General features: G+C 74.4%; 45 protein-coding genes, 1 tRNA gene and 1 pseudogene (1 of these 47 running past the window's edge). 18 read left to right on the top strand and 29 right to left on the bottom strand.

Annotation, left to right across the window (positions count from 1 at the left end):
* Nucleotides 1-561, top strand: partial view of a class II fumarate hydratase gene (locus BUE45_RS26790; protein WP_073383376.1) — the 3' end only. 828 nt of this gene lie to the left of the window's left edge; only the last 561 of its 1389 coding nucleotides appear in the window; its start codon lies off the left edge, out of view; it ends in the stop codon at nt 559-561.
* Nucleotides 562-796: 235 nt separating this feature from the next.
* Entirely contained in the window at nt 797-2806 is a 2010-nt protein-coding gene (locus tag BUE45_RS26785) for a serine/threonine-protein kinase (RefSeq protein WP_073383373.1), read from the top strand.
* A gap of 61 nt (nt 2807-2867) precedes the next feature.
* On the opposite strand, the gene BUE45_RS26780 is transcribed toward BUE45_RS26785, so the two are convergent.
* A complete protein-coding gene (locus BUE45_RS26780; RefSeq protein ID WP_073383370.1) occupies nt 2868-3515 on the bottom strand; it encodes an aggregation-promoting factor C-terminal-like domain-containing protein in 648 nt (215 codons plus the stop codon).
* 43 nt (nt 3516-3558) lie between these two features.
* On the bottom strand, nt 3559-3996 hold the full coding sequence (locus BUE45_RS34150) for an aggregation-promoting factor C-terminal-like domain-containing protein (RefSeq protein ID WP_449406669.1): 438 nt from the start codon (nt 3994-3996) through the stop codon (nt 3559-3561).
* 327 nt (nt 3997-4323) lie between these two features.
* Between BUE45_RS34150 and BUE45_RS26770 the strand changes: the two genes are divergently transcribed.
* Nucleotides 4324-8406 carry an SCO7613 C-terminal domain-containing membrane protein gene (locus BUE45_RS26770; RefSeq protein WP_143173494.1) on the top strand — a complete coding sequence of 1361 codons (4083 nt, stop codon included), beginning with the start codon at nt 4324-4326 and terminating at the stop codon, nt 8404-8406.
* A gap of 126 nt (nt 8407-8532) precedes the next feature.
* On the opposite strand, the gene BUE45_RS26765 is transcribed toward BUE45_RS26770, so the two are convergent.
* From BUE45_RS26765 to BUE45_RS26755, 3 genes are all read right to left on the bottom strand, one after another.
* On the bottom strand, nt 8533-9882 hold the full coding sequence (locus tag BUE45_RS26765; protein ID WP_073383361.1) for a PhoH family protein: 1350 nt from the start codon (nt 9880-9882) through the stop codon (nt 8533-8535).
* Nucleotides 9883-10149: 267 nt separating this feature from the next.
* A complete protein-coding gene (locus tag BUE45_RS26760; RefSeq protein WP_073383360.1) occupies nt 10150-10911 on the bottom strand; it encodes an isoprenyl transferase in 762 nt (253 codons plus the stop codon).
* 95 nt (nt 10912-11006) lie between these two features.
* Nucleotides 11007-11618, bottom strand: coding sequence for an RNA polymerase sigma factor (locus BUE45_RS26755; protein ID WP_073383357.1), 612 nt, complete (start codon nt 11616-11618; stop codon nt 11007-11009).
* Between the two features lie 355 nt (nt 11619-11973).
* Here BUE45_RS26755 and BUE45_RS26750 point away from each other — a divergent pair, with 355 nt between their 5' ends.
* A complete protein-coding gene (locus BUE45_RS26750) occupies nt 11974-13341 on the top strand; it encodes a serine/threonine-protein kinase (protein ID WP_073383355.1) in 1368 nt (455 codons plus the stop codon).
* A gap of 51 nt (nt 13342-13392) precedes the next feature.
* On the opposite strand, the gene BUE45_RS26745 is transcribed toward BUE45_RS26750, so the two are convergent.
* The 3 genes from BUE45_RS26745 to mca form a co-directional block, all read right to left on the bottom strand.
* Nucleotides 13393-15432 carry a thioredoxin domain-containing protein gene (locus BUE45_RS26745; protein ID WP_073383352.1) on the bottom strand — a complete coding sequence of 680 codons (2040 nt, stop codon included), beginning with the start codon at nt 15430-15432 and terminating at the stop codon, nt 13393-13395.
* 202 nt (nt 15433-15634) lie between these two features.
* On the bottom strand, nt 15635-15880 hold the full coding sequence (locus tag BUE45_RS26740; protein WP_073383348.1) for a hypothetical protein: 246 nt from the start codon (nt 15878-15880) through the stop codon (nt 15635-15637).
* A 4-nt stretch (nt 15881-15884) separates the two neighbouring features.
* A complete protein-coding gene (gene mca, locus BUE45_RS26735; protein ID WP_073383345.1) occupies nt 15885-16766 on the bottom strand; it encodes a mycothiol conjugate amidase Mca in 882 nt (293 codons plus the stop codon).
* Nucleotides 16767-16920: 154 nt separating this feature from the next.
* Here mca and BUE45_RS26730 point away from each other — a divergent pair, with 154 nt between their 5' ends.
* The 4 genes from BUE45_RS26730 (at nt 16921) to BUE45_RS26715 (ending at nt 19308) form a co-directional block, all read left to right on the top strand.
* Nucleotides 16921-17373, top strand: a complete 453-nt coding sequence (locus BUE45_RS26730; protein ID WP_073383342.1) for a DUF4307 domain-containing protein — start codon at nt 16921-16923, stop codon at nt 17371-17373.
* A gap of 141 nt (nt 17374-17514) precedes the next feature.
* Entirely contained in the window at nt 17515-18015 is a 501-nt protein-coding gene (gene greA, locus BUE45_RS26725) for a transcription elongation factor GreA (RefSeq protein ID WP_073383339.1), read from the top strand.
* Between the two features lie 170 nt (nt 18016-18185).
* On the top strand, nt 18186-18782 hold the full coding sequence (locus BUE45_RS26720; RefSeq protein ID WP_084737927.1) for an RDD family protein: 597 nt from the start codon (nt 18186-18188) through the stop codon (nt 18780-18782).
* A 10-nt stretch (nt 18783-18792) separates the two neighbouring features.
* A complete protein-coding gene (locus tag BUE45_RS26715) occupies nt 18793-19308 on the top strand; it encodes an RDD family protein (protein ID WP_073383334.1) in 516 nt (171 codons plus the stop codon).
* Nucleotides 19309-19330: 22 nt separating this feature from the next.
* Here BUE45_RS26715 and BUE45_RS26710 read toward each other — a convergent pair whose 3' ends face one another.
* Nucleotides 19331-20689 carry a hypothetical protein gene (locus BUE45_RS26710; RefSeq protein WP_073383331.1) on the bottom strand — a complete coding sequence of 453 codons (1359 nt, stop codon included), beginning with the start codon at nt 20687-20689 and terminating at the stop codon, nt 19331-19333.
* Nucleotides 20690-20868: 179 nt separating this feature from the next.
* Nucleotides 20869-22020 carry an FIST signal transduction protein gene (locus BUE45_RS26705; protein WP_073383329.1) on the bottom strand — a complete coding sequence of 384 codons (1152 nt, stop codon included), beginning with the start codon at nt 22018-22020 and terminating at the stop codon, nt 20869-20871.
* Nucleotides 22021-22162: 142 nt separating this feature from the next.
* On the opposite strand from BUE45_RS26705, the gene BUE45_RS26700 reads away from it, so the two are divergent.
* Both BUE45_RS26700 and BUE45_RS26695 read left to right on the top strand, forming a co-directional pair.
* Nucleotides 22163-23578 (top strand): sigma 54-interacting transcriptional regulator, encoded by a 1416-nt coding sequence (locus BUE45_RS26700; RefSeq protein ID WP_084737924.1) that lies wholly within the window; start codon nt 22163-22165, stop codon nt 23576-23578.
* Nucleotides 23579-23626: 48 nt separating this feature from the next.
* Nucleotides 23627-24748: a vWA domain-containing protein gene (locus BUE45_RS26695; protein ID WP_073383320.1), complete on the top strand. Its 1122-nt coding sequence runs from the start codon at nt 23627-23629 to the stop codon at nt 24746-24748.
* A gap of 128 nt (nt 24749-24876) precedes the next feature.
* Here the strand turns inward: BUE45_RS26695 and BUE45_RS26690 are convergent, their stop codons facing one another.
* Both BUE45_RS26690 and BUE45_RS26685 read right to left on the bottom strand, forming a co-directional pair.
* Nucleotides 24877-25689 (bottom strand): GntR family transcriptional regulator, encoded by an 813-nt coding sequence (locus tag BUE45_RS26690; protein ID WP_073383317.1) that lies wholly within the window; start codon nt 25687-25689, stop codon nt 24877-24879.
* Between the two features lie 173 nt (nt 25690-25862).
* The gene (locus tag BUE45_RS26685; protein WP_073383316.1) at nt 25863-26591 is read right to left on the bottom strand and encodes a GntR family transcriptional regulator; all 729 of its coding nucleotides are present in this window, start codon (nt 26589-26591) and stop codon (nt 25863-25865) included.
* Nucleotides 26592-26885: 294 nt separating this feature from the next.
* Between BUE45_RS26685 and BUE45_RS26680 the strand changes: the two genes are divergently transcribed.
* Complete coding sequence (locus BUE45_RS26680) at nt 26886-27155, top strand: hypothetical protein (protein WP_073383313.1); 270 nt, start codon at nt 26886-26888, stop codon at nt 27153-27155.
* A gap of 160 nt (nt 27156-27315) precedes the next feature.
* Here the strand turns inward: BUE45_RS26680 and BUE45_RS26675 are convergent, their stop codons facing one another.
* The 3 genes from BUE45_RS26675 to BUE45_RS26665 form a co-directional block, all read right to left on the bottom strand.
* Nucleotides 27316-28461, bottom strand: coding sequence for a cystathionine gamma-synthase (locus BUE45_RS26675; RefSeq protein WP_073383311.1), 1146 nt, complete (start codon nt 28459-28461; stop codon nt 27316-27318).
* 329 nt (nt 28462-28790) lie between these two features.
* Nucleotides 28791-29531: an acyltransferase gene (locus tag BUE45_RS26670; protein ID WP_073383307.1), complete on the bottom strand. Its 741-nt coding sequence runs from the start codon at nt 29529-29531 to the stop codon at nt 28791-28793.
* A gap of 182 nt (nt 29532-29713) precedes the next feature.
* Nucleotides 29714-31090: a cystathionine beta-synthase gene (locus BUE45_RS26665; protein WP_073383305.1), complete on the bottom strand. Its 1377-nt coding sequence runs from the start codon at nt 31088-31090 to the stop codon at nt 29714-29716.
* 327 nt (nt 31091-31417) lie between these two features.
* Between BUE45_RS26665 and BUE45_RS26660 the strand changes: the two genes are divergently transcribed.
* From BUE45_RS26660 to BUE45_RS26650, 3 genes are all read left to right on the top strand, one after another.
* A complete protein-coding gene (locus BUE45_RS26660; protein WP_073383302.1) occupies nt 31418-32464 on the top strand; it encodes an SGNH/GDSL hydrolase family protein in 1047 nt (348 codons plus the stop codon).
* Between the two features lie 132 nt (nt 32465-32596).
* Nucleotides 32597-33817, top strand: coding sequence for an acetyl-CoA C-acetyltransferase (locus tag BUE45_RS26655; RefSeq protein ID WP_073383299.1), 1221 nt, complete (start codon nt 32597-32599; stop codon nt 33815-33817).
* A 261-nt stretch (nt 33818-34078) separates the two neighbouring features.
* On the top strand, nt 34079-34348 hold the full coding sequence (locus tag BUE45_RS26650) for a DUF4287 domain-containing protein (protein ID WP_073383297.1): 270 nt from the start codon (nt 34079-34081) through the stop codon (nt 34346-34348).
* 128 nt (nt 34349-34476) lie between these two features.
* Here the strand turns inward: BUE45_RS26650 and BUE45_RS26645 are convergent, their stop codons facing one another.
* The 3 genes from BUE45_RS26645 to pruA all read right to left on the bottom strand — a co-directional run bounded on the left by BUE45_RS26645 (nt 34477) and on the right by pruA (nt 38288).
* Nucleotides 34477-35394 carry a Bax inhibitor-1/YccA family protein gene (locus BUE45_RS26645; protein WP_073383294.1) on the bottom strand — a complete coding sequence of 306 codons (918 nt, stop codon included), beginning with the start codon at nt 35392-35394 and terminating at the stop codon, nt 34477-34479.
* 197 nt (nt 35395-35591) lie between these two features.
* Nucleotides 35592-36518, bottom strand: coding sequence for a proline dehydrogenase family protein (locus tag BUE45_RS26640; protein ID WP_073383291.1), 927 nt, complete (start codon nt 36516-36518; stop codon nt 35592-35594).
* Between the two features lie 144 nt (nt 36519-36662).
* Nucleotides 36663-38288, bottom strand: coding sequence for an L-glutamate gamma-semialdehyde dehydrogenase (pruA, locus tag BUE45_RS26635; RefSeq protein WP_073383289.1), 1626 nt, complete (start codon nt 38286-38288; stop codon nt 36663-36665).
* 206 nt (nt 38289-38494) lie between these two features.
* Here pruA and BUE45_RS26630 point away from each other — a divergent pair, with 206 nt between their 5' ends.
* Complete coding sequence (locus BUE45_RS26630) at nt 38495-40237, top strand: helix-turn-helix domain-containing protein (protein ID WP_073383286.1); 1743 nt, start codon at nt 38495-38497, stop codon at nt 40235-40237.
* Here BUE45_RS26630 and BUE45_RS26625 read toward each other — a convergent pair.
* From BUE45_RS26625 to BUE45_RS26595, 7 genes are all read right to left on the bottom strand, one after another.
* Nucleotides 40205-40278, bottom strand: a tRNA-Leu gene (locus BUE45_RS26625). The genes BUE45_RS26630 and BUE45_RS26625 overlap by 33 nt on opposite strands.
* Before the next feature lie 148 nt (nt 40279-40426).
* Nucleotides 40427-41806, bottom strand: a complete 1380-nt coding sequence (locus tag BUE45_RS26620; RefSeq protein WP_073383284.1) for an NAD(P)/FAD-dependent oxidoreductase — start codon at nt 41804-41806, stop codon at nt 40427-40429.
* 379 nt (nt 41807-42185) lie between these two features.
* Nucleotides 42186-43172: a Ppx/GppA phosphatase family protein gene (locus BUE45_RS26615; protein WP_073383281.1), complete on the bottom strand. Its 987-nt coding sequence runs from the start codon at nt 43170-43172 to the stop codon at nt 42186-42188.
* The gene (locus BUE45_RS26610; protein WP_073383279.1) at nt 43169-43747 is read right to left on the bottom strand and encodes a DUF501 domain-containing protein; all 579 of its coding nucleotides are present in this window, start codon (nt 43745-43747) and stop codon (nt 43169-43171) included. The genes BUE45_RS26615 and BUE45_RS26610 overlap by 4 nt, the downstream gene beginning before the upstream one ends.
* Nucleotides 43748-43807: 60 nt before the next feature.
* Nucleotides 43808-44179, bottom strand: coding sequence for an FtsB family cell division protein (locus tag BUE45_RS26605; RefSeq protein ID WP_073383413.1), 372 nt, complete (start codon nt 44177-44179; stop codon nt 43808-43810).
* A 174-nt stretch (nt 44180-44353) separates the two neighbouring features.
* On the bottom strand, nt 44354-45637 hold the full coding sequence (gene eno / locus BUE45_RS26600; protein WP_073383276.1) for a phosphopyruvate hydratase: 1284 nt from the start codon (nt 45635-45637) through the stop codon (nt 44354-44356).
* 105 nt (nt 45638-45742) lie between these two features.
* Nucleotides 45743-46309 (bottom strand): TetR/AcrR family transcriptional regulator, encoded by a 567-nt coding sequence (locus tag BUE45_RS26595; RefSeq protein ID WP_073383410.1) that lies wholly within the window; start codon nt 46307-46309, stop codon nt 45743-45745.
* A gap of 148 nt (nt 46310-46457) precedes the next feature.
* Between BUE45_RS26595 and BUE45_RS26590 the strand changes: the two genes are divergently transcribed.
* A complete protein-coding gene (locus tag BUE45_RS26590) occupies nt 46458-47663 on the top strand; it encodes an FAD-dependent monooxygenase (RefSeq protein WP_073383273.1) in 1206 nt (401 codons plus the stop codon).
* Nucleotides 47664-47820: 157 nt separating this feature from the next.
* Here BUE45_RS26590 and BUE45_RS26585 read toward each other — a convergent pair whose 3' ends face one another.
* Complete coding sequence (locus BUE45_RS26585) at nt 47821-48567, bottom strand: nucleoside triphosphate pyrophosphohydrolase (protein ID WP_073383270.1); 747 nt, start codon at nt 48565-48567, stop codon at nt 47821-47823.
* A gap of 52 nt (nt 48568-48619) precedes the next feature.
* Nucleotides 48620-50218, bottom strand: a complete 1599-nt coding sequence (cysC, locus tag BUE45_RS26580) for an adenylyl-sulfate kinase (RefSeq protein WP_073383267.1) — start codon at nt 50216-50218, stop codon at nt 48620-48622.
* 344 nt (nt 50219-50562) lie between these two features.
* On the opposite strand from cysC, the gene mfd reads away from it, so the two are divergent.
* Nucleotides 50563-54159 carry a transcription-repair coupling factor gene (gene mfd / locus BUE45_RS26575; RefSeq protein ID WP_073383265.1) on the top strand — a complete coding sequence of 1199 codons (3597 nt, stop codon included), beginning with the start codon at nt 50563-50565 and terminating at the stop codon, nt 54157-54159.
* Nucleotides 54160-54361: 202 nt separating this feature from the next.
* On the opposite strand, the gene BUE45_RS26570 is transcribed toward mfd, so the two are convergent.
* Nucleotides 54362-56116, bottom strand: a complete 1755-nt coding sequence (locus tag BUE45_RS26570; RefSeq protein ID WP_449406668.1) for a cell division protein PerM — start codon at nt 56114-56116, stop codon at nt 54362-54364.
* Nucleotides 56117-56229: 113 nt separating this feature from the next.
* Here BUE45_RS26570 and BUE45_RS26565 point away from each other — a divergent pair, with 113 nt between their 5' ends.
* Complete coding sequence (locus BUE45_RS26565; RefSeq protein WP_073383261.1) at nt 56230-56748, top strand: DUF1707 SHOCT-like domain-containing protein; 519 nt, start codon at nt 56230-56232, stop codon at nt 56746-56748.
* Nucleotides 56749-56852: 104 nt separating this feature from the next.
* Here BUE45_RS26565 and BUE45_RS26560 read toward each other — a convergent pair.
* A pseudogene (locus tag BUE45_RS26560) lies at nt 56853-57239 on the bottom strand (succinate--CoA ligase subunit alpha); the annotation flags it as partial.

The raw sequence follows: 57239 nt of genomic DNA, 5'->3' as shown, positions 1-57239 counted from the left end.
ACCATCGCGGTCGGCTACGCGAAGATCGCCAACGACATCCGCTGGATGGGCTCGGGGCCGACCACCGGTCTGGGCGAGCTGTTCCTGCCCGACCTCCAGCCGGGCTCCTCGATCATGCCGGGCAAGGTCAACCCCGTCCTGTGCGAGGCCGTCCTCCAGGTCTCCTCGCAGGTCGTGGGCAACGACGCCGCGGTGGCCTTCGGCGGCGCCTCCGGCAACTTCGAGCTCAACGTGCAGCTGCCGCTGATCGCCCGCAACGTGCTGGAGTCGATCCGCCTGCTCGCCAACGTCTCGCGGGTGTTCGCCGACCGCTGCGTCGCCGGGATCGCCGCGGACGAGGAGCAGTGCCGCACCTACGCCGAGTCCTCCCCCTCGATCGTCACCCCGCTCAACCGCTACATCGGCTACGAGGAGGCCGCCAAGGTCGCCAAGCAGTCGCTGAAGGAGAAGAAGACCATCCGCCAGGTGGTCCTGGAGCGCGGCTACGTCGAGGACGGCAAGCTCACCGAGGAGCAGCTGGACGCCGCCCTGGACGTCCTGAAGATGACCAACTCCGGCTAGGACCGGGTCCGCAGGGGTGACGCGCCCCTGACCGCCGGGGACCGCCGGCGACCACGGGGCACCCCGCTCGGCGGGGTGCCCCTTCGCGTGCCCGCCCGTGCCGGGGACGGGGGTCGGGAAGGTGACACTTCCGTTCCGATGCCCACTGTTCAGGAACCTTCCCCAACCGGTAGGCGTCGGACATTCTTGACAGAGCACCCGTGAGAGCACGAGCCCGCGTCCGAGAGGGCAGTACATGTCGAGCAACAGCGACAGCGAACGCATCGTCGCGAACCGTTACGTCCTGCGCCGGGAACTGGGCCGGGGCGGCATGGGCGTGGTCTGGGAGGCCTTCGACCCGTCCCTGGACCGTGCCGTGGCCGTCAAACAGGTGCTCCTGCCCGACCACTTCACCGACTCCGAGCGCGCCGACGCCCACGCCCGGGTGCGCCGGGAGGCGCGCTCCGCGGCCCGGATCTCCCACCCCTCCGTCATCACCATCCACGACGTGTTCGACTTCGAGGGCGACCCGTGGGTCGTGATGGAGCTGGTCGAGGGCGGTTCCCTCCAGGACCTGCTGGAGCGGCGCGGCGCCCTGGACGTGGACACCACCGCCACCATCGCCGAGGCGCTGCTGCGGGCGGTCCAGGCGGCGGACGCCGCGGGGGTCCTGCACCGGGACATCAAGCCGGGCAACATCATGATGTCCTCCGACGGGCGGGTCATCCTCACCGACTTCGGCATCGCCACCATGGAGGGCGGGCCGAGCATCACCCGCACCGGCGCCCTGATCGGCTCCCCGGAGTACATGCCGCCCGAGCGCCTGGAGGGCGGCCCCGCCGAGCACCGGGGCGACCTGTGGAGCATCGGCGTCACCCTGTTCGCCGCGGTGGAGGGGCTCTCCCCGTTCCGCCGCGACTCGATCACCGCGGCCATCGCGGCCGTGCTGGGCGCCCCGCTGCCCCCGATGCGGCGGGCGGGCCGCCTCACCCCGGTGATCGCCGGGCTCCTGGAGCGCGACCCGGACCGGCGCCTGACCGTCGACCGGGCGCTGGAGATGCTCGACGGGCGCGGCGGGGCCGGCGGCGGCAGCGGCCCCCACGCGGCGGCCGTCCCGGGCCCCGGCCCGGCCTCGGACAGCGGCGCGGTCCCCTCGGCCGGCACCGGGTATCCCGGCGGCCCGGGCACCGGCCCGACGGGCGGATACCCCAGCGGACCGGTCACGGGTCCGGGCGCCCCCGTCGGCGGATACCCCAGCGGACCGGTCACGGGTCCGTCGGGCGGGCGGCCGAACGGCCCCGGCCCCGGGGCGACCAGCGGCCCCCTCAGCGGCCCGCACCCGGCCATGGGCGGCCCCGGCGGCCCGCACACCCCCGCGCGCCCGTTCCCGCCCCAGGGCGGCCCCACTCCGCCCTACGGGCCCTCGCGGCCGCAGCCGGCGTTCGCCGCGCACAGCGCGGGCCACGGTCCCGGGTACGGCGGGCCGACCGGCGGCCAGGGCACCATGGCACCGCCCCGGCCGCCCGCGTCCGCGCCGTCCTCCGGGGGCGGCGCCAACCGCCTGCTCGTCGGCCTGGGCTGCGGCGCGGTCGCGCTCGTGCTCATCGCGGTGGTGGCGTTCAGCGGGATACTGCTGTCGCGCTCCGGCGAGGACCCCCGCCAGCAGGCCGACGCTCCCCCCGAGAGCACGCTCCCCAGCGAGCAGGGCGCCCCCGTGGAGCCCACCCCCTCGAACGTGCCCGAGGACGCCGGCGACGACGGGTCCGAGGGCCCCCCGTCCTACGACGACATGGAGACCTTCGAGTCCCAGTGGTTCGACGTGGAACACCCCGAGACCTGGACGGTGGACGACAGCCGGATCGAGGAGAGCCTCGTCGTGTTCATCGCCCCCGGGTCCGACCACCAGGTGTGGGTCGCCGGGTGGACCGAGGAGGAGTTCACCGGCACCAGCGGCGAGTACCTGGTCGAGACCAAGGGCGGCACCGACGTCGAGGGCGACGTGACCACCGACTACCTCCAGCTCAACCTCCACGAGTTCGAGGAGGACGACTACGAGGACGGCTGGGACGTCGCCATGGTGCGGGCCAACCTCACCAACGACACCTGGGCGAGCCCGGCCCGCCGCTTCTGGGCCTACGCGGTCAGCATGGACCAGGGGGACCAGCGGGTGTTCTACATGATCACCGTGAACGTGCCGCGCGGCGACGCGGGGTACTACGACGAGCTCCCCGGCGAGGTCATGGAGTCGTTCGAACCGCACCTGTGACCCGGTCCCGGACACGGCGACGGCCCCCGGCGAACGCCGGGGGCCGTTCCGCGTACCGGGGTCAGTACCAGCCGACGGACTGGGAGTGGGCCCAGGCCGAGCAGGGCGTGCCGTAGCGGCCCTTGATGTAGTCGATGCCCCAGGCGATCTGGGTGGCGGGGTTGGTCCGCCAGTCCGACCCGTGGGACTCCATCTTGCTACCGGGGAGGGACTGGGGGATGCCGTAGGCCCCGGAGCTGGGGTTCTCGGCCAGGTGGTTCCAGTTGCTCTCCTTCTGCCACAGGGGCTGGAGGCAGTCGGTGAACTCGCTCTCCGGCCAGCCCTCGGCGACGACCATGTCCAGGGCCAGGCCCTGGGCGTCTCCCGTGAAAACGGGCTCCTCGGGCTCCTCCGGCTCCTCCTCGACGTCCTGGCCCTCGGAGGCGGAGGACTGGGTGCGGGAGCCGACGGCGGCGTCGCGCTCGGCGCGGGCCTCCTGGCGGGCGGCCTCGATCTCTTCCTCGGACGGCTGCTCGGAGGAGGAGAAGAACTCGTCCTCGGCGGCCTCGTCGGCGGGGGCCTCCTCCTCGACCGGAAGGACGGCGCCGGCCGCCACCTCCGGGTCGACGCCCTCGTCCGCGAACGCGGAGACGGCGAACGTCGCGCCTGCGACGAGGGTGGCCGCACCGACGGCCGCCGTGCTGCGCAGCGACATGCGGTTCAGTAACACGGTTGCCTTTCCCAAGAGGGGGTCATGGGGCGGGAAGTCCCCATTAATACCAGTTGTTCGCCCGGGGGTGGGCCCGGGCGCCGCACGGGGTCCCGTAGCGGTCCCCGATGTGGTCGATGCCCCGGGCGGTCCGGGTGGCGGGGTCGGTCCGCCGGTCCGGGCCGCGGGAGGCCGCCTCGTCGCCGGGGAGGGGCCGGGGGGTCCCGCAGGCCTCGGCCGGGGTCCGGGAGGAGCCGTCGTCCCCCCGCGTCCGTGGGGCCCGCGCCGACTCCGCGGGCGGGGCCGCCGAGGCGGCGTCTCGGGGGTCGGGGGCGCCGGTGCCGGCGGGGGCCGCGGCACCGCGGGGGCCCGCGCGGCACGGTGGGATGTACGGGAGTGGCAAGATCGCCCTTTCGCGTAGACGGCCGCACGCGCCGGAGGGGACGCCCGGGCATCCGGGGGTCCGCGCGTGGGGTGGATCTCCGCCGTCGGCCTCGGCCACCGGAAAGAAGGGGGGACGGTCGCGATCGCGCTCCGTCCGCACGGCGGGTCCGCACGGTGGGGGTGCTCTGTGCAGCGGGTTCAGCCTGCACCATCATCACGACCGCGTAACGCCATAGATGCTGTGTCTTGACTCACATCACATAAAGTGTCCGCATTGCCGGCTCCTGACCAGTCCGGGGACACGAAGGGTCAACGGACGGTCGGGGCGGCCCCACGACGGGCCCGGACCCTCCCGGCCGCGGCCCCCGCCGCGGCCGGTACCGCCGACCGTGTCTGAGTACGCGTACGGATGCGCTCGTCGGGGTCCGGAGACAGGATGGCGAACATGGACGTCACAGCATCCCCGCCGCAGTCCGCGGGGCCTCCCCTGCGCTGCCCGGACTGCCGGTCCCCCCTGGTCCCGGGCGCCGCCGCCTGCGCCCGGTGCGGACTGGCGCTCACCGGCCCCCTCGCCCAGCGCCTGTGGGAGGTGGACACCGAGATCGGCCGGGCCGACGAGCACCTGCGCCGGCTGCGCGGCGAGCGCGCCGGCCTGCTGCACGCGCTGCGCGAGGCCTCCCGCCGGGCCGCCCCCGCGGCGGTGTCCGCGGCCGCCGTCCCCCCGGCCGCGGGTCCCGCCTCCCCGTTCCGTCCCGCGCACCCGGCCCCCGCGCACCCGGCCCCGGCGCACGCCGCCGCGTCCGCACCGCCCCGGATCGACGGCGAGATGCGCCGCCGCTCCGCCCAGAACGTCATCCTGGGCCTGGGCGGGCTGCTCATCGGCATCTCGGCGCTGGTGTTCGCCATCTGGACCTGGAGCGACATGGGGACCGGCGCCCGGGCCCTGGTGCTCGGGGCGACCACCGTCGCGTTCGCGCTGGTGGCCCTGCCGCTCCACCGGCGGGGCCTGCGCGCCACCGCCGAGACCTTCGGCGTGCTGGCCGCCGCGCTGCTGGGCATCGACGCGCTGGCACTGTGGCTGCTCATGCCCGAGAGCCTGCCCGAGGGGCCCGGATACTCGGCCGCGGCGCTGGCGGTCATCGCCGCGCTCATGGCGCTCTACCCGCTGCTGGTGCCGCTGCGCGCCCCGCGGATCCTGGCCGCGGTGGCCGTGCAGCCGGTGCCCCTGCTGCTGCTCTTCGCGCTCCCGGTGGGCGATCCCTTCCCGTGGATCCTGGCGGTCCTGGCCGCCACCGGACTGGCCGACCTGGCGGTGGCGCACGCGGTCCGGCCCGCGGGCGGGGACGCGCCCCGCCTGACGCTGACCGTGCTGTCGGTGGTCCTCACCGTCGTCACCACCGCGACGTCCGCCCTGCTGGTGTTCGCCGTCCCCCGGTCGGACCCGCCGGGCTGGTGGGGCCTAGCCCTGGCGCTGCTGCTGTGCGGGGCGGCCTGGCTGGCGCTGTCGCGGGCACCCGGGTACGGGCGCGCGGCGGTTCCGCCCGCGGTCGCCGCCCTGGCGCTGGTCCCGCTGGCCGCGGGCCCGGCCGACCTGCCGGTGCTGCCCCGCCTGCCCTTCGGTGCGCCGTGGCGCCCGGGCGGGACGGACGCTCCCGCGACCGTGCTGCTGGGGGCCGACGGGCCCGGAACGGCCTGGCCGGAGAGCCTGCCCTACCTGGCGGCGGTCGCGGTCGCCGCGGCCCTGGCCGCCGGGGTGTGCGCGCTGCTGCGCCGCGACCTGCTGCCGACGGTGGCGGCGCTGGCGGCCCCGCCGGTGCTGCTCGCCCCCGCGGTGCTGCTGTCCCTTCCGCACCCGGTGGCGGTCGGCTGGGCGCTGTGCCTGGGCGCGGCCCTGGTCCTGGCGCCGGCCCTGCTCCCCGTGCCGTCCCCGGCCGGGCCCGGGGCGCCGGCCTCGGCCGCGCCGCCCCGCTCCCACGCGTGGGCGTTCGCCGCGGCCGGTGTGGCGACCGCGGTCACCGCCCTGCTGTGGTCCTCGGCGCTGTTCTGGACCTTCGCGGTGGTACTGCCCGCCGTCGGCGTGATCGGCCTGCTGGCCCTGCTGCTCCTGCGGCGCCGGGTCCCCGGGGCCGGAACGCCCGCGCCGTCCCCCGTCCCCGGCTCCCCCGCCCCGGCGGTGCCGGGCCGGGCCCTGTACGGGGCCGGTCTGGCCCTGTGGGCGGTGGCCCTGCCGGCCTGGGCCGCCTCGTGGGCGGCCCTGGCCCTCGGGGCGATGCCCGAGCAGGGCCGGTGGTGGACGGCCGCCGCCGTGCTGCTCAGCGGGGTGACCGCGCTGGTGCTGGGCCGCACCCCGCCGCCGTCGACCGCGCCGGGCGCCCCCGACGCCCGGCCCGTGTTCACCGTGTTCGGCCTGCTGCTCCTGCCCCTGGTTCCGCTGCTGGCGCTGCCGGGCGAGGGCCTGTGGGCCGGCGCGGGCGCCGTCCCGGCCTGGGCCGCTCCCCCGGAGGCGATGCTCGCCCCGGCGTTCGCGGCGCTCGGCTGGCCCGTTGCGGGCGGGCCCGCCCAGGCCGCCGGCGTGCTGCTGGCCGGAGCGCTGGCGGTGGTCCTGGTCGGGATCGCCGACCGCCGCCTGCTCCTGCCCGCCGCGGCGCTGGTGGCCCCGCCCGCCCTGGTACCGCTGCCGGTGCTGCTGGGCGCGCCCTTCGTCGTGGCCGTCCTGTGGGCGGCGGCGGTGGGCGCGCTGCTCGCGCTGGCCGCCGCGGCGGCGCGCGGGCGCACGGCGTGGGTCCCGGCCCTGACCGGTCCGCTCACCCTGGCGGCGGCGCTGCTGTGGGCGCTGCCCGAGCGGCACACGACGCTGATCGTGGTCCTGGTGGCGACGGCGGCGGCCCTGGGCTGCGCGCTGCTCTGCCGCCGCGCGGACGCGCCCCCGCACCCGGTGGACGGTGCGGCCGCCACGGGCCCGGCGGCCCGCGCCGCGGGGCCGCGGGTGGACACCGCGTTCGGGGTGGCGCTGGGGACCGGGGGCGCGGCGGCGCTCGCCTGGGCGGTGTGCCTGGCGGGCGCCGCGACCGGGGGCGCCGGGCCGACCGCCTGGTGGCTGCTGGCCGCGGTGGCCGTCCTGCTCGGTCCGACGGCCCTGGTGCTCGGCGACAGGACCGGGGCGCGGGTGCTCACAGCGGCCGGCCTGCTGCTGGCCGGCGCGGCGCCGCTGGCGGCCGGGACGTCGGCCGCCGTCGCCCTGGTTCCAGTCTCCTGGCGGTACGGGGTGGCGCAAGCCCCCCCGCGGGCGCTGCTCGACGCCGCGTACGTGTTCCTGGACCTGGGCGACCGGCCCGATCCGCTGATCGCCCTGGGCGTCCTGGCCGCGGGTGCCGCCGCGGTCGCCGCGGTCTCCCTGACCGCGCGCCGGTGGACCGGGCACGCGGCGGCGCTGGCCGCCCCGCCCGCCCTGGTGCCGGTCGCGGTGCTCGCGGGCGCCCCCTTCGCTCTCGCGCTGGCGGTGTCGGTCGCGGTCGCCTCCGGTCCGGCCCTGTGGTCGGCGCTGTCCCGGGACCGGGCCTTCTCCTGGCTGCCCGGGCTCACCGGGCTGCTGGTCCTGGCCCAGGCGCTGGGCTGGTCCCTGGCCGAGCGGCACGCGACCATCGCCGTCCTGCTGGCGGTGGCCCTGCTGGGTTCGGCGGTGGCGGCTCTGGCCCGCACCGTGCCGCCCGCGGTGGCGGCCACGGCCGCGGCCACCGCGGCCACCGGCGGGTTCGCGTTCACGCTCGCCCTGCTCCTGGACGCGCCGGCCGAGTACGCGGCGCTGGCGCCCCTGGCCCTGGTGGCGGGGGTGGCCGCGGTCGCGCCGCGGATGCGCTCGCCGCTGGTGGAGGCCGCCGAGGTCCCGGCCGCGCTGTGGGCGGCGGTGGCGCTGTGCGTCTCCGTGGTCCACGGCGCGCACGGCGGGATCGTGGCGCTGGCGCTGGCGGTCGTCGGGGTGGTCGCCCTGGCCACCGCGGCCCGGCCGGAGCGCCGGTGGGCGGCCGCGGTCGGCGCGCTGCTGATGATGGCGGCCCTGTGGACCGCGCTGGCCTCCTGGAACGTGACGGTCCCCGAGGCCTACACCGCGCTCCCCGCCCTGGCCGCCCTGGTCGTCGGCTGGGAGTGGGCCCGCAAGGCGGAGCGGACCCCGTCGAGCTGGGCGTCCCTGTCCGGCGGCCTGTGCCTGCTGCTCCTGCCCGGCCTGGGCACGGTGCTGGCGGGCGAGGACACGCCGTGGCGGGTGCCCGTGCTGCTGGCGGCGGCGCTGGCCGTGGTGCTGTGGGGCCTGCGGGCCCGGAGCCAGGCGGCGCTGGTCATCGGCGGCCTCACCCTGGCGTCCGCGGCGCTGCGGGCGTTCGGCCCGCCGCTGTGGGACCTGGGACGGCTGCTGCCCAACTGGGTTCCGTTCGCCGTGGTCGGCGCGCTGCTGCTGCTGGTCGGCGCCCGCTACGAGGCCAACCTGGAGCGGGTGCGCCGGTTCGGGCACTTCATCGGCGGCATGCGCTGAGCGGCGGGGCACGCGTGGTCCGGCGCGCTGCACCGGCCGGCGGGCGCGCGCCGGCCGGAACGCGCCGCCGGGGAACGCGCGAAGGGCGGCCCGCCCCGACCGGGGACGGGCCGCCCTCGCCCGGCGCTAGTTCTCCAGCATCTCCGTGACCAGGGCCGCGATCGGGGAGCGCTCCGAACGGTTCAGCGTGATGTGCGCGAACAGCGGGTGCCCCTTGAGCTTCTCGATCACCGCGACGACGCCGTCGTGGCGGCCGACCCGCAGGTTGTCCCGCTGGGCGATGTCGTGGGTGAGGACCACCCGCGAGTTCTCGCCCAGCCGCGACAGCACGGTGAGCAGCACCCCGCGCTCCAGCGACTGCGCCTCGTCGACGATGACGAACGCGTCGTGCAGCGACCGGCCGCGGATGTGGGTGAGCGGCAGGACCTCCAGCATCCCGCGGTCGACGATCTCCTCGATGACGTCCTCGCTGGTGACCGCGGACAGGGTGTCGTGCACCGCCTGGCCCCACGGGTTCATCTTGTCGTTCTCGGTGCCGGGGAGGTAGCCGAGCTCCTGGCCGCCGACCGCGTACAGCGGGCGGAACACCATCACCTTGCGGTGCTGGCGGCGCTCCAGGACGGCCTCCAGCCCGGCGCAGAGCGCCAGCGCCGACTTGCCCGTCCCGGCCCGGCCGCCCAGGGAGACGATGCCCACCTCGGGGTCGGTGAGCAGGTCCAGGGCGATGCGCTGCTCGGCGCTGCGGCCGTGCAGGCCGAACACGTCGCGGTCGCCGCGCACCAGGCGCACCGACTTGTCCGGACGGACCCGTCCCAGCGCCTTGCCGCGTTCGGAGACCAGCACCAGCCCGGTGTGGCAGGGGAGTTCGCGGGCCGGCTCGATGTCGGTGGCGCCGTGCTCGAACAGCTCCGAGACCTGGTGGGCGGCCACGTCCAGCTCGGCCATGCCCGTCCACCCGTGCTCGATCGCCAGCTCGGCCCGGTACTCGTCGGCCGTCAGGCCGATCGAGGAGGCCTTGATGCGCATCGGCAGGTCCTTGCTGACCAGCACGACGTCGCCGCCGTCCTCCTGCAGGTTGCGCGCGACCGTCAGGATCCGGGTGTCGTTGTCCCCCAGCCGGAAACCGGCCGGGAGGATCTCCGGATCGCTGTGGTTGAGCTCGACCCGCAGGGTGCCGCCGAGGTCGTTCACCGGTACCGGGACGTCCAGGCGGCCGTTGGCGACCCGCAGGTCGTCGAGGAAGCGCAGCGCGTTGCGGGCGAAGTACCCGAGTTCCGGGTGGTGCCGCTTGCTCTCCAGTTCGGTGATCACCACCACGGGGATGACCACCTCGTGCTCGGCGAACCTGGTCAGGGCCAGCGGGTCGGCGAGCAGGACACTGGTGTCGAGCACGTAGACGCGCCGGTCCTCTCCCGCTTCCCCGGAGGGGGCGCAGGGGGGCTGGATGTCACGGCGATCGGTCGAGGAACTAGCCACTCGTTCTCCCCTTGGGCGCCGCGGGGGCGCCCCACTGTCACGGGATCATGGAGGACCGGGACCAGGCCCCACAGGGCCGGGTCCGGCCCTCCTCGTTGACGTTCCGCGGTGGCGGAGGGGATCAATGAGCCGGGGCCTCCCGAACGGGTGGACGAACGCCACCCGCTTCTTCCGAAGCTACGCGTCCGGGAACCGGATTTCCAGCCCGTTTCCGCCCGGTGGGGTGAACACCGTGTTAAGCGGCCGTGCCCTGGCGGGAAAGCGGGTTCAGGAACCGTAGCGACGGTTGCGCGCGCCGTAGGAGCGCAAAGCACGCAAAAAGTCCACCCTGCGGAAGGCAGGCCAGAAGACCTCGCAGAAGTAGAACTCCGAGTGCACGCTCTGCCACAGCATGAAGCCGGACAGGCGCTGCTCCCCGGACGTGCGGATGAGCAGGTCCGGGTCGGGCTGGCCGCGCGTGTAGAGGTGCCGGGCGATGTCGGCGATGTCCAGGCGCTCGGCGAGCTCCTGGATACCGGTGCCCTTGGCCGCCTCCTCGTGGAGGAGCGACCGAACCGCGTCGGCGATCTCACGTCTACCTCCATACCCGACGGCGACGTTGACAACCAGGCCCGGGTTGCCGGATGTGGCCTCCTCCGCCTCTTTCAGGGCGCTGGCGGTCGACGCGGGCAGCACGTCCAGGGCGCCGACCGGCCGGGTGTTCCACCCCTCCTGGCGCAGCCGGGCGATGGTCTCCTCGATGATCTGCACGAGGGCGCCGAGTTCGGCCTCGTCGCGCGTCATGTTGTCGGTGGACAGCATCCAGAGGGTGACGACCTGCACGCCGATCTCGTCGCACCAGCGGAGGAGCTCGAAGATCTTGTCCGCTCCGGCCCGGTGGCCCTGCGCCGCCTCCGCCAGGCCGCTGTTCTTCGCCCAGCGGCGGTTGCCGTCCATGGCGACGCCGACGTGCCGGGGGATCTGCCGACCCTGCAACCGGCGTTCCAGACGCCGCTCGTAGAGCCAGTACAAGGGGTCGCGAAGCCCCATGGGCGAAAACCTCTCAGAGCTGGATCAAGGACAGCACGCTCCTGAAGCGGGAGGTGCCGACGGGGATACCGTCCAGGGTAGTTCGCCGCGAGGGGTCACGTAACGGCCAGGGACTTGCGCACGTGCTTGCGCCCCTGGTGGATGCGGGACTTGACGGTGCCCAGGGCGAGGTTCAGCTCCGAGGCGATCTCGTTGTAGTCCATCTGGCACAGGTCGCGCAGGACCAGCGGGGCCACCAGGTTGGGGCGGTCCTTCTCCAGCTGGTCGAGGGCCTCCAGCAGGTCGATCCGCGAACCGGCGATCACACTGGTGGTGCGCGGGTCCCGCTGGTGGGGCATCCGCTCGGCCTCGGTGGGGAACTCGGCGGCGCGGCGCTTCATGGAGCGGTAGGTCTGGCGGGCGGAGTTGGACACGACGGTGTACAGCCAGGTCGTGAACAGGGAGTCGCCCTTGAAGCTGTCGATCTTGCGGGCCACCCGGAGAAGGGCGTCCTGGCACGCCTCCTCCGCGTCCTGCCGGTAGGGCAGGAAGCGCGCGCACCGGCGCAGCACCTCGGGCTGGATCCGCCGGAGCAGGTCGTCCAGGGCGACGGGGTCCCCGTCCCTGGACCTGCGGGCCAGCTCCTCCAGCTCCTCGTCGACGTTGCTCGCCACCCGTCGGCGGGGCGCGGGGGTCTCCTCGTGCTCGCTGTGGTCACTACTGCGCATGGCTGGTCTCTCCCTGACTGACGGCAGACGTCCGGCCGTCCGCTTCTCGGCGCTGTGCGCCCCCGCTTCGAGGGTCACACGTCACTAGGACGTCTACGGGCCCCCTTCGGCTCCGTCTCGTTCCGCCCTCCCGGCCCTCCGGCACGCGGGGTCCCCCGGCCGCCGGGGGTTCGCGTTCCACACGGCCTTTACCACGGCGTCGGGGCCCGTGGAGGGCTCCCCTCAGTTTCCATCCCCCGGCGGGGTCCGCGCTACCCGGAGAGGGGATCATATCCGCAAGAGTCAACGCGAGGGTGTAGATGGTGTATTAGTGGGCAACGACCGCGTATTCACCCCTGAACAGACCGAGGCGCACATGAGCCAACCCGAGGCCTTCGGCCGCTACCGCGTCATCCGACGCCTGGGGTCGGGTTCCTTCGCCACCGTCTGGCTCGCCCAGGACGACCTGCTGAACTACCCCGTCGCCATCAAGGTACTCGCCGAGAACTGGGCGCACCAGATGGACATCCAGCACCGGTTCCTGGAGGAGGCGCGCATCCTGCGCCAGACCGACTCCACCTGGCTGGTCGCCGTCCACGACGTGGACGTCCTCCCCGACGGCCGCCCGTACATGGTCATGACCTACGCCGACCAGGGCAGCGTGGCCGACCTCATCCGCCGCGGCCCGCTCCCGCTGGACGAGGCCCTGCGGCTGCTGACCGAGATCGGCCAGGGCATCACGGTGCTGCACAACCACGGCACCATCCACCGCGACATCAAACCCTCCAACGTGCTGCTCCAGTCGTCCCCGGTGGGCCAGCGGGTGCTCGTCGCCGACCTGGGGTTCGCCAAGGCCATCGACGAGGCCTCGGGGTTCACGGCCGCGGCCGGGACCCCCGGGTACATGTCGCCGGAGCAGAGCATCCCCGGCGGCGACCTGGACGTGCGCTCGGACGTGTACTCGCTGGGCGCCGTCGCCTACGAGCTCATCACCGGCAAGCCGCCCTCGCGCCCCCCGGTGCGCGTCCCCCCTGGCCGCATCCGGCCAGGGCTGCCCCGGGAACTGGACGACCTCATCCTGTCGGCGCTGTCCGTCGACCGGGAGAGCCGGCCGGGGGACGCCAAGACCTTCACCGACCGGGTCCGCTCCATCCGTATGGCGCCCGACCTGCCCCGCGCCGTGCCGTGGTGGCAGCGGTACCGGATGCCGTGGCGGCGGGCCGCGGCCCTGGTCGCCGCGTCCCTGCTGGGGGCGACCGTGCTCACCGTCTCCGGGGGCGCTCCGGGGCTGTCGCTGACCACGGTGCGCGACGCCGCGCAGGGCATCCGCATGGGCGTGCCCTCGGTGTGGGCCCGGGAGTTCCACACCGACCTGCGGGCCCGGCCGGCCGCGGTCGACGCCGGGGCCGGGCCCGGGCTGCTGGTGGCCACCGACGCGGACGACTGGCACTCCACCGACGTCCCGTCCTACGGGGTCTACGCCACCGTGATGCCCGGGGCCCGCGACCTGTCCAAGGTCGCCGAGCACGACCCCTGCCCGGGGGACCCGGCGAGCCGCCGGGTCCGCACCGGGGACTGGGAGGGCACCGTGTGGGACTGGCCCGAGTGCAACGGCGGCGGGGCGTTCACCAGCGCCGCCGTGCACCCGCCCGGGGAGCCGGCCACGGTGTACCTGGAGATCCGCCAGCCGGACTACCGACCCGACCTGGTCGACGAGATCATCGACCACACCGTCCTGGGCTGAGCCGTCCCGCGGGGCCGCCGAACGCGCGGCGGCCCCGCGGGACGCGCCCGCTCAGCCCCGTCGGGCGAGCAGGTCGCGGAGCGCCTCCGGCGAGGTGACGGGGAGGCGGCAGGCGAACCCCTCGCACACGTAGGCCGTGGGGAGGCCGTCGACCCGGACGCGGTCGCGCAGCAGCGGTACCCCCCCGTCGTCGAGCCCGTCCCCGCGCGAGAGCACGGTGCCCGCCGGGGCGTGGACCAGGGCGGTGCGCACCAGCTCCAGGGTGGCCGGGTCGCCGGGGTCGCCCACCACCGCCACCTCCAGCGGACCGGCCAGCAGCGCCTCGCCGACCGCCAGGCCCCACCCGGCGAACCGGGGGGCCTTCTCCGCCAGCAGGCTCACCGGGACCAGCGCCCGCTCGGCCGCCTCCCGGTGGCGGTGCGAGCCGGTGAGCGCCGCGTAGGACAGCAGGGCGCCCGCGGCGGCCGAGCGGCCCGAGGGCACCGCATTGTCGGTGGGGTCCTGGGGGCGGTTGAACAGCTTCTCGGCGTCGTCCGCGGTGTCGTAGAAACCGCCGTCGCCGTCGGTGAAGCGTTCCAGCACCACGTCCAGCAGCTCCCCGGCCGTGCGGGCGTAACGGGCCTCCCCGGTGGCCCCGTGCAGGGCGAGCAGCCCCTCGGCGACGTCGGCGTAGTCCTCCAGGACCCCGGAGCCGGTCCCGGCGGCGCCGCCCCGGGAGGTGCGCACCAGCCGCCCGTCGCGCAGGTGCACCGAGAGCAGCAGCTCGGCGGCCCCGCGGGCGGCGTCGACGAGGTCGGGGCGCTCCAGCAGGATCCCCGCGTCGGCCAGGCCCGCGATCGCCAGGCCGTTCCAGGCGGCCACCACCTTGTCGTCGCGGGCCGGGGGCGTGCGCCCCTCGCGGGCGGCCAGCAGGGCGGCCCGCACCCGCTCGTACCTCCAGGCGTCGGCGGGCGGGGACGGCAGGCGCAGCACAGAGGAGCCGTGCTCGAAGGTGCCCTCCTCCGTCACGCCGAACACCTCGGCGGCGAAGGCGGCGTCCTCCTCGCCCAGCACCTCGCGCAGGTGCGCGGGCGTCCACACGTAGTAGGCGCCCTCCTCCCCGTCGCTGTCGGCGTCCAGGGCGGAGGCGAACCCGCCCTCGGGGGTGCGCAGGTCGCGGAGCATCCAGTCGGCGGTCTCCTCGGCGACCCGGCGCAGGAGCGCGGCGGTCGCCTCCCCGGCCGGACCGGGCTCGGCGGGGCGGCGGGCCATCCGGGCGTAGGCGCGCAGCAGCAGGGCGTTGTCGTACAGCATCTTCTCGAAGTGCGGCACCACCCAGCCCCGGTCCACGGCGTAGCGGGCGAACCCGCCGCCGAGCTGGTCGTAGAGGCCTCCGCGGGCCATGGCGTCGGCGGTGCCCACGGCCATCAGCCACGAGGGGGTGGGCTCCCCGGCCTCCTGGAGGGGGCGGGTGCGCTCGTCGTGCGCGGTCAGGAACGACAGCAGCATCGACGGCGGGAACTTGGGCGCGCCGCCGAACCCGCCCTCGGCGGTGTCGTAGTCGCGCACCAGCGCCCGCACCGCCAGGTCGAGCACGGCCGCGTCCGGCGGGGGCGCGTCGGGCAGGGCGCGGGGCGAGCCCAGGGCGTCCACCACCCGGCGGCCCTGGTCGAGGAGTTCGTCGCGCCGGTCCCGCCAGGCGGCGGAGACGCCCTCCAGCAGCCGCTGGAAGTGGTCGCGGGGGAAGTAGGTGCCGCAGTAGAAGGGGGCGCCGTCGGGGGTGGCGAACACCGTCATGGGCCAGCCGCCCTGGCCGGTCATGGCCTGGGTGGCCTCCATGTAGACGGCGTCGACGTCGGGGCGCTCCTCCCGGTCCACCTTGATGTTGACGAAGAGGTCGTTCATCCGGCCGGCGGTCGCCCCGTCCTCGAAGGACTCGTGGGCCATGACGTGGCACCAGTGGCAGGCCGCGTAGCCCACGGAGATGAGGACGGGCACGTCGCGGCGGCGTGCCTCGGCGAAGGCCTCCTCCCCCCAGGGCCACCAGTCGACGGGGTTGTCGGCGTGCTGGAGCAGGTACGGGCTGGTCGCGTCGCGCAGGCGGTTGGACATGCCCCCACTCTGCCACCCGGCGCGGGCCGGGCGGGGACACGCACGGAGGGCGCGGGGCCTGACGCGGGGAGACGGCGCGCCGGCGCCGGTCCCGCCCGGCGGTGCGGGCGGGACCGGCAGCACCCGCGGCGCCCGGACGGCCCACCCCGGGCCGGCCGTCGGCGGTGGTGGTGCGGGGGCGCGAAGGCGCGGGGGGAGCGGCTCAGCCGTCCTTCTTCGCGCCGTCCTCCTCGATCAGGGCCGGGGCCGCGGCGACGTCCACCGGCTCCTCGATGGTGCGCTCGCCGCGCACCGTCTTGAGCTTTCCGGTCATGCTGCGCATGAGCAGGTACAGGGCCACGCCGACGGCGAAGATGACGAGGAAGCCCAGGACGCCCGGGGTGACCGTGTACTTGTCCAGGGTGAACGTGTCGGCGCTCACCACGGCGGACACGAGAAGGGTGTTCATGCGCTCATACTCTCACTGTGTCCCGGACACCCGCGAAGAGGTCCGTCTCCGGGACCTCGGTGTCCACCAGCGACCGCACCAGGTGGTAGTCCTCGGTCGGCCAGGCCTCGGCCAGCACGGAGTTGGGCACGGCGAACCAGAACCCGTTGGGGTCGACCTGGGTCTCGTGCGCCTTCAGCGCCCGCTCGGCGACGTCGAAGTACGCGCCGCACTCCACCCGGGTCGTGATCTCCCAGCGGGGGCGGTCGCCGCCGTCCCGGATGCGCTTGATCCACTCCTCGTAGGGGTTCTCCAGCCCGCGCTCCTCCAGCAGCGAGGTGATCGCCTCGAAGCGCTCGAAGGGGAACGAGACGAAGTAGTACAGCTTGAGGGGCTGCCAGGGGTCCCCGGTGCCCGGGTAGGCGTCCGGGTCGCCCGCCGTGTCGAAGGCGTGCATCGACACCTTGTGGGTCATGATGTGGTCGGGGTGGGGGTAGCCGCCGTTCTCGTCGTACGTGAGGATCACGTGCGGGCGGAAGCGGCGGATCGACTCCACCAGGGGCTCGGCGGCCTTCTCCACCGGGGTGAGGGCGAAGCAGCCCTCGGGAAGCGGCGGCAGGGGGTCTCCCTCGGGCAGGCCCGAGTCGACGAATCCGGCGAACTCCTGGCGGATGCCGAGGATGTCGCGGGCCCGGTCCATCTCGCGGCGGCGCACCTCGGCGATGTTCTCGCGGACGTCGGGCCGTTCCATGGCGGGGTTGAGGATGTCACCGCGTTCGCCACCGGTCATGGTGACGACCAGCACTTCGGCTCCCTCGGCGACATAGCGCGCCATGGTGGCCGCGCCCTTGCTGGACTCGTCATCGGGGTGGGCATGCACGGCCATGAGCCGCAGGCGCTCGGACAACGAAGGGTTCTCCTTGACTCGGTCGACGGACGCAGACGCGCACCGTCCGGCACCCCTGGTCACGGCACACCGCCGACTTGGTGCGGGCCGCGCGGGGGGTCTGTCAGGACGGGGATATCTTAGACAACACCGTCCCCTTGTACGGAGATTCCCGATGCCCACCACCCCGGAGGAAGACGCCGTGAAGAGCGCCGACGAGCCGGCCGCCGCGGCGGCCGCCCCCGACGAGGAGACCGCGCCCGCCCTGCGCAAGCACCACGGCAACGGCCCGGTCTTCTTCGTGATCGCGACGGCCTTCGCCGTGCTGTGCGCCGTGGGGTGGGGCTACGCGGTCATGAGCTACACCGGGCTGGGCGGCGGCGTGTACCACCAGGTGATCACCTCGTCGGCCCCCTCCTCCGCCGAGGCGGCCATCAGCTACGAGGTGAACAGCCGCGACGGGGCCGTGTGCCTGATCCGCGCGCTGGACGAGCGGCTGGTGGAGGTAGGGCAGCGGACCGTGACGACCGAGGCCGGGAACCACATGGTTTCCACGACCGTTGAAACGGTTCGTCAGGCCGCAACGGTAGAAGTGGCCTCGTGCAGGGAACAAGGTTCGCAGGACTGACCGCCGACGAACCCCTTCCCCGCCGGTCCGGGTGACCGAGCCGGATATTCGGGAACCGTGTCCCATGACACACGGTGATATTCTCGTAAGTTCAGCTCTGGCCGCCTGGTGGCCTTTGCTACTAGTACACAAGGAGTTCCCGTGACCCAGACCCGCGATGACAACGTCACCTGGCTCACCCAGGAGGCGTACGACCGGCTCAAGGCAGAGCTGGACCACCTGACCGGGAGCGGGCGCATCGAGATCGCGGAGAAGATCGAGGCGGCCCGCGAGGAGGGCGACCTCAAGGAGAACGGCGGCTACCACGCCGCCAAGGAGGAGCAGGGCAAGATGGAGGCCCGCATCCTCCAGCTCACCGAGATCCTGCGCACCGCGCGGGTCGGCGAGGCCCCTCGGACCGAGGGCGTGGTCGGCCCCGGGATGACCGTCACCGTCAAGTTCGACGGCGACGACGAGGAGGTCACCTTCCTGCTCGCCTCCCGGGAGGAGAGCGGCTCCCCGATCGACGTCTACTCCCCGCGGTCGCCGCTCGGCTCGGCGATCAACGGCAAGGGCGTCGGCGAGAAGGTCAGCTACCAGCTGCCCAACGGCAAGAGCCTCGGTGTCGAGATCATCGAGGCGGTGCCCTACAGCGGCATGTAGGGCGGTCCCCCGGCAGGGGGCCGATGCGGTGAGGGGCGGCTCTGCCGCCCCTCACCGCATGTGGCGGGTGGAACGGGCGGGCCGGGGGCATCCCCTGGGGCCCGGGGTGCGTCATACCCTTCTGAGTGCGGTCCGCCGAGACCGCCTCCCCCGACCACCGAAAGGGCCAGATGTCCTCTCCTCACTGGAACCCGCAGGCTCCCGGGCACGGTGGCCGCCCTCCCCAGGGCGGCTGGGGTCCGGTCGGTCCGCCGGCGCCCCTGCCCCCGGGCGGCTGGGCTCCCCCGCCGCCCGAGCCGGCGCCCGCGGGCCCCGTGCCCGCGTCGTTCGGCCGCCGCCTGTCGGCGCGGCTCATCGACTACGTGCTGGCGCTGATCGCGGCCACGCTGTTCTTCATCCTCATGGCGGTCGTCATCGTGCTCCTGACCGGGGGCGCGGAGACGTCCGACGCGCAGGGGGAGGTGTGGGCGTGGCTGTTCTTCTTCGGCTGGGGCCTGCTGCTGTTCTTCTACGACTGGCTGTTCCTCGTCACGTGGGGCGCCACCCTGGGCAAGCTGGTGCTCGGCATCAAGGTGACCCGGGAGGACGGCGGACGCCTCACCCAGGGCCAGGCCCTGGGGCGCTCGGCGTTCTTCTGCCTGCCCCAGTCCCTGCCGTGCCTGGGCCACCTGTTGAGCCTCATGGAGAGCATGGCGGCGCTGGGCGAGGAGCGCCGTGCCGTGCACGACCGCGCGTCCGGGACCGTCGTCGTGCACGCTCGCGGCTGAGGGGGGTCCGATGACAGACGGTCCCACCGGCCCGGTCGCGGGCCCCCGGACGGAGCCGGCCCCGTTCTCCCTGAGGGCGACGGCCCGGTTCATCGACACCGTGCTGGCGGCGACCGCCGTCTCGGTGCTGTTCGTGGTCGTATCGCTCCCGGCCTCCGCGCTCCCCGTGGACGACTACCACGCTTCCCTGTTCTGGATGGGGCTGCTGCTGTTCGGCGGGTCCTCGCTGCTGTTCCTGTACGAGTGGCTCTTCCTCGTTCTCCTGGGCGCCACCCCGGGCAAGCTGATGACCCGCGTCGCCGTGGTCGGCCCCGGCGGCGACCGCCCCTCGCGCGGGCACGCCGCGGTGCGCGCCGCCGTGCTCTGCCTGCCGCAGTCCCTGCCCTGCGTGGGCCAGTGCTTCACCCTGGTCGAGAGTCTGGGCGCCGCCTCCCCCGGCGGCCGGGCCCTGCACGACCGGCTGTCCGGGACCTCGGTCGTGCGGACGGGACCGCCTCCCGGGGGGCCGGCCGCGGACGGCGGATGACCCGGGCGGCGGGCCCGGGACGCTAGACGCAGGCGGGTGCCCCGGCCCCGCCGTCGGCGTAGGCGGCGGGGATGTAGTGGTCCTCGCCGATCCGGTACCAGGTCTCGCCGGTGCCCTGCGGGCCGGCGGCCGGGGCGCCCTCGACCCGGCAGAGGGCGTCGACGTTGGCCTTGTGCGCGGCCAGGCCCGCGGTGGGGTACTCCGGCCCCGGGCCGGTGCGCACCACGACCGGTTCGCGCTGCGTCGCCGTGGTGACCTCGATCCGGTGCCGGTACTCCCCCGTCCACAGGTAGTCGACCCGCACCCAGGAGTTGGTGGGCAGCTGGAGGGCGCCATTGAACGCCCCGTCGGCCAGGTCGATCCCGGCGGGGTTGCGGACCCGGCGCCCGAACCCGTCCAGGCCGCCGTTGTGCTCCTCGGTGTAGGCGGCCTGGGCCTGGGGGCGGCCCCGGTCGAGGTCGCGCCAGGACTGGCGGTCGCCGTTCCAGTGGTCGTCGGTGATGTTCCACGGGCCCACGTCCCAGACGGGGAGGTAGGCGCAGCGGGCGTCGTGGCCCTCGGTGTCGCCCTTGCCCTCCGGGCCCAGGGCCCCGGTGCTGCACACCCGCACGGTGTACTCGCCCCCGCCCCGGGTGGCCAGGCCGCGCCGGGAGGGCAGGGCCACGAAGTGGTCGTTCTGGCGGATGACGTGCCCGTTGGCGGTGGTCTCCCCCACCAGGCCGATGCGGGTGGCGAACAGGCGCGCGGAGAAGGGCGGCTCGGGGACGTCGTCGTCGGGGTCGGCCTCGTCCTCGGGCGGTTCGCCGCCGCCGGTCCCGGGCTCCCCGCCGCCCCCGTCCCCGTCGGGCCGGGTGCCCGGCTCGGGGCCGGGGTCCTCGGGCGCGTCCGTGAACGGGATGTCGCCGGTGCCCTCCAGCGGGCGCACGCCCAGGCCGGTGAGCGCGGTGCCGGGGCCGTCGATGCCCACCCGCAGCTGGACCCGGGAGACGTCGGAGGACAGGGCGATGCGGCCGCCGCGCTCGGGGGCGGGGTGCCACTCGGTCCACATGCCGTCGGCGCGCACCCCGCGCACCTCGGCCAGGACGTCCTCGGGGTCGCCGGAGGAGCCCACCCGCACGTCGACGGTGTCGGTGGGCCGCTCCAGGGACTGCTCGGGGAAGGTCGCCGTGCCGGACGCCGGGGCGCCGCGCTCGCGGCGCAGCGAGGCGCCCGGTCCGGCCCCCTCGTCCAGGCGCAGGGTCCCCGAGGCCAGGACCAGGCCGATGCGGTCGGCGGACTCCAGGTCCTGGGGGAGCCAGCCGGTCTCGGCGAAGGCGGGCCGCGGCCCGGCCGGGAGCAGCAGGACCAGGGCCCCCGCCACCGCCCAGCGCCTGCCGCGCATGCGGATCGAAGTGGGCGCACACCTTCCGGGCATGATGGACCTTTCCCGCTGATCACACAGAGTGAGTAAATATGCCACTCTTAGTAAGCACTCCGGTGTGCGCGCGCTCAAGCAGCGCGTGTCGAGTGTCGGCGATACGGGGGTAAAGGTCCGGTCCGCCCCGGGCGGGCGGCGTCCGCTCAGGCGAAGGCCAGCAGGCAGGCCGTGAACGCGTGCAGGTGGTTGACGCCGCCGACCGGGCCGAACTCCCCCGCCGCGAAGAACCCCGCCACCGCCTCCGCGCCCAGCACCCGCCGGACCGCCAGCACGTCGTGGTCGGCGTGCGGGAACAGGGCCGCGCCCCGCCCGTTGCAGGAGAACAGCAGGCCCGCCCCCACCTTGTGGTCCCGGCCGAAGTCGGCCAGCCGCAGGGCCAGGTCCTCGTCCGCGGTCCCGGCGTCGCGGACCTGGAAGCGGACCGTCTGGCCCACCTCGACCGCGTCGTCGACGGTCAGCGTCCCCGTCTCGGAGTCGGCGGAGGTCAGCGTGCGGATGAGGAAGTCCCCCTGCCCGTGGTGGTCGGCGTACTCGTCCATGGCGATGCCCAGGTGCAGGCCCTGCTCCGCCAGCTCCCGGTCCTCCTCCGGGAGCGACTCCAGCAGCTCCTCCAGGCGGGTGTAGGCGGGCACCCCGGCCAGCTCCCCGACCACGTTGTCGCGCGACCCGGTCACCGTCATCGACGGCCCGATCGGACGGCAGCCCTGGCTCACCACGGCGCCCAGCACGCCCTCGCCGCCGATGAGCACGCCCACCGCGCCGTTCTCGGCCACCGACCCCTCGCAGAACAGCCGGACCGACCCCTCCCCCAGCGTCCCGTCCGCCATCCCGCCCACCAGCGGCAGTCCGCCCAGCGCCCGGGTGGACTCGCGCACGAACTCCCGGGCCGGGAACTCATAGGGGTTGACCAGCAGCAGGGCGGCGCGGTCGCGCGGCCCGGGCTCGCGCATCCCCACCACGGTGAGCCGCTCGCCCTCCACCACCGTGTCCAGCCGGAACGGGGTCAGCTCCACCCCGGGCAGCCGGGCGCACCACACGCCGACCGAGTTCTGGCCCTCCACCGCGCGGCCGCCCCCGATGACACCGGTGGCGCTGCACCCCAGGGTGACCGCGGCGCCGGACAGCTCCATGATCCGGGCCCCCGCCAGGGAGACCTCCTCGGTGTCGGACCCGCAGATGAAGAAGCACACCAGGTCGGCCGGGCCGTCGAGGCGGTCCAGGGCGGTGAGCGCGGCGCGTTCGGCCGCGTTGACCAGGTCCGCCCCGGTCGTCAGTGCATCGCCGAACCGCGCCACCGGCTGGACTCCTCCTCATCACCGGACCCGCCGGACGCGGGTGCCACCCTCCGTCATTGTCCCACCCCGAAGCGGACGCGGAGCCCGGCCGGGACCGGCCTCGGCCACCACCGGCCGCCCGGTCGGCGATAGGTTCGGGAGGGTGACACCTCCGCCTCCCGCCGCCCTGCCCCGGACGCTGGCCGGGCTGCGCTCCTCCGGCACCGAGCACCGCACCGTCGCCGCCGAGGTCCGCGCCAACCTCCTGTCCCGCCTGGCCTCGGGCCGGCCCCGCTTCCCCGGGATGCACGGGTTCGACGCCACCGTGCTGCCCGCCCTGGAGCGGGCCCTGCTGGCCGGGCACGACGTCGTGCTCCTGGGCGAGCGCGGCCAGGGCAAGTCCCGGCTCATCCGCGCCGTCGGCGACCTGTTGGACGAGTGGTCGCCGGCCGTCGCCGGCTGCCCCGTCAACGACCACCCCTACGCCCCGGTGTGCCCCTCCTGCCTGCGCCGGGCCGCCGCGGAGGGCGACGGCCTGCCGGTGGTGTGGCGCCACCGCGGCGAGCGCTACGGGGAGAAGCTCGCCACCCCCGACACCGGCACCTCCGAGCTCATCGGCGACATCGACCCGGCCCGGCTGGCCCAGGGCCGCTCCCTGGGCGACCCCGAGACCGTCCACTACGGGCTGGTGCCGCGCGCCAACCGGGGCGTGTTCTGCGTCAACGAGCTGCCCGACCTGCCCGCCCGCGCCCAGGTGGCGCTGTTCAACGTGCTGGAGGAGCGGGACCTGCAGATCCGCGGGTACGCGCTGCGGCTGCCGCTGGACCTGCTGCTGCTGGCCAGCGCCAACCCCGACGACTACACCGACCGCGGGCGCATCGTCACCCCGCTCAAGGACCGGTTCGGCGCCCAGGTGCGCACGCATTACCCCCCGACCCTGGACGACGAGCGGGCGGTGCTGCGCCAGGAGGCGGCGGTGCCCGAAGGCACGCTGGTGCCCGGTCACCTGTGGGAGGCGGTCGCCCGGTTCGCCCGGCTCACCCGCGCCTCCAAGAAGGCGGACCAGCGCTCCGGGGTGTCGGTGCGGTTCGCGGTGTCGGCGCTGGAGACCGTGGCGGCCTCCGCGCTGCGCCGCTCCGCGCTGGCCGGGGAGGCCTGCGCGGTCGCCCGGGTGTGCGACCTCCCCGCCGCCGTGCCCGCCCTGCTGGGCAAGGTCGAGTTCGCCCCGGGGCACGAGGACGACGGGGAGGCGATCCTGCTGGGGCTGCTGCGCCGGGCCGTCGCCGACACGTTCCGCGCCCGCCTGGACGGCGCGGACCTGGCCCCCCTGGCCGAGCGGTTCGCCTCGGGCGGCACCGTGGAGAGCGGCGACCTGGTGGGCGCCGAGGAGCTGCTGCGCCGGATCGGCGCGGTGCCCGGGCTGGCCGGGCTGATCGCGGCCGCCGCCCCCGAGGGGGAGGACGGCCCGGCCTCCCCCGGCCTGGCCGCGGCCGTGGTCGAGTTCGCGCTGGAGGGCCTCTACCTGGAGCGGCGCCTGTCCAAGGACATCGTCGCGGACGGAGGGGTCTACCGGTTCTGAAAGCCGGGAACATAACCGTTCGGTGCGCACCCCTGGGAGGTAGTGGCTGTGAGGTTCCGGTACCGGGCGTACATGGGAGGCCCCGACCCCCTGGCCGAACCCGATCCGCCGCCCGAGGAGGCGGTCGGCGCCGCGCGCGCCCTGCTCGGCCTGATCGCGGACGCACCGGACCCCGACGGCGCCCTGGTCGCCGTGGAGAAGGCGGTGGCCCGCTACGCGGAGGGCGACCGGTCCGCCCTGGAGGGCCTGGAGCCGCCCGGCCCGCTGCTGGGCCGGGTGCTGGGGGCCGACGCCCGCGGGCTCTGGGACCGCCTGGACCGGGCCGACCACGGGCTGAGCCCGCGCGAGCTGCGGCGGCTGGCCGAGGTGGCGCTGGGCGAGGCACGCGAGGCGCCCCGCCCGGGCCGGCACGCGGGCGGGCGGCCGGGCGCCCCCGGAGGCGACCCGACCGGCCGGGACGTCCGCTACCGGGCGGACCGGCCACTGGACGCGGTGGCCACCCTGCGCCGGGCGATGCTGCGCCGGGCCGCCGATCCCGCCGACACGGCCGCGCTGCACGCCGGGGACCTGCGGTCGGCCGAGACCGAGCCCTCCGGCGGGCTGGCGGTGTCGCTGCTGGTGGACCTGTCCCACTCCATGGCCGCGCGCTCCCTGCACGAGGCGGCCGTGCGCACCGCGCTGGCCCTGGACGCCCTGGTGCGCCGCCACCCCGGGGACCGGGTGCAGTGGGTGGGGTTCGGCGACACCGCCCGCGAGACGGGCCCCGCCGAGCTGGTCGCCCACCCGTGGGGGCGGGTCCCCGGCACCAACCTGCACCACGCGCTGCGGCTGGCCCGCGGGCACCGCAGGGCCCACCCGGGGCTCGCCCACCGGATCCTGGTGGTCACCGACGGGGAGCCCACCGCCCACCTGGGCCGGGACGGCGACGCGCGGTTCTCCTGGCCCGCCGGTCCGCGCACCGTGGAGGCGACGGTCGCCGAGCTGGACGCCGTCCTGCGGGACGGGTCCCGGGTGACGTTCTTCCTGCTCTCGGACGATCCCCGGCTGCGCGCCTTCCGCGACCTGGTGGTGCGGCGGCGGGGGGTGGACGCGGTGGAGGCGGACGCGGACGCCCTGGCCCCGCTGCTGCTGGACGCCTACCTCGGCAGGCGCCCCTGGCCGCGTACATGAACCGGCCCGCACACGCGCTTCAGCGCTCCACGACGCGAACGCCCCGACCCCGGTACCGCCGGACACCCACCCCGGCGGACACCCCGGCCGCGTACACGAACCGGCCCGCACCGGCCCCCACACGCGCTTCAGCGCTCGAAGATGTTGACGTCCGAGGCCATGAGCAGCAGTTCCTCCGGGGCTTCGCCGCCGGAGTACAGGAGCTGGTGGCGGTTGGCGGGCATGACCGTCTCGGTGAAGCGCAGCGGGCGGTCGCCGTCGTAGACGACCCGCTCGTGGACGAGCAGCGGGATGCCCGGACCCAGGTTGAAGGAGTCCGCCTCGTCCTGGGAGGGCATGCGGGCGCCCACGATGTCCCAGTTCCACTCCTCGCGGTGCCCGAGGTCGCGCAGCACGGAGGCGACCCCCTGCTCCAGGTGCTGGGGGGCCATGAGCGGGGTGTTGCTGGCGATGGTGAAGGGGAAGTAGGTGATCTGGGACTGCCAGAGGCCGCCCTCGACGAACCGGTCGCAGGAGCGGATGACCACCAGGCCCCCGTGCGGCCCCTCCTCCTCACCGCCCCAGCGCAGCCGCTTGGCCACCCGGGGCCGCATGGTGTCGAGGCTGACCTTGATCCGCTGTTCGACCTGGTCGTAACCGGCCTCGCGCAGGTGCGGCTGGTAGCCGTCCTCGAAACGCTCGGAGTCGGTGCCCCCGGACACCGGGGTGGCCAGGTGGACGATGGGCCGGTGGTCGGCGACGAACGCCCCGCGCCCGGCCTGGATGGCGATGACGCCCTCGTCCTGGAGGATGCGCATGCCCAGCCGGGCGGTGGCCCGGGACACGCCGAACCGCTCGGCGAGCTCCTCCTCCCCGGGTAGGCGCTCACCGGGTTTGTAGGCGCCGCGGGACAGGGCCTCGCGCAGGTGGTCGGCCACCACCGTCTTCTTCGACGTGCTCATGCGTGTCTTCAGTCCCGTTCGTGCGGTCGTCGTCGGCCGTCGGGGGCTCCTGGTACCGCGGGCCCTCCCCCTCCTCAACGGACGGCCCCCGCCCCGGGTTCTCCCCCGCGGAGACGGCCGCCTACCCCTGGAACACCGGCCCGGGCGGGGCCGGTGTTCGAAGGGTGCGCGGGTCAGTCCCGGTGGTACGCACTGATGTCGCCGTGCTCGTACTGGTAGCGGATGCTGTGACCGGCGTAGACGGTCTCGACCACCCGGATCGGGCGCTCCTCGGACAGGTCGGTGCGGTGGACCCACAGCACCGGGACCCCGGGGGGCAGTTCGAGCTGTGCGGCCTCGCTCGGGCTGGGCATCCGGGTCTCCAGCTCGTCCACGAAACCGACCTGCCGGTGGCCGTGTTCGGCCAGGATCGACAGGGCGCTCTCCACGTCCTCGGGGAGCATGAGGGGCGTGCCCTGGACCAGGTCCACGGGGTAGAAGGCGGAGCTGATGGACCCGGAGATCTCTCCGGAGAAGCGGTACATGCGCCGGACCACGGTCATGTCGCCCTCGGGGACGCGCAGCCGGCTGGCGAGGTCGGCGTTGGCACTGAGGAGTTGGAGCTCCTCCAGCGTCTGACCTGCCATGTTGGACTCGTTGAACCCGTCCGCGCCCTTGGAGCGGTTGGCGTGGAAGGTCTCCGGCACGACCTCCTGGACGAAGTGGCCGCGCCCGGGCCGGCTGACGATGAGCCCCTGGTTGCGGAGCATGCCCAGGGCCAGCCTGACGGTGTTGCGGGAGGCGCTGAAGCGCTCTTCGAGCTGCTTCTCCGAGGGCAGCTGCCCGCCCGGGGGCAGGCTCCCCTCCTGTATCTCCCGTCGCAGCGCCCGGGAGATCTGTCGATATCTGCTTTCAGCCCGCATAAGTCAGCCCTCTAGGGGGTAGCACTAGACCAACAACCTAGCTTGTACCAACAAGGTGAGCGGTACACCAGCCAAACAGGTCCGTCCGGTTTCAATGAGCCCATCTTATGTGAAGGCCACCCTCAGTACACGGGAACGCCGCCGGACGGTCACCCGGAAAAGCGACGATCGAGGCCGGAGACCGACCCACCCCCGCCCCCAGACGGACACCGCACCCGCGGTACCGGGCCCCACCGACCGGTGGCGGCACCCCGACCGGATAAGGAACAACGCACACACACGGAGAACGAGACCATGTTCGCAAGCGTCATCATCGCCGTCGGCGGCCTCCTCCTGGCCCTGGCCGCCGGGTTCTTCCTCGCCATCTCGATCGGCATCCGCCGCCAGGACGGACGGGGCGGCTACCGCTCCCTCCGCGAGGAGGACGACAACAGCGCCCTCTCCCGCACCGGAAGCCTGATCGTCGGACTCCACTTCACCAACGCGAGCCCGCGCGGGGCCGCCACCCGCGTCCCCGCCCCCCGCACCGCACCCGAGCGGGACCGTACGCCCACCACGGTCTAGCCGGAGCGGACGGGGCGCCCACGGCACGACGGCGTGCCCGCCCCCGCCCACGAGAGGACAGGAGCCGCGCCGGGCCCGGCAGTGTGGCCGCAGAGCCCGCGCGGCACGGTCGTGGGCGCCGCGGACCGCGCACGGGCCCCGAGGGGTCCGCGGCGGGTCCTCAGCCCTCCAGAGCCTGTAGCAGATCGGCCACCAGGTCGTCACCCGACTCGATGCCCACGGAGATCCGGACCAGATCCGCCGGGACCTCCAGGGGGGAACCCGCGGTGGAGGCGTGCGTCATCCGCCCCGGGTGCTCGATCAGGGACTCCACCCCGCCCAGGGACTCGCCCAGGGTGAAGACCTGCGTACGCTCGCACACGCCCAGAGCAGCCTTCTCCCCGTCGCGCAGAGCGAAGGAGACCATCCCACCGAAGGACCGCATCTGCCGCTCGGCGATCTTGTGCCCCGGGTGCCCCTCCAGGCCCGGGTAGAAGACCCGCCGGACCGCCGGGTGGCCGTCCAGCGCGGCCACCACCTTCTCGGCGTTGGCGCTGTGCCGGTCCATCCGCACGCCCAGGGTCTTGACCCCGCGCAGGGTCAGCCAGGAGTCGAAGGGTCCCGGAATAGCACCCATGGTGTTCTGGTGGAACGCCAGCCGCTCGCCCAGCTCGGCGTCGGCCGCCACGAGCGCGCCGCCGACGACGTCGGAGTGCCCGCCCAGGTACTTGGTGGTGGAGTGGACGACGACGTCCGCCCCCAGGGCCAGCGGCCGCTGCAGGTAGGGCGAGGCGAACGTGTTGTCCACGACGTGGATCGCCCCGGCGTCGTGGGCGATCTGCGCGACCGTCTCGATGTCGGTGATGTTGAGCAGCGGGTTGGTGGGGGTCTCGGTCCAGATCACCCTGGTCCGCGGCCGCACCGCCGCGCGCACCGCGTCGGTGTCGGTCTGGTCCACGGCGTCCCAGGTGACGCCCCAGCGCTCGACCACCTTGGAGATCAGGCGGAAGGTGCCGCCGTAGGCGTCCCCGGGGATGACGATGTGGTCGCCCGGGGACAGGACCGTGCGCAGCAGGGTGTCCTCGGCGGCCATGCCGGAGGCGAACGCCAGGCCGCGCGCACCGCCCTCCAGCGCGGCCAGGCACTCCTCCAGCGCCGCCCTGGTGGGGTTGCCGGTGCGCGAGTACTCGTACCCCTGGCGCAACCCGCCCACGCCGTCCTGGGCGTAGGTGCTGGTCTGGTAGATCGGCACCACCACGGCCCCGGTGCCCGCGTCCGGCTCCTGGCCCGCGTGGATGGCCAGCGTCTCGAATCCGTCGAACTTCATGGCCACCACGATAGTGCCCGCCGACCTCCCCGGATCCTGTTTCCACAGGCCCCCGCGCACCGCGGCGGAGGCCGACCCCCCGTGCGCCGCACCGCCGGAGCGGGCGGCCGGAGCGGAACGCCGTGGCGGGCCGCCGAGGCGGAGCACCGGAGCGGCACGCCGGGCGAAGCGGGCAGCCGGGGCGGGCGGCCGAAGCAGACCACCGGAGCGGGCCACCCGGCAGGCCACCCGGCGAGCAGGCGGAGCGGGCGGCCGAGGCAGGCCGCAGGGGCGGAGCACCGAAGCGGCACACCGGAGCGGCACGCCGGAGCGGCACACCGGCCCGCGCGTCAGACGGGCGGGAAGCGGGTCTGGGTGCCGGGCCCCGGGGGTTCGGCCGGGGCCCCGGGCAGCGGGCCCGCGGCCGGGGTGGGCACCCGGGTGGGGGTACCCGTCTCGCGCAGCGGCGGCTGCCACCCCAGTTCGGCGTCGTGGGAGCGCACGACCCTGCCGGGGATGCCCGCGATGACGGCGTGGTCGGGGTAGGTGCCCGGGCGCACGACCGTCCCGGCCGCCACCACGGAGTTGCGCCCCAGGTGGACGCCGGGCAGGATCACCGCGTTCGCGCCGATCCAGGTCCCCGCGCCGATGCTGACCGGGTCGTCCACCGGCCACTGGAGGCCGACCGGGATCTCGGTGCTGGCGTAGGAGTGGTTCTGGTCGGTGATGTACACGTAGGGGCCGGTGTACACGTGGTCGCCGATGTCGATCGACTTGTGGGCGACGATGTGGGAGCCGCGGCCGATGGCGCACCCCGAGCCGATCCGCACGACGGTCCCCGGGCCCAGGTCGTAGTCGGGGCCCATCCCGGCGGCCAGGGTCATGTCACCGCCCAGCACGGTGAAGGCGCCGATCTCGATCCAGGGCTCGCCGTAGAGCGTGGCCGTGGGGAAGGCGATGGCGGAGCCGTCGCCGAAGCGCGCGAACCTCTGCGCGGCACGGGAGCCGGCGCGGATCTCCGCGTGACCGCGTGCGAACGACCAGAGCGAGCGGATGATCCAGGACAACAGCCGCGACACGCGAGCTCCCATGTGTTACCTGCCAGTAGCCTTGCCGCGAACATTAGCAGTGTTCGAGTATGCGCTCCGGTGTCCGATCCGTTCCCACCGGGGCCCGAACAGGGCTCGGTTCGCACCGCTCCGGCAGGGCGGGGCCGCCGACGCCCGCGGGGCGGCGGGCCGTCGGCGGCCGTGCGGGGAGGGTGCGTCCCGCGTCAGTTCGCCAGGTGGGCGAGCAGGTCCTGCCGGGTGAGGATGCCCACGGGCTTGCCGTCGCGCAGCACCACCAGCGCGCCGGACTGGCGCAGCAGCCGCACGCAGTCGCCGACCGGGGTGCCGGTGCCGACCGTGGCCAGCGGGCGGCCCATGTGCGCCTCCACCTGGTCGTCCAGCTGCGCGCGCCCGTCGAACAGGGCGTCGAGCACGTCGCGCTCGGCCAGCGAGCCCACCACCTCGGCCGCCATCACCGGCGGCTCCTCCTTCATGACCGGCAGCTGCGAGACGCCGTACTCGCGCATGATCGCCACCGCCGTGCCGAGGGTCTCGTCCGGGTGGGTGTGCACGAAGTCGGGCATCTCCCCGCCCTTGGACGCGAGCACCTCGCCCGCGGTGGCCTCCTCGGTCTCCGCGGACAGGAAGCCGTAGTCGGCCATCCACTCGTCGTTGAAGATCTTGCCCAGGTAGCCGCGCCCGCCGTCGGGCAGCAGCACCACGATCACGTCGTCGGGGCCCGCGTCCCGGGCGACCCGCAGCGCCGCCTCCACGGCCAGGCCGCAGGAGCCGCCCACCAGCAGCGCCTCCTCGCGGGCCAGGCGGCGCGTCATGAGGAAGGAGTCCTTGTCGCTGACCGCGACGATCCGGTCGCAGACCCCGGTGTCGTAGGTGCCCGGCCAGATGTCCTCGCCGACGCCCTCCACCAGGTACGGGCGGCCCGAGCCGCCGGAGTACACCGAGCCCTCCGGGTCGGCGCCGACGATCTGCACCGCGCCCTTGGAGACCTCCTTGAGGTAGCGCCCGGTGCCGCTGATCGTGCCGCCGGTGCCGATCCCCGCCACGAAGTGCGTGATGCGGCCCTCGGTCTGCTCCCAGATCTCCGGCCCGGTGGAGTGGAAGTGCGAGTCCGGGTTGTTCTCGTTCTCGTACTGGTTGGGCTTCCAGGCGCCCTCGATCTCGCGGGCCAGCCGGTCCGAGACGGAGTAGTACGACTCCGGGTGCTCGGGGGCGACCGTGGTGGGGCACACCACCACCTCGGCGCCGTAGGCGCGCAGCACCGAGAGCTTGTCCGGGCCCACCTTGTCCGGGCACACGAAGACGCAGCGGTAGCCCTTCTCCTGGGCCACGATCGCCAGGCCGATCCCGGTGTTGCCGGAGGTCGGCTCGACGATGGTCCCGCCGGGCCTGAGCTCGCCGCTCTTCTCGGCCGCCTCGACCATGCGCAGCGCGATGCGGTCCTTCACCGATCCGCCCGGGTTGAAGTACTCGACCTTGGCCACGACCGTGGGCGCGTTCGGCCCCAGCGCCTCGGTCACCTTCCGCAGCCGGACGAGCGGGGTGTTCCCCACCAGGTCGATCAGTGAGTCGTATACCCGCACTTCATGCTCCCTTGCATCATGGCGACCGGGTCCTCGGCCCGCCGTCGGACTCGCGCCCCGGACGGTGCGGGCCCGGGACCGTAGGGCCGGTCCGGCCCGTCTCACCCCGACTCTAACGCCCCCCATCAGCGGGTTTCGCGCGCTCGGAGCGCAGTGGTCCGGACCCCGGCCTCCCCCTCGGGTTCCACCGCCCCCACCCCGGAGTTCGACCGCCGTTGCGCCGGGGTACGTGACCCGGCCTCCCCCCGCCGGTAACCTCGGTGGTCCGACCGGCTCGCCCCGCAGAGTCGCGGGGCGGGGGTCCCGAGCGCCGCGGAGGTCGATCCGATGCTGCGAGCCGCACGCGCGCGGCGGATAGCCGCGGCCACCGCGTTCGGTGGCGGCGGGCTGACGCTGGTGGGCGCGGGAACGCTCGCCCTGCTCTACCTCCAGGCCCTGCTGGCCCGCCGGGCCGTGGGGGTCACCGAGTGGGAGCGCCCCGTCGTCAACGGGCTGCACGGCCAGGGGGCGGGGCCGCCGATCCGGATGCTCATGATGGGCGACTCCACCGCGGCGGGCTTCGCCGTCCAGACCGCCGCCCAGACCCCGGCGGTGCTGCTCGCGACCGGGCTGTCCAACGCCGCCGAACGTCCGGTCCGGCTGCGCTGCACGGCCTTCCCCGGCGCCACCTCGGCCACCCTCGCCGGGCAGGCGGAGCGCTCCGGGGCCCTGGCCGAGAGCACCCGCTACGACGTGGCGGTCGTCTTCATCGGCGCCAACGACGTCATCCGCCGCGTGCGGCCCACCGACGCGGTGGCCGCCCTGCGCGACACCGTGCGGGACCTGGTGGAGCGCGGGACGCAGGTGGTGGTGGCGACCTGCCCGGACCTGGGCACGGTGCGCCCCATCGGATGGCCGCTGCGCTCGGTGGCCCGCCGGGCCTCGCGCCAGCTGGCCGCCGCGCAGACGATCGCGGTCACCGAGGCGGGCGGCCGCACGGTGTCCCTGAGCGACGTGCTGGCCGACGACTTCCTGTCCGACCCCTCCCTCATGTTCGGCCCCGACCGGTTCCACCCCTCGGCGCGCGGCTACTCGCAGGCGGCGTTCGCCGTGCTGCCGTCGGTGTGCACGGCGCTGGGGCTGCTCCCGGAGACGAGCGCGCTCCCGGCCGCGGGCATCCTGCCGGTGGACCGGGCCGCGGTGGTCGCCGCGGAGACGCCGGGTACGGAGGTGTCCGCCGCGGGCGACCCGGCGCAGGGCCGCCGGGGACGCTGGTCGGCCCTGGTCCGCCGCCCCCTGGCCGGGCTGCGCGGGCCCGCCGGGCACCGGGAGCCGGTGCCCGCGGACACGGGCGGCCCCGTGGAGGACGCGCGCCCCGAACCCGGGGATCGGTGAGACCACGGACAACCGCGACCCCGGGTGGCGCGCGGGGGCGCCCTGCGGGTTTACTGACTGGTAACAAGACCTCACGGGACCGGGCCCGCACCGGTCGCACACCCGTGGACCCACTCCGATAGGGACGCAGCCATGCCCGAAGCAGTCATCGTCGCCACCGCCCGTTCCCCGATCGGGCGCGCCTTCAAGGGTTCGCTCAAGGACATCCGCCCCGACGACCTGGCCGCGCAGGTCATCGGCGCGGCCCTGGCACAGGTCCCGCAGCTGGACCCGGCCTCCATCGACGACATCATGCTCGGCTGCGGCCTGCCCGGCGGCGAGCAGGGCTTCAACATGGCCCGCGTGGTCGCCGTGCGGCTGGGCCTGGACACGGTGCCCGGCGCCACCGTCACGCGGTACTGCTCCTCCTCGCTCCAGACCACCCGGATGGCCCTGCACGCGATCCGGGCGGGCGAGGGCGACGTGTTCGTCTCCGCCGGGGTGGAGACCGTGAGCCGCTTCGTCAACGGCAGCAGCGACAACCCCGAGAACGAGAACCCGCTGTTCGCGGACGCCAAGGCCCGCACCGAGAAGCGCAAGGAGGCGGGCGCGGCAGTCTGGACCGACCCGCGCGAGGACGGCGCCCTGCCCGACGTCTACATCGAGATGGGCCAGACCGCGGAGAACGTCGCCCAGATCACCGGCGTCGACCGGCGCCGCCAGGACGAGTTCGCCGTCCGCTCGCAGAACCTCGCCGAGAAGTCCCTGGACAACGGCTTCTGGGAGCGCGAGATCACCCCGGTCACCCTGCCCGACGGCACCGTGGTCTCCACCGACGACGGCATCCGCCGCGGCACCACCTACGAGAAGGTCTCGCAGCTCCAGCCGGTGTTCCGCCCCGACGGCACCGTCACCGCGGGCAACGCCTGCCCGCTCAACGACGGAGCCTCCGCGCTCGTGATCATGAGCGACACCAGGGCCGCGCAGCTGGGCCTGACCCCGCTGGCCCGCATCGTCTCCACCGGCGTGACCGGCCTGAACCCCGAGATCATGGGCCTGGGCCCGGTCGAGGCCTCCCGGCAGGCCCTGGCCCGCGCCAACATGGCGATCGGCGACATCGACCTGGTCGAGATCAACGAGGCGTTCGCCGCGCAGGTCCTGCCCTCCGCCGACCGGCTGGGAGTGGACATCGACTCCCGGCTCAACGTCAACGGCGGCGGCATCGCGATCGGCCACCCGTTCGGCAGCACCGGGGCCCGGATCACCGGCACCCTGATCAACGGCCTCCGGTTCCACGACAAGACCTTCGGCCTGGAGACCATGTGCGTCGGCGGCGGCCAGGGCATGGCGGCCGTCTTCGAGCGCCTGAGCTGACCCGCTCCCCGCGTGCGGGGGCCGGCGGTGCGCCGCACCGCCGGCCCCTTCTCCGTTCGGCGGACCCGCGGCGCACCGACCGGGGACTCCGGAACACGGGCGCCCGCCGCCTAGCACCCCGGGTAACGGACGTCCAGGCCCCCTGGGCAAACGTTCCCGCACCCGCAAGGTAAAAGCCGGTGTCCGGGGCTTGTCCATATCGTGATCCTGATGCAGGGTCGCAGGTAAGCGTCAAACGCCAACGCACTGCCGGAGGTGCCCATGCCGGTGACCCACTCGCCGGAAGTTCACGCCAAGCTCATCGAACGCATCCCGGCCGTGACCGGCCGCGGACTCCACGAGTGGTTCGACGCCCTCGACCAGGGACCGGGCCTGCTCCGCTGCTCCGACCGGGCCTACTGGCTCGCCGACGAGTACGGGCTGCCCCCGTGGTACGCCCAGGCCCTCGTCACCGAGTACGACCGCCGCCGCCGGAACCGCTCCATCCCCGCACCGCGCCGTGCGGACGAGCGGAGCCCGGAGTCGGCCTGAGACCGGTCCGCTCCGGCACCGCCCGGCCCCGAGGGGCGCCGCGGTGCGGACCCGGGCCAACGCGAAGGGGCCGTCCCGGCACTGCCGGGACGGCCCCTGTGCGTGTTCGGCGGCCGAACGCCGCCGCGCTACTCGGCGAAGAGCGACTTGATGATCCAGAGCAGGCGCAGGATCTCGATGTAGAGCCAGACCAGGGAGGCGGTCAGGCCGAAGGCGAACAGCCAGGAGGTCTTGGCCGGGACGCCGGCGTTGATGCCCTCCTCGATGCCGCGGAAGTCCAGGGCCAGGGTGCACGCCGCGATGACGATGAAGACCAGGCTGACGACCAGGCCCAGCGGGCTGGCCTCGCGGATGCCCAGGCCGCCGCCGATGAAGAAGCTCGCGACGAAGTTGACCAGGATCAGCGCGAGGGCGCCCATGGAGGCGTAGAAGACGACCTTGACGAAGCCGTCGGTGACCTTGATGATGCGGAACTTGTACAGCGCCAGCATCACGCCGAACACCAGGAAGGTGCCGAGCACGGCCTGGGTGACGAGCACGCCGCCCGCGCCGGCGCCCTGGCTGGCGTCGAGGCTGCCCGCCAGGATCGCGGTGAGGCCGCCGACCACCAGGCCCTGGAGGGCCGCGTAGGACAGGGTGGCCGCGCCGTTGGCGATGCCCTTGAACCCGACGACCAGGCCGAGCACCAGGCCGCCCAGGCCGCCCACGATGGCCAGCATCATAGCCAGGCCGGGGGAGGACTGGAAGAGGAAGTAGTTGAGGACGGCCGTGACGACGACCGCGCCCAGCGACAGGCCCGTGCGCACGACGACGTCGTCGATGGTCATCCGCGCTTCGCCGTAGCCCTGGGCGGGACCGCCCGGGTACTGCTGCTGCGGGTAACCCTGCTGCGGGTAACCCTGCTGGGGGTAGGGCTGGCCGTAACCCTGCTGCGGGTACGGCTGTCCGTAACCCTGCTGGCCGTAGCCCTGCTGCTGGCCGTACCCTGCCGGGCCGGCCTGCTGGAGCGCCCGCTTGAGAACGGGGTTGGAACTGCGCATCCGCATGTCCGGTGATGACCTTTCGAAACCGTGGTTTGCTGCCCACAAGGTAACGTACGGGCCTTCTCCGGGGTTCCGCCGCGAGGTCACCGTTGGGAAACGGCCCGGGGGGACGCCCGTAAACCCCGGTGGACACAATGGCGGGCCGGGGTGGAAACCCCGGCCCGCGCCCCCGTCGTCCCAGGTGGGACGGGTGTCCGAGATCAGTTCCGGGTGATCAGGGAGCGCGCGAAGAACAGCATGTTCGCGGGGCGCTCGGCCAAACGGCGCATGTAGTAGCCGTACCACTCGGTGCCGTAGGGGACGTAAACGCGCATGCGCTTTCCCTCTCCGGCCAGGCGCACCTGCTCCTCGTCCCGGATGCCGTACAGCATCTGGTATTCGTGGTCGTCCGCGCCGCGGCCGTTGGCGGCCGCCAGCTCCCCGGCGATGGCGATCATCCGCGGGTCGTGCGAGGCGACCATCGGGTAGCCCTCGCCCTCCATCAGCACGCGCAGCGCCCGCACGTACGCCCGGTCGACCTCGTGCTTGTCCCGGAAGGCCACCGACTCGGGCTCGTCGTAGGCGCCCTTGCACAGGCGGACCCGGGAGCCGGCGCCGCTCAGGTCGCGGCAGTCCGCCTCGGTGCGCCGCAGGTAGGCCTGGAGCACCGCCCCCGCGGACGGGAAGTCCTCGCGCAGCTCGCGCAGGATGCCCAGCGTGGAGTCGGTGGTGGTGTGGTCCTCCATGTCCAGGGTGACCGTGGTCCCGATCGCCGCGGCAGCCCCGGCGATGCGCCGGGCGTTCTCCAGCGCGGTCTTCTCGCCGTCCCTGTCCAGGAACTGGCCCACGGCCGACAGCTTGACCGACACCTCGGCGCGGTCGCCCAGCCCGGCCTCTCCCAGGGCCGCGAGCAGCTCCTCGTAGGCCCGCACGGTGGCCTCCGCCTGGGCGAGGTCCCGGGTGTCCTCGCCGAGGAAGTCCAGCGTGACCAGCCGGTCCCCGGCCAGGTCCCGGACGGCGGGCAGGGCGGAGTCCAGGTCCTCGCCGGCGACGAACCGGTGGACCATCGCACGGGTGAGGGGGGTGCGCTCGACGATCCGGCGGCAGGCGGCGGACCTGGCGGCGAGCAGCAGAGGTTTGCGGAGCATGGTGACCTCGAAGGAGACGAGCGCCGACGGTCGTGTCGCGCGCGGGCGGGGTGCGGCCGGGGGCGGCCCGGCCGCACCGGTGGTTCCTCGGGGGGCGGGACGTCCGCACCCCTCAGGACGGGAGGGGTGCGGAGGTCCCGGGTCCTATCCCTGGTGCGGGTAGGAGGAGGTCGTCGGGGCGACGAACGTCTCCTTGATGGAGCGCGGGCTGGACCAGCGCGACAGGTTCTGGGCGGACCCGGCCTTGTCGTTGGTGCCCGAGGCCCGGCCGCCGCCGAAGGGCTGCTGGCCCACGATGGAGCCGGTCGGCCGGTCGTTGATGTAGAAGTTGCCCGCGGTGAAGCGCAGGGCGGCCTCCGCCTCGGCGACCGCGGCGCGGTCGTCCGCGATGACCGCGCCGGTCAGGGCGTAGGCCGATCCCCCGTCGACGACCTCGAGGATCTCGCTGTAGCGGTCGTCCTCGTAGACGTGGACGGCGACGACCGGGCCGAAGTACTCGGTGCGGAACACGTCGTGGGACGGGTCCGTGCCCACGATGACGGTCGGGCGCACGAAGTAGCCCACCGAGTCGTCGGCGGTGCCGCCCGCGACGATCTCCAGCGTCGGGTCGGAGGCGGCGGCCTCCAGGACCCCGGCCAGCTTGTCGAAGGAGCGCCGGTCGATGACCGCGCCCATGAAGTTCGACAGGTCGGTGACGTCGCCCATGGTCAGGGCCTCGGTCTCGGCGATGAGGGCGTCGCCCATCTTCTCCCAGACGGAGCGGGCCACGAACACCCGCGAGGCGGCCGAGCACTTCTGGCCCTGGTACTCGAAGGCGCCGCGCACGATGGCGGTGCGCAGGATCTCCGGGTCGGCCGTGTGGTGGGCGACGATGAAGTCCTTGCCGCCGGTCTCGCCCACGATGCGCGGGTAGCTCCGGTAGGTGGAGATGTTCTCGCCGACGGTCTTCCACAGGTGCTGGAAGGTGCGGGTGGAGCCGGTGAAGTGCACACCGGCCAGCTCCGGGTCGTTGAGGGCGACGTCGGAGACCGCCAGGCCGTCACCGGTGACCATGTTGATGACGCCGGGGGGCATCCCGGCCTGCTCCAGCAGGCGCATGGTCAGCTCGGCGGCGAACTGCTGCGTCGGGGAGGGCTTCCACACGACCACGTTGCCCATCAGGGCCGGGGCGGTGGGGAGGTTGCCCGCGATCGCGGTGAAGTTGAACGGGGTGATCGCGTAGACGAACCCCTCCAGCGGGCGCTGCTCCAGGCGGTTCCACACGCCCTTGGCGCTCAGCGGCTGCTGGGCGATCAGGTCGCGGGCGTAAGACACGTTGAAGCGCCAGAAGTCGATGAGCTCGCAGGCCGCGTCGATCTCCGCCTGCTGGACGGTCTTGGACTGGCCGAGCATGGTCGCGGCGTTGATGGTGGCGCGCCAGGGGCCGGCGAGCAGCTCGGCGGCGCGCAGCAGGATGGCGGCGCGGTCGTCGAAGGACATCGCGCGCCAGGCCGGGGCCGCGGCCTTGGCCGCGGCGATGGCGTCGCGCGCGTCCTGGTGGGTGGCGTTGCGCATGGTGCCCAGCACGGCGGCGTGGTTGTGCGGCTGTACGGCGTCGATGGGCTCGCCGCCGCCCATGCGGCTCTCGCCGCCGATGCGCATCGGCAGGTCGATCCGCTCCTTGCCGAGCTCCTCCAGCCTGGCGACGAGCTCCGCGCGCTCGGCACTGCCGGGCGCGTAGGAGAGAACGGGCTCGTTCACCGGCGGCGGGACGTTGGTGACGGCGTCCACGGGCACCTCCCTGAAAGTCTGTTCCCCGACCGAGCAGGGGCTGTCCGTTCCCACGGTCGCAGAACGGGGCCGTGCGAACCTTGTGGAGCGGGCCACTCTTTGCCCGACCTGTTTGTCCCCTAGGACAAAATGAAACCCGGGGACGCACCGCGGCCCCGCGCCGCGACGGCCGCCCCGCCGCACACCCGACCCCACCGGAGGCCTCCGTGACGTCCGACGTTCCCGCTGGTGGAGACCGCGAAGGGACGGGTCCCTCCCCGGGCGTCCCGCTGCGCCGGCTGCTGCTCGCCCTGGGCGACCCCCTCCTGGAGGTGGCCGCCGCCCCGGAGGGGCTGGATGTCCGGGTGGACAACGTCCTCATCGTCGACCCCGAGGACCGGACCGAGGTGCGCGGCGGCGACCTGGTGCTGCTCATCGGGGCCCGCGGGGGGTCGGCCCGGCGCCTGGTGCGGCTGATCGCCGGGCAGGGGGCGTCCGCCGTCGCCGTCAAGACCGGCGTCCCGACCGAGGGGGCCCCGGTCCGCCGCCCCCGGGTGGGCGGCGACGACCTGGCGCCGCTGCGCGCCGAGGCGCAAGAGGCGGGCATCGCGCTGCTGGTGGTCCGCCCGGAGGTGCGCTGGGACCGGCTCCAGTCGGTGTGCCAGGGCATCGTGGACGACGCCCGGCTGCCGGACGAGGGCGACGCGGGCGAGCCGGACGGCGACCTGTTCTCCATGGCGCAGACCATCGCCCGGCTCACCGGCGGCCTGGTGAGCATCGAGGACTCGGCGAGCCGGGTCCTGGCCTACTCCAGCGGCGCCGAGGTGGACGAGCTGCGGCGGCTGTCGGTGCTGGGGCGGCGCGGCCCCGAGTCGTACCTGGCCCTGCTGCGCGAGTGGGGGGTGTTCGCCCGGCTGCGCGCGGGCGAGGAGGTGGTGAGCGTCGATGAGCACCCCGAGCTGGGCATCCGGCGCCGGCTGGCGGTGGGCATCCACGCCGGGGACCGCCCCCTGGGCGCGATCTGGGTGCAGGAGGGGGCGCGTCCGCTGTCCGGGCACGCCGAGGAGGCGCTGCTGGGCGCGGCGCGCACCGTGGCCCTGCAGATGATCCGCCAGCGCACCCGGGCCAGCGCGGGGCTGCGGCTGCGCGAGGACCTGCTGTCGAGCCTGCTGGAGGGGAGGATCGACGCGGCCGCCCTGGCGGACACCGTGGAGGTGCACAGCGGCCGGGCGGCGCTGGTGGCGGCGTTCGCCCCGGTGGGCGACGAGGACGGGGAGCGGGCGGACCGCTCCGAGCGGGAGCTGCGCCGCCGCCGGTTCCTGGACCTGGTCTCGGTGCACACCGCCGCCTACCGGCGCAGCGCGCTGGTGACCGGGCTGAACGGCCGGGTCTACGCGCTGCTCCCGGACCTGACCCGCGAGCGCGACGGGGTGGAGCGCTCGGTGGTGACGCTGTGCGGGCGGATCGTGGAGGCGTCGCGGTCCGCCCTGGGGCTGCGGGTGCGGGCGGCGGTGGGCTCGGCGGTGGGCCGGCTGGCCGACGTCCCGGAGTCCCGCGGGGAGGCCGACCGGGTGCTGGAGGCGATGCGCGGCGACCCCGCGCGGGAGGTCGCGACCATCGACGACGTGCGCTCGCGGGTGCTCGTCCGGGAGACGCTGGCGCTGCTGCGCGAGGAGCCGTCGCTGCGGGACCCGCGGGTGTCGCGGCTGGTGGAGTACGACCGGGGCGGCGGCACGGAGCTGGTGCGGTCGCTGTCGGCGTACCTGGAGGAGTTCGGGGACGCCCGGGCGGCGGCGGAGCGGCTGCACGTCCACCCGAACACGCTGCGCTACCGGGTGCGCCGGGCGGCGCAGGTCAGCGGCATCGACCTGTCCGACCCCGGGGAGCGGCTGTTCACCCAGTTGCAGCTGCTCATGGAACAGGAGCGTCCGGCGGAGTACCCCCGGTCGGACTCGAACCGACACTTGTGACCCTTTTAGGGGGCCTGCCTCTACCATTGGGCTACGAGGGCGAGCCCATCATACCGGCCCGGCGGGCCGCGGCTCTGCCCTCCGATGGCCGGATCGGGACACGCCGAGAGGCCCGCCTCCCCCCGGGAGACGGGCCTCTCGGCGTTCGCGCGGGCCGTGCGCCGCCGGTGCCGGCGGCGGCCCCGCGTCCTAGCTCACCCGGCGCAGGTGGCCGCCCTCGACGGCCTGCGGGTTGCTGGCCTCCTCGAAGGCCTGGCGGGGCTCGACCATGTCCGGCAGGGCGGCGAAGTCGCGGCGCAGGAGGAACCCGAGCGTCCAGTCCGACAGCACCCGGAACTTGCGGTTGAAGGTCGGGACCGCGAACAGGTGGTAGGCGCGGTGCGCGTACCAGGCGAGGCGGCCGTTGAGCCCGATCCTCCCGAACAGCTGGGCGGCGCCCTTGTGCATGCCCAGCCCGGCGACCGCTCCGAGGTTCTTGTGGCGGTAGGCCTTGGGCTCCTCGCCGCGCAGGGCGGCGATGACGTTGCCGGCCAGCACCGGCGCCTGGCGGACCGCGTTCTGGGCGTTGGGCGGGTAGTAGCCGCCGTTGCCGTCGGGCACCTGCGCGTTGTCGCCGCCGGCGAAGGCGTTCTCCACGCCGTTCAGGGCGAGGAACTCGCTGGTGTCGAGGTGGCCCTTGGGTCCCAGCGGCAGGTCGCTGGCGGCGACCACCGGGCTGGGCTTGACGCCCGCGGTCCACACCAGGGTCCCGGCGTCGAACGCGGTGCCGTCGCTGAGCTTGATGTGCTGGTCGACGGCCGACTCCAGGAACGTCTTGAGCCGGACGTCGATGCCGCGGCGGCGCAGCTGGTTGAGGGCCTTGGTGCCGACCTCGGGGCCGACCTCGGGCAGGATCTTGTCGGCGGCCTCGATGAGGAAGAACCGCACGTCCGACTGCTCGATCGAGGGGTGGATGCGGACCGCGTCGCGGACCATGTCCTCCAGCTCGGCGATGGCCTCGGCCCCCGCGAACCCGCCGCCGACGAACACGAAGGTCAGCGCCTTGCGGCGGACGTCCTCGTCGTCGGTGGAGTCGGCGATGGTCAGCTGGTCGAGCACGTGGTTGCGCAGGAAGGCGGCCTCTTCGACCGTCTTGATGCCGATGCCCCACTCGGCCAGGCCCGGGATGGGCAGGGTGCGCGAGACGGCGCCGGCGGCCATGACCAGGTAGTCGTAGGAGAGGGTCTCGGGCTCGCCCGCGTTGGGCTCGTAGCGGACGGTGCGGTCGGCGTGGTCGATGCGGACGACCCGGCCGCCCAGCACGCGGACCCGCTTGAAGACCTTGCGCAGGGGGACGACGACGTGGCGGGGGGAGATGCTCCCGGCCGCGGCCTCGGGCAGGAACGGCTGGTAGGTCATGTACGAGTTGGGGTCGATGACGGTGATCCGCGCTTCACCGGCACCGAGCTTCTTCTCCAGCCGCTTCGCGGTGTACATCCCGAGGTAACCGCCACCGACGATGAGGATGTGCGGGATCTCCGCCTCGTCCCCTCCGCCGTGCACCAGCCGGTAGTTCCTGCTCTCGGTCATCGCATATCCGCCCTAACGGTTCTCGGCCGCCCCCGTCCGAGGCGGGGGTGGAGGCTCCCATTCGTGTCGCGTGTCGTGGCCGTTGCGGGAGCCCGACCTTTTTGTCGCTGCTTGTGCATTCTTTCACAAGCATCGACCCGCAGAGAAGGTTCACACCTGACCACCTTCCCACCACATTCCACCCCACTCCACCCATGTTTCCGCAGGTCAGAGCGGTTGTGAAAGCGTTCACAAGGGGCGTTCGTGGTGACACGTCTCACCCGGAGGTCCCTTGCACGGACCCCGAAAGGCCCTGGTGAAACCCGGTTCACGGGGGACGGCGCCCCGAGGGGTCCGCCGACCGGGCCCTCCCGGCGGCGGGAGGGCCCGGCGGGGGTCCTCAGACGACCAGGCTCCAGGCCACGCCGTCCAGGATGTCGTGCTCGCTGGCCGTGAACGCGTCCGCCCCCGTGCGGGCCAGGACCCGCGACAGCACCAGCGCTCCCGCGCCGATCACGTCGACCCGGCCCGGGTGCATGACGCCGATCTCCGACCGCCGCACCGACGTGGACGCCAGCAGCTCCGCGGTGATCCGGTCCAGCTCGGCCACCGGCACGCGCGTGTGGTGGATGCGCTCGGAGTCGTACTCGGACAGGTCCAGGGCGATCCCGGCGACCGTGGTCGCGGTCCCCGCGACGCACACCACCGAGCCCGCCTCGCGCAGCGGCACGACCCGCTCGACCTCGTCCAGCGCCGCGTCGATGTCGGCGGTCGCCGCCGCGATCTCCTTCTCCGTGGGAGGGTCGCTGCGCAGGTGCCGCTCGGTCATCCGCACACAGCCGATGTCCACCGACAGGGCGGCCCGCACCAGCTCCTCCTGCTCACCGGGCCCGCCGCCCAGGACGAACTCGGTGGAGCCGCCGCCGATGTCCACCACCAGGAAGGGCGGTTCGAACCCGGTGGGCACGTCCTCGTCGGCCTCGGCGGCGAACTCGGCGGTGGCGCCCACGAAGGACAGCTCCGCCTCGTCCAGCCCGGTGACGACCTCCGGCTCCACGCCCAGGATGGCGCGCACGCCGTCGATGAACTCCTGCCGGTTGCGCGCGTCCCGCGTGGCACTGGTGGCGACCATCCGGACCGCGTCCGGGCCCAGCCCGATGCCGTGCGCCTCGATGGCCTGCGCGTAGCCGCGCAGCGCCTCGAAGGTGCGCTCCAGCGCCTGCGGGGCGAACTCCCCGGTCTCGTCGACGCCCTCGCCCAGCCGCACGATCTCCATGCGCCGGTCGACGTCCACGACCTGGACCTCGTCGCCGTCGATGTGGACGACGTCCGCGATCAGCAGCCTGACCGAGTTCGTCCCGCAGTCGATCGCCGCGACACCGCTCATGACCCGTTCCCTTCAGCGCCCTCGGGGGCGTTCTCCTCGATGCACACGCACGGTCCCCGGTCCCACCAGCGCGGCAGGTCCTCCAGGGCCTGGGCCCCGATCGGGTTGGCCCCGGGCTCGGCCAGCTCGTGGGCGACCAGCGCGTGCAGGCACTTGACCCGGGTCGGCATGCCCCCGGTGCTCTGCATCCCCTCCGGCAGCGGCTCCACGCCGTCCAGGCGCGCCTGCTCGGCGCGCTCGGCGACATAGGACTCGTGCGCCCGGGTGTAGGCGGCGCCCAGGTCGGGGTCGCGGGCCAGGCTCTCCTGCATCTCGCGCATGCGCCCGGAGTTCTCCATCCGGCCGATGGCCGACGCGGCGCGCGGGCACGTCAGGTAGTACAACGTCGGGAAGGGGGTCCCGTCCTCCAGGCGCGGCGCGGTGCGCACCACGTCCGGCAGGCCGCACGGGCAGCGGTGCGCGACACCGCGCACGCCGCGCGGTGTGCGGCCCAGCTGGAGTTCGACGGCGGCGGTGTCGCGCGGGTCGACGGGGTCCCCGGTACGCCCGGATACGGGCTGGTCTGCGGAAGTCATGACCGGTCCAGGATAGGGCCACCCGGGCGCGCACGGCCCCCGCGGACCGGGCCCGGCGGGTCAGGGCGCGGTCCCCGCCGAGGGGTCGTCGGCCTCCTCCACCGAGCGCCACAGCGCGGTGAACCACGGCTCCCCGGGCCCCGCCTCGGCGCCGGTGTCGTCCTCGGCCTCGGGGCGGACCACGATGTAGGCGGTCTCGCCCGGGTACTGGTAGTGCAGGCGCAGCCGGGCCTCGCGCTCCACGTACTCGTCGGTGCCCAGCGCCTCCTCGCGCGAGCGCAGGTCGCGCACGCTCTCCTCCATGCGCGCCCGCTCCTCCTGGAGCTCGGCGATCTGGGCGCGCTGGGCCACGTACTCGCGCAGCGGGTAGGCCAGGCTGAGCGCGATCACGCACACGACCAGGGCCAGGATGGCGGCCCTGCTGGTGAGCATGGGCCGCACGGCCCGGGCCGGGGAGGGCGCCGGTCGCGACGCCCTCCCCTGCCGCTTCTTCCGGTCCGGTGTCTTCGCGTCCCGCCGGGCGGCACGGCCGCGCGGCCTGTCGGCTTTGGTCGCCTTACGGGCCTTTGCGGGCGGCTGCTGGGATTCGCGGGACACTGGGGCAGACTAGCCGCGCCGGGCGAAGCGCGGGAAGGCCGACACGCCCGCGTAGACGGCGGCGTCCTCCAGCAGCTCCTCGATGCGCAGCAGCTGGTTGTACTTGGCGACCCGCTCGCTGCGCGCCGGGGCGCCGGTCTTGATCTGCCCGGCGTTGGTGGCCACCGCGATGTCGGCGATGGTGGTGTCCTCGGTCTCGCCGGAGCGGTGGCTGATCATCGCCGTGTAGCCGCTGCGCTGGGCCAGGGCGACCGCGTCCAGCGTCTCGGTGAGGGTGCCGATCTGGTTGACCTTGACCAGCAGCGAGTTGGCGGTGCCGCTGGCGATGCCGCGGGCCAGGCGCTCGGGGTTGGTGACGAACAGGTCGTCGCCGACCAGCTGGACCTTGTCGCCGACGGCGTCGGTGAGGGCCTTCCAGCCGTCCCAGTCCTCCTCGTCCAGCGGGTCCTCGATGGAGACCAGCGGGTAGTCCCGGACCAGCTCGGCGTAGTAGGCGGACATCTCCGCGGAGGTGCGGGGCTTGCCCTCGAAGGTGTAGACGCCCTCGGAGTACAGCTCCGTGGCGGCCACGTCCAGGGCCAGCGCGATGTCGGTGCCCGGGGTGTAGCCGGCCTTCTGGATGGCCTCGACGATGAGGTCGAGGGCGGCGCGGTTACTGTCCAGGTTGGGGGCGAAGCCGCCCTCGTCGCCGACGCCGGTGCCCAGGCCGTGGCCCTTGAGCACGGACTTCAGCGCCTGGTAGACCTCGGCGCCCCAGCGGACCGCCTCGGAGAAGGTGGACGCGCCGATGGGCGCGACCATGAACTCCTGGATGTCGACGTTGCTGTCGGCGTGGGCGCCGCCGTTGAGGATGTTCATCATCGGCACGGGCAGCACGTGCGCGTTGGGGCCGCCGAGGTAGCGGAAGAGCGGGAGCTCCGCCTCCAGCGCGGCGGCGTGCGCCACGGCCAGGGAGGCGCCCAGGAGGGCGTTGGCGCCCAGCCGCGACTTGTCGGGGGTGCCGTCGAGCTCGATGAGCGCGCGGTCGATCAGCCGCTGGTCGTCGGGCTCGAACCCGTGCAGCTCGTTGGCGATCTCGTCGTTGACCGCCGCGACGGCCTTGGTCACGCCCTTGCCGCCGTAGCGGTCGCCGCCGTCGCGCAGCTCGACCGCCTCGAACTTGCCGGTGGAGGCACCGCTGGGCACGCCGGCGCGCCCGATGATGCCGTTGTCGAGTCCGACCTCGACCTCGACGGTGGGGTTGCCGCGGGAGTCAAGGATCTCTCGCGCCTGAACTGCCTCGATGGACGCCACGGGCTCTCTCCGTCTCTTCGGTGTTTCCGGGACCGCTGTGCCAGGACCCGACACGAGACTAGCGACCCGCCGGGGCGGCGGGCGCGCCCGCCCTGGGGAATTGGTCTAGTCCATGCCCGGCGTTCGCGGTCCCGCCCCCTCCAGCAGCGCGGCCAGCGCCACGGCGACGGCCCGGCCGCGGTGGGCGCGGGCCTGCTCGGGGGCCAGGAACACGGCCAGGTCCTGGAGCCCGCCCAGGGCGATGATCGCGCCCATCCGGGCGGGCATGTCGGCGTCCTCCCCCACCAGCACGGCGTCCAGGCGGCGGCGCCAGCCCATGACGTCCTCGACCAGTCCGACCCGGGTCAGGGAGGACAGGTCGCGCAGCAGCGCGAGCAGCAGGGCGGCGTGGCGCACGCAGATGTCGAAGTAGGAGCCCAGCACCTCGTCGGGGGCGTTGCGGGCGCTCGCGTCCAGGCCGGCGAGGAATTCCTCCATGTCCCGCCGCAGCGGCTCGGCCAGGGCCCGCAGCAGGTCCTCCTTGGACCGGAAGTGGTAGTAGAGCGCGGCCTTGGTGATGTCCAGCCGCTCGGCGATCTCGCGCAGGCTCGTCTTCTCGTACCCCTGCCTGCCGAAGAGGTCCAGGGCGGCCTCCTGGATCTCCGCCCTGGTGTCGCCGCTCGTTCTGGGCACCGCTGCACTCCCGTCTCCGGCGTCGTCCGTCGCCCCGATCATAGCGCTGACTTTCCGACCGGTAAGTTACTTGACGGCCGGTAAGTAGCTCTCTACGGTGAGGGGGAGACGGCCCCGCTTCCCCGAGGGGCCCGGTGGAGGACCTCCCATGACCGCCGTGCACGACGTCCTGATCTCCGGCGCCGGCGTCGCCGGACCCGCCCTGGCCCACTGGCTGCACCACCACGGCATCCGCGCGACCGTGGTCGAGCGCGCCCCCGCCCCGCGCCCCGGCGGCTACGCCGTCGACCTGCGCGGCGTCGCCGTCGACGTCGCCGAGCGCATGGGCGCGCTCGCCGAGATCCGCCGCGGAGTCACCGGGATGGGCAGGGCGTCCTTCGTCGACTCCCGGGGCCGCCGGGTCGCCGGGTTCTCCTCCGCGGACGCGCTGGGCGGGGACCGCTCCCTGGAGATCCTCCGCGGCGACCTGGTGCGCATCCTGCACACGCCCACCGAGGCGTACACCGAGTACCTGTACGACGACACCCTCACCGCCCTGGAGCAGGACGGCGACCGGGTGCGCGCGACCTTCGAGAGGACCGCCCCGCGCACCTTCGACCTGGTCGTGGGCGCCGACGGGCTGCACTCGGCCACCCGGCGGATCGCGTTCGGCCCCGAGGAGCGCTACGCCCGGTTCCTGGGCGCCCACATCAGCATCTTCACGATCCCCGACCACCTGGGGCTGGACCGCGAGGCGCGGCTCTTCAACGCCCCCGGGCGGGGCTCGGGGATGTACCGGACGCCGCGCGCCGAGGGGGCCAAGGCCATCTTCATCGTCCGCTCCGCCGGGGCCGGCGGGATCGACCGCCGCCCGCCCGCCGAGCAGCGCGCGTACCTGCGCGCGGAGTTCGGGGGGCTCGGCTGGGAGAACGACCGCATCCTCGACGCCATGGACGCCTCCGGGGACTTCTACTTCGACTCCGTCACGCGGATCCACATGGACACCTGGTCCCGCGGCCGGATCACCCTGCTCGGCGACGCCGGGTACTGCCCCTCCCCCATGTCGGGGCAGGGCACCAGCCTGGCACTGGTCGGCGCGTACGTGCTCGCCGCGGAACTGGCCCGGCACGGGCGGGCCGAGGACGCGCTGGCCGCCTACGGGGCGCGGATGCGCCCCTACGTGGACGCCAACCAGGCCGTCGCCGACGCCGGGCTCGCGGTCCTGGCCCCGCGCACCCGGCGCGGGATCGTGCTGCGCAACACGGCGCTGCGGCTGGGCGGCCCGCTGGTCGGCCTGCTGGGCCGGCTCGACAGGAGGCTGTCGGACGCCGCCGAGGGGCTGGACCTGGACGCCCCGGCGCCGGCCCGGCCCTGAACCGGCCCGCGGGCGGCGGGCCCCGAAGGCTCCCCCGCCCCGGGAGGGGCCGCGCACGGCGGGCCCTTCCCGGCCGGCTCCCGCGGCCCCGGACGCACGGGGGCGGCCGGCCCCGGGCAGAGGACGCGCAGGACGCCGCCCGGCCGCGCCCGCGGGCTCACCCGCCGGCCGCCTCCCAGTAGGCGCGCCACTGCGCCGCGCTGAGCCCGCGGGGCTCGCGGCCGTCGGCGCGGGCCGCCGCCTCCGCGGCGCGCACGCGCCCGTCGAACCGGCGGGCGGCCGCGCGCAGGTCCGTCTCGGCGTCGCGGTCCCGGTCCCGCTCCGCGGCGACCGCCGCGAACAGCCCGCCGCCCGCGCCCCCGTCGTCGCCCACCAGCTCGGCGGGGAGGCCGTTGCGCACCGCGCGCTTCTGGAGCTCGTAGGCCAGCAGCACGGCGGGCTGGGCGAAGGGCACCCCGTCGAGCACCGAGGTCTCCCCGGTACCGCCGCCGGCCCTGGCCTTCTCCGCCCGCTCCGCCGCCTTGATGGCCTCCCAGTTGGACCACACCTCGTCGGTGCCCGACACCTGTGCCCCGCCGAACACGTGCGGGTGGCGGCGGGTCATCTTGTCGATGATCGCGTCGGCGACGTCGTCCACCGTGAACCGCGCCGGGTCGTCCCCGGGCCGCTCGGCCGCGATCGCCGCGTGGAACACCACCTGGAGCAGGACGTCCCCCAGCTCCTCGCGCAGCTGCGCGACATCGCCCTCCTCGATGGTCTCCAGGGTCTCGTACGCCTCCTGGATGAGGTACTTGGCCAGCGACTCGTGGGTCTGGCCGCGGTCCCAGGGGCACTCGCGGCGCAGGGTGTCCATCACCTCCACCAGGCGCAGCAGGCGGTGCCCGGCGGGCTGGGGCTCGGTCATGTCGGGGTCCTCGTCCGTGTCGGGGAAGGAAAGGGGCCGGGCGGGGCCCGGGTCAGCGGTCCTGCTCGGGCAGCCAGCCGCCCGCGCGCAGCACCGACAGCACCGCCGCCACGGAGTCCGCCGGGGACGCGTCCACGGTGTCCACCACCAGGTCGGCGTCCGCGGGCTCCTCGTAGGGGTCGGAGATCCCGGTGAACGCGGGGATCTCCCCCGCGCGCGCCTTGGCGTACAGGCCCTTGCGGTCGCGGGCCTCGCACTCCTCCAGCGGCGTGGCCACGTGCACCAGGAAGAAGTCGCCGCCCGCCTCCTCCGCCATGGCCCGCACCTCGGCGCGGCCCCGGGCGTAGGGGGCGATCGGCGCGCACACCGACACCCCGCCGTGGCGGCCGATCTCCGCCGCCACGTAGCCGATCCGGCGGATGTTCAGCTCCCGGTCCCCCGGCGAGAACGTCAGCCCGTACGAGAGCATGCGCCGGACCACGTCGCCGTCGAGCAGCGTCACCGAGCGGCCCGCCCGGCGGATCCCGTCGCACACCCCCCGCGCGATCGTCGACTTGCCCGACCCCGACAGCCCCGTGAAGAACACCGTCAGCCCGCGCCGGGTGCGCGCCGGGCGCAGCCGCGCCAGCTCCGCGCCCACCCGCGCCGGGGTGAACCACGCCGGCAGCTCCCGGCCGTGCGCCAGCTCCGCCTCCACCTCCGCGTCGGAGGGCTCCCGGCGGGCCCGCGCCGGGTCCACCCGGGTCAGCGGCTCCCACAGGCCCTCGTCGGTGTCGTACCGCCACGGTTCGGGGTCCAGCACCGTCACCGGCGGGCGCCGGGCCATGACCCGCTCCACGTCCGGACCGCCGTCCCGCCCCGCCTCCACGATCAGGTGGGTCGCGCCGTACGCGGCGGCCACGTGCGCCGCCAGCAGGGCGTCCCGCTCCCCCCACCGGCCGCCGAGCGCGCCGTCCGCGCGGGCCTGCGCGCGCGGCAGCGTGCACACGGCGACCATGGCACGCGGCGGCAGCAGCGCCCGCGCCGCCATCACCGCGGCCGTCATGCCCTCGTCCTCCAGCCCGGCGTCCACCAGCACCAGCACCTCGGCCCGGTCCGACTCCACCCCCGGCGCGCGGCCCAGGGCCTCCGCCTCGGCACGGATCTGGTGCAGGGCCCGGTGGTGCAGCGGCCGGTCGGTGACCACCGCCAGCAGCGGCCCCCCGGACTCCCCCTCCAGGTCGCGGCGGGCGCGCACCTCCGCCGGCGTCGGCCGCAGCTCGCGCAGCACCCCGTAGGTGGGCGGGCGCAACAGGGACACCTCGCCCGCCAGGCGGTACCCGCCGTCCCGGTCCCGCCACCGCTCGGCGACCGCCAGCTCCGCCAGCGGGGCGCCCTCGGGGTCGGTGAGGACGACCGTGCCGCCCTCGGCGGCGAAGTCCGCCGGGACCGGGAGGGTGACCGGAACCGGCCAGGCCCGCCCATCGGGCAGGCGGCCCGAGCGCTCCACCGACTCCGCCTGCGCGCGTGTCATGAATCCCGGCAGCGGGTACGCACCGCTCAGGATCAGCTCCAGATGTGCGAGCGCGTCCGGGCCCGGGGCGAGGACCGGGGCGTCCGGCCGCCCGGAGGCACCGTCCGACGTGCCCCCACGCCTGTCGACACTCACCACGCGACTTCCTCTCCTACCGTCCGACCGGAGTCCACCGAAATCGCCACTAGCGTATGCCGGACCGGATGCCCCCGCCGCGCGGTACCGCGCCGGCACAGCGCCGGACCCCGCACCACGCGGAATACCCGCAGCTCATGAAAGGTTTTCATGAAGGTGCCGCACGCCGCGCGGACCGGCCCCGGCCGGAGTGCCGCGGTGGCGCCCGCACGCGCCCGGCCCGCGAACGGGCCGCGGACTGGATAGTCTGAACAGACCCGGGCGGCGCCTGCAGCCGTGCCGCCGCCCCCACCGTGCAGGCCTCGCGACCATCCGCCTGAACCGGACCTTCTTCTTTCTTTGGTGCTATGAGCCTCATTGGACTTCTCGCCGACGTCTCCCGGGACCCGGCGCTGCACAGCGCGATCGAGACCGCCCGCGGCGGCCGCGATCCCCACCTCGACCTCGTCGCCCCGCCGGCGCTGCGACCCTTCATGGTCGGCGCGCTGGCCGCCGACGCCCCCGTGGGCGCGGGCCGCCCCGTCCTGGCCGTCACCGCCACCGAGCGGGAGGCCGCCGACCTGGCCGACGCCCTGCGCTCACTGCTGCCCGAGAACTCCGTGGCGCTGTTCCCCGCCTGGGAGACGCTGCCGCACGAGCGGCTGTCCCCGCGCTCGGACACCGTCGGCCAGCGCCTGGCGGTGCTGCGCCGGCTCGCCCACCCCGACCCCGCCGACCCGCTGACCGCGCCGCTGCGGGTCGTCGTCGCCCCCGTGCGCAGCGTCCTGCAACCCCTCGTGGCCGGACTGGGCGACCTCGCCCCCGTGCGGGTCCGCCCCGGCGACGAGGCGTCCCTGGAGGACGTGGTGGGCTCCCTGGCCGACACCGGGTACTCCCGGGTCGACCTGGTGGAGAAGCGCGGCGACATGGCCGTGCGCGGCGGCATCCTCGACGTGTTCCCGCCCACCGAGGAGCACCCCCTGCGCCTGGAGTTCTGGGGCGACACCGTCGAGGACATCCGCTACTTCCAGGTCGCCGACCAGCGGTCCATCACCCCCGGCGAGAGCGGCGACCACGGCGACGCCGCCTCCGGCCTGTTCGCCCCGCCCTGCCGGGAGCTGCTGCTCACCGACACCGTGCGCGGGCGCGCCCGCGCACTGGCCGCCGAGCACCCGTCGCTGGCCGAGGTGCTCACCAAGATGGCCGACGGCATCGCCGTCGAGGGCATGGAGGCGTTCGCCCCCGTGCTCGCCGAGCGGATGGAACCGCTGCTGGACCTGCTGCCCGAGGGCGCCATGGTGGTGGGCTGCGACCCCGAGCGCATCCGCACCCGCGCCGTCGAGCTGGAGGCCACCAGCGCCGAGTTCCTGGAGGCGTCCTGGATCAACGCCGCCTCCGGCGGGGAGTCGCCCATCGACCTGGGCGCCTCCGCGTACATGTCCATCGCCGACCTGCGCACCGTCGCCTCCGGCCTGGGGACGCCCTGGTGGGGGCTGACCCCGTTCAGCTCCGGCGAGGCCGACACCCGCGAGGAGGACGACGCCGTCGTGGTGGGCGCGGTGCCCGCCGAGACCTACCGCGGCGACACCGAGCGCGCCCTCGCCGACATCAAGGGCTGGCTGCACGACAACTGGAGCGTCGTGCTGGTCACCCAGGGGCACGGCCCCGCCGAGCGGTTCGTGGCGATGCTGCGCGACGCCGGGCTCGGCGCCCACCTGGCCCGGGACCTCACCGAGCCGCCCGCCCCCGCCGTCGCCACCGTGACCACCGGGCTGGTCGACCACGGGTTCCTGCTGCGGACCGTGCACACCGTGGTGCTCACCGAGACCGACCTGGCCGGGCAGAAGTCCTCCACCCGCGACATGCGGCGCATGCCCAGCCGCCGCAAGGGCACCGTCGACCCGCTCCAGCTCAAGCCCGGCGACCACGTCGTGCACGAGCAGCACGGCGTGGGCCGGTACCTGGAGATGGTCAGCCGCCAGGTCCAGGGCGCCACCCGCGAGTACCTGCTCATCGAGTACGCGCCGTCCAAGCGCGGCCAGCCCGGCGACCGCCTGTTCGTGCCCACCGACCAGCTCGGCGAGGTCACCCGCTATGTCGGCGGCGAGGCGCCCGCGCTGTCCAAGATGGGCGGCGCCGAGTGGAGCAAGGCCAAGAGCCGCGCCCGCAAGGTGGTCCGCGAGATCGCGGGCGACCTCATCCGGCTGTACTCCGCCCGCCAGGCCTCCCCCGGGCACGCCTTCGGGGCGGACACCCCCTGGCAGCGGGAGCTGGAGGACGCCTTCCCCTACGTGGAGACGCCCGACCAGCTGGCCGCCATCGAGGAGGTCAAGAAGGACATGGGCCGGTCGGTCCCCATGGACCGGCTGATCTGCGGCGACGTCGGCTACGGCAAGACCGAGGTCGCGGTGCGGGCCGCGTTCAAGGCGGTGCAGGACGGCAAGCAGGTGGCACTGCTGGTGCCCACGACGCTGCTGGTGCAGCAGCACCTGTCCACGTTCAGCGAGCGGTACGCGTCCTTCCCCGTCACCGTCAAGCCGATGTCGCGGTTCCAGACCGACGGCGAGGTGGAGCTCACCCGCGAGGGGCTGCGCTCCGGCGAGGTCGACGTGGTCATCGGAACCCACCGGCTGCTGTCCTCCGAGACCCGGTTCAAGGACCTGGGCCTGGTCATCATCGACGAGGAGCAGCGGTTCGGCGTCGAGCACAAGGAGGCCCTCAAGCGGCTGCGCACCCAGGTGGACGTGCTCGCCATGTCGGCGACGCCGATCCCGCGCACCCTGGAGATGGGCCTGACCGGCATCCGCGAGATGACCACCATCCTCACCCCGCCGGAGGAGCGCCACCCGGTGCTCACCTTCGTCGGGCCCTACGAGGACAAGCAGATCACCGCGGCCATCCGCCGGGAGCTGATGCGCGAGGGCCAGGTGTTCTTCGTGCACAACCGGGTCGCGTCCATCGACCGGGTGGCCGCCGAGATCAAGCGCCTGGTGCCCGAGGCCCGGGTCGCCTACGCCCACGGCCAGATGAACGAGCAGCAGCTCGAAAAGGTCATGGTGGACTTCTGGGAGAAGAACTTCGACGTGCTGGTCTCCACGACCATCGTCGAGTCCGGCCTGGACGTCCCCAACGCCAACACGCTGATCGTGGACCGCGCCGACAACTACGGCCTGTCCCAGCTCCACCAGCTGCGCGGGCGGGTCGGCCGCGGCCGCGAGCGGGCGTACGCGTACTTCCTGTACCCGCCGGAGAAGCCGCTCACCGAGACCGCCTACGAGCGGCTGGCCACCGTCGCCCAGCACACCGAGACCGGCGCGGGCATGTACGTGGCGATGAAGGACCTGGAGATCCGCGGCGCGGGCAACATCCTGGGCGCCGAGCAGTCGGGGACCATCGCCGGGGTCGGCTTCGACCTGTACGTGCGCATGGTCGGCGAGGCCGTCGCCGAGCTCAAGGGCGACCAGGGCGCCGCGGAGGAGGCCGAGACCCGCGTCGAGCTGCCGGTCAACGCGCACATCCCGCACGACTACGTGCCCGGGGAGCGGCTGCGGCTCCAGGCGTACAAGCGGATCGCGGGGATCACCGTCGAGGAGGACGTGCTCGCCGCCTACGAGGAGCTGACCGACCGGTACGGCACCCCGCCCCAGCAGGTGGACAACCTCATGGCGGTCGCGCGGTTCCGGATCCTGGCCCGCTCCGCGGGGCTCCAGGACGTGGTGCTCCAGGGCAGCCAGATCCGGTTCACCCCGGTGGAGCTGCGGGAGTCGCAGGAGCTGCGGCTGCGGCGGATGTACCCGAAGTCGCTGCTGAAGGAGGCCACCCGCACCCTGCTGGTGCCGGTCCCCAAGGCGGGCGGCATGGGCGGCAAGCCGCTGCGCGACCTGGAGCTGCTGGCCTGGTGCACGGAACTGGTGAACGCCGTCTTCGAGCCGGGCAGGCGCAAACCCCCGGTCGTCGAGGACTGACCGCGGGGGTGTGCGGTGGCCTCTCCGACGGGTCCGGGCCACGGACCGGCCGGCACCGCGAGGTCGTCCTCCACGGGATTGGCCGGCCTGTACGGGCAAGCCGCCGCACGCGACCGGGCGGGCGACCGTGACCTCCTAGGGGCATCCGGTCCGGCATGCGTGCGGGGCCCGCCCCGGGGCGGGCCCCGCACGTGCGCGGGGGTCAGGTCCGGGGGGCGTCCCCGTCCTGCGGACCGGCCTCGTAGGTGATGCCGTACAGCTCCTCGGACTCGTCCTCGGCGGCACCGCGCCGCCACCGGCGGGGGCGCTCGGCCCGGCGGGCCCGGCGCTCCTCGCGTCTGCGCTCCTTCTCCGCCGCCCGGGCCGCCCGGGCCTCGGCCCTGGCCCGGGCGCGCTCGGCCCGCTCGCGCTCCCTGCGCTCGCGCTCCTCCCCCGCCGGGGGCGCGGGCTCCGCCGCGGGTGCGGCGTCCGCGCCCTCCTCCGCGGCGGGGGCCTCCTCCGGCGCCCCCGCGGGCGGCGCCTCCCCGACGGCCACCCCGCCGCCCTTGTCCTCGCGCGGGCGCAGCGGGGTGACGGTGGCCAGCCCCTCCCCCACCGGGACGTCGGCGGGCAGCTCCACCCGCGCGGCGGAACCGGTGCCGGGCCCCGGCCCGGGCGCGGGCGCGGGGGCCGCCCCGGGCGCGGTGTCGGGGGTCGCGGCGGCCGGGGAGTCGCGGGTGTACCACCAGTTGGCCGCCCACGCCGCGACGGCCGCGGCCACCCCCACCTCCAGGGCCGCCACCAGCCCCACCTGCCAGGCCGAGGGCCCCACGTCCGACAGCCGGTCACCGCCCAGGGCCCCGCCCGCCAGCTCCCCCAGCGCCGCGCACAGCAACCCCGTGGTCACCCCGCACACGAACCCCCACAGCGGCGCCGCCTCGCTCACCACGTCCGGCGCGCTGCGCTGGGTCAGCACCCCGCCCACCGCCCCGGCGACGAACGGCACCGCCAGCGCGGCCAGCGACACCACCGGCGCCGCCCCGTTCTCCGGCAGCGCCGCCAGCATCGGCAGCAGCGGCAGCGGTCCCACCGACACCCCCGTCGGCGCCACGACCGTCATCTCCCCCACCGCGAACCCCGGGCCCAGCGCGTAGCAGACCGCGAACACCACCGCGTTGGGCAGGTACGCCAGCTGGATGAGCAGGAGCAGCACGCCGCCCACCCAGCCCGGGCCCAGCAGCCGCGTCGTCTGGACCGCCTCGGGCAGGCTCACCGCCAGCGCCGCCAGGAACAGCAGGAGCCCGCCCGCCAGCAGTGTCCCGGTGGAGGCGAGCATCCCCACCAGCAGCGACCGCGAGCGGGCGGGCATCAGCGCCAGCAGGTCCCGCGCCACCACGCCCTTGTCGCGCATCAGCTGGCGCAGCACCCCCAGCCCCCCGGCCAGGAAGGCGATGAGGAAGCCCATGACCAGCGCCCGCGGCATGCTCGGCTCCACCGCGTCCGTGCGGGCCAGCAGCGCCAGCGTCCCCGCGATCGCCGCGTAGGGGCCCGCGATGGCCACCGCAGCCCGGTGCACGTGCCGCAGCCGGCCGATCTCGCAGTTGCGCGCCACCCACCGGCCCGACCGGTACAGCAGCAGGCCCGGCAGCAGCACCAGGCCGAGCGGCAGCAGGCTGATGCTCCCCCCGGGCACCGCGAACGACACGTGGTGGCCCACCAGCCAGGCCAGCACCGCCCCTTGGAGGAGGTCGACGATCTCCTCGCCGAAGGTCTCGTGCGGGGCGGCCACCCATCCGACCATGGTGAGGGTGACGATGACCGCCAGGCCGATGCCCGCGGAGGTCGCGGCGGCCACACCGCCCGTCGAGTAGACGGGGCGCGGTGCTTCGGAGGTTCCCGTGCGGCGGGCTGGGTCGGGGGGAGATCCTGGCGTGCTCACCCGACTTATGCTGCCAGGGACCGGATTGCTCCGCGCCATCCCCGCCGCGCGTGTCGTGCTTCCCCGTCCCGGCGGGGGCGGTGAGGAACCCCCTGACCGGTACGTCCGTCGTACGATGAAAGACGCCATCGCCCCCGCTCGAACGGACGACCATGACAGGCCCGGAACCAGCCCCCTACCGCCTTTCCGACGGTGAACGCGACGAGGCGCTGGAGTCCCTGCGCACCGCGTTCCAAGAGGGCAGGCTCACCGTCGACGAGCACGAGGAGCGCTCCACCGCCGCCCTGCACGCGGTCACCGGCCAGGACCTGGTCCCCCTGTTCGGGGACCTGCCCCCGCACCTGCACCCGGCCTCGCTGGGCGCGAGCGGCGCCCGGCCCGGGGAGATCGCCCCGGCCGGGGGCGGCGAGGGCCCGGTCGACCTGGCCGAGACCGGCCGGTCCGTGGAGAAGAAGAAAAAGAAGAAGGACGACGACAACCTGCCGTCCGTCCTGGGCTGGGGCGGGTTCCTGCTCTTCGTGTGGGGCGTGCCGACGTTCATCTCCGGGAGCGTCACCGCCATCAGCATCTTCCTCGGGTTCTTCTGCCTGATGGTGGTGCCCGGTCTCATCACCGCGCTGGCGCGGCGCCGGCGCCGCGGGGGCGGCCGGGACGAGATCGCCGGGGGCTGAGCGCCCGGCCGCGGAGGCCGGTGGCGGGCGGGGCGGCCCCGGATACGGCGACGGCCCCGCACGCGCCCGGAGGGCGCGCACGGGGCCGTGGGGGCCGGGTGCGGCTAGAACAGCGCGCGCACCAGCTCGGCGGTTTCGCTGGGGGTCTTGCCGACCTTGACGCCGGCGGCCTCCAGGGCCTCCTTCTTCGCCGCGGCCGTCCCCGAGGAACCCGACACGATGGCGCCCGCGTGGCCCATCGTCTTGCCCTCCGGAGCGGTGAAACCCGCGACGTAGCCCACGACCGGCTTGGTCACGTTCGCCTTGATGAAGTCCGCGGCGCGCTCCTCGGCGTCGCCGCCGATCTCGCCGATCATCACGATCACGTCGGTGTCCGGGTCGGCCTCGAACGCCGCCAGGGCGTCGATGTGCGTGGTCCCGATGATCGGGTCCCCGCCGATCCCCACCGCGGACGAGAAGCCGATGTCGCGCAGCTCGTACATCATCTGGTA

It is taken from the genome of Nocardiopsis flavescens (genome assembly GCF_900141985.1).
GTDB classification, from domain to species: Bacteria; Actinomycetota; Actinomycetes; order Streptosporangiales; family Streptosporangiaceae; genus Nocardiopsis; species Nocardiopsis flavescens.
Note: the sequence above shows the minus strand (reverse complement) of the source record. Positions and strands in the feature narration are given on the sequence as shown.

Bases quoted from the DNA above. Each gene is read 5' to 3' on its own strand.
- BUE45_RS26785 (WP_073383373.1), top strand. From the start codon at position 797: ATGTCGAGCAACAGCGACAGCGAACGCATCGTCGCGAACCGTTACGTC.
- BUE45_RS26770 (WP_143173494.1), top strand. From the start codon at position 4,324: ATGGACGTCACAGCATCCCCGCCGCAGTCCGCGGGGCCTCCCCTGCGC.
- BUE45_RS26760 (WP_073383360.1), bottom strand. From the start codon at position 10,911: ATGGGGCTTCGCGACCCCTTGTACTGGCTCTACGAGCGGCGTCTGGAA.
- BUE45_RS26755 (WP_073383357.1), bottom strand. From the start codon at position 11,618: ATGCGCAGTAGTGACCACAGCGAGCACGAGGAGACCCCCGCGCCCCGC.
- BUE45_RS26750 (WP_073383355.1), top strand. From the start codon at position 11,974: ATGAGCCAACCCGAGGCCTTCGGCCGCTACCGCGTCATCCGACGCCTG.
- BUE45_RS26745 (WP_073383352.1), bottom strand. From the start codon at position 15,432: ATGTCCAACCGCCTGCGCGACGCGACCAGCCCGTACCTGCTCCAGCAC.
- BUE45_RS26740 (WP_073383348.1), bottom strand. From the start codon at position 15,880: ATGAACACCCTTCTCGTGTCCGCCGTGGTGAGCGCCGACACGTTCACC.
- BUE45_RS26730 (WP_073383342.1), top strand. From the start codon at position 16,921: ATGCCCACCACCCCGGAGGAAGACGCCGTGAAGAGCGCCGACGAGCCG.
- BUE45_RS26720 (WP_084737927.1), top strand. From the start codon at position 18,186: ATGTCCTCTCCTCACTGGAACCCGCAGGCTCCCGGGCACGGTGGCCGC.
- BUE45_RS26715 (WP_073383334.1), top strand. From the start codon at position 18,793: ATGACAGACGGTCCCACCGGCCCGGTCGCGGGCCCCCGGACGGAGCCG.
- BUE45_RS26710 (WP_073383331.1), bottom strand. From the start codon at position 20,689: ATGCGCGGCAGGCGCTGGGCGGTGGCGGGGGCCCTGGTCCTGCTGCTC.
- BUE45_RS26690 (WP_073383317.1), bottom strand. From the start codon at position 25,689: ATGAGCACGTCGAAGAAGACGGTGGTGGCCGACCACCTGCGCGAGGCC.
- BUE45_RS26685 (WP_073383316.1), bottom strand. From the start codon at position 26,591: ATGCGGGCTGAAAGCAGATATCGACAGATCTCCCGGGCGCTGCGACGG.
- BUE45_RS26680 (WP_073383313.1), top strand. From the start codon at position 26,886: ATGTTCGCAAGCGTCATCATCGCCGTCGGCGGCCTCCTCCTGGCCCTG.
- BUE45_RS26675 (WP_073383311.1), bottom strand. From the start codon at position 28,461: ATGAAGTTCGACGGATTCGAGACGCTGGCCATCCACGCGGGCCAGGAG.
- BUE45_RS26670 (WP_073383307.1), bottom strand. From the start codon at position 29,531: ATGGGAGCTCGCGTGTCGCGGCTGTTGTCCTGGATCATCCGCTCGCTC.
- BUE45_RS26660 (WP_073383302.1), top strand. From the start codon at position 31,418: ATGCTGCGAGCCGCACGCGCGCGGCGGATAGCCGCGGCCACCGCGTTC.
- BUE45_RS26655 (WP_073383299.1), top strand. From the start codon at position 32,597: ATGCCCGAAGCAGTCATCGTCGCCACCGCCCGTTCCCCGATCGGGCGC.
- BUE45_RS26650 (WP_073383297.1), top strand. From the start codon at position 34,079: ATGCCGGTGACCCACTCGCCGGAAGTTCACGCCAAGCTCATCGAACGC.
- BUE45_RS26645 (WP_073383294.1), bottom strand. From the start codon at position 35,394: ATGCGGATGCGCAGTTCCAACCCCGTTCTCAAGCGGGCGCTCCAGCAG.
- BUE45_RS26640 (WP_073383291.1), bottom strand. From the start codon at position 36,518: ATGCTCCGCAAACCTCTGCTGCTCGCCGCCAGGTCCGCCGCCTGCCGC.
- BUE45_RS26620 (WP_073383284.1), bottom strand. From the start codon at position 41,806: ATGACCGAGAGCAGGAACTACCGGCTGGTGCACGGCGGAGGGGACGAG.
- BUE45_RS26615 (WP_073383281.1), bottom strand. From the start codon at position 43,172: ATGAGCGGTGTCGCGGCGATCGACTGCGGGACGAACTCGGTCAGGCTG.
- BUE45_RS26610 (WP_073383279.1), bottom strand. From the start codon at position 43,747: ATGACTTCCGCAGACCAGCCCGTATCCGGGCGTACCGGGGACCCCGTC.
- BUE45_RS26605 (WP_073383413.1), bottom strand. From the start codon at position 44,179: ATGCTCACCAGCAGGGCCGCCATCCTGGCCCTGGTCGTGTGCGTGATC.
- BUE45_RS26590 (WP_073383273.1), top strand. From the start codon at position 46,458: ATGACCGCCGTGCACGACGTCCTGATCTCCGGCGCCGGCGTCGCCGGA.
- BUE45_RS26585 (WP_073383270.1), bottom strand. From the start codon at position 48,567: ATGACCGAGCCCCAGCCCGCCGGGCACCGCCTGCTGCGCCTGGTGGAG.
- mfd (WP_073383265.1), top strand. From the start codon at position 50,563: ATGAGCCTCATTGGACTTCTCGCCGACGTCTCCCGGGACCCGGCGCTG.
- BUE45_RS26570 (WP_449406668.1), bottom strand. From the start codon at position 56,116: ATGGCGCGGAGCAATCCGGTCCCTGGCAGCATAAGTCGGGTGAGCACG.
- BUE45_RS26565 (WP_073383261.1), top strand. From the start codon at position 56,230: ATGACAGGCCCGGAACCAGCCCCCTACCGCCTTTCCGACGGTGAACGC.